This window comes from Aquitalea palustris, from assembly GCF_003693445.1.
Classification (GTDB): domain Bacteria; phylum Pseudomonadota; class Gammaproteobacteria; order Burkholderiales; family Chromobacteriaceae; genus Aquitalea; species Aquitalea palustris.
The window spans coordinates 55,353-112,597 of sequence record NZ_RFAR01000003.1; the positions used below are offsets into that span (position 1 = coordinate 55,353).

The following is a 57,245-nucleotide window of genomic DNA, read 5'->3' on the forward strand; positions in this document are numbered from 1 at the left end:
ACATGCAGCGCTTGCTGCCGGCCGACCTGCTTGACGAAGTGGATGGTGCGCGTTTTCGCCCTGCCATCATTCTGCGCCGCTTGGGCCAGCTGATCCTGCAGCTACAGGCCGAGGGCGTCATCAGTGAATGGCAATGGCAGGCGCTGGATCAAAAGCTGAATACCATGTCGGAGGTGTTGGGGGGCTGCGAACGCATCGGCAGCACGCCCATTCCCTACACATACCGGGTCTTGTTGAACCGCACGGTCACCATTTACAGCTTGTTATTGCCGATGGGCTTGGTCAGCAGCATAGGCTGGCTGACGCCGCCGATAGCCGTGTTCATTGCCTATACCTATCTGGCACTGGAAGTGATTGGCGAAGAGCTGGAAGAGCCATTTGGCCGCGAGGGTAATGATCTGCCGCTGGCTGCGCTGTGCCACACCATCGAGCTGGCAGTGCGCGAGATGCAAGGGCGGCCGATGCCGGTTACTGCGCCGCAGCCTCAGGGTATCTATCTGTACTGAGCCGGGTATGTCGGCGGTGACCGCCGCGAGATTTGTCCTGCGGCTGCTCGCTGCGCAGACAAAAAAATGCCCGGTGAAATCACCGGGCGCAAGGTCAGTGTGCTCCTGAAACAGTCTGTTTACAGCGGATTCTGCAGTTGGCTCAGAATCTGCGGGTTTTCCAGCGTGGAAACGTCCTGGGTGATTTCCTCGCCCTTGGCAATCGAGCGCAGCAGGCGGCGCATGATCTTGCCGGAGCGGGTTTTGGGCAGGTTTTCGCCAAAGCGGATGTCATCCGGCTGGGCGATCTTGCCGATTTCATGGGCCACCCAGTTTTTCAGCTCGGCCGCAATCTTCTTGGCGTCATCCCCCTCCGGACGGGCACCCTTCAGAACCACGAAGGCCACCACGGCTTCACCCTTCACCTCGTGCGGCTTGCCGACCACGGCGGCTTCGGCCACCAGCGGATTGGCTACCAGCGCCGATTCGATTTCCATGGTGCCCAGACGGTGGCCGGATACGTTCAGCACATCGTCGATACGGCCCATAATCCAGAAGTAGCCGTTTTCGTCACGGTTGGCCGAGTCGCCCGCCAGGTAGTACTGGCCGTTGAATTCGTCCGGGAAGTAGGTTTTCTTGAAGCGGTCCGGGTCGTTCCAGATAGTGCGTACCAGGGACGGGAAGGGCTTCTTGATCACCAGGAAACCACCACGGCCAGGTTCTACCTGGGCACCGGATTCGTCCACGATGTCAGCAATGATGCCCGGCAGCGGCAGGGTGCAAGAACCCGGCTTGGTCGGTACCGCACCCGGAATCGGCGCGATCATGGCCGAGCCGGTTTCAGTCTGCCACCAGGTATCCACGATGGGGCAGCGGCCACCACCCACCACTTCGTAGTACCACATCCAGGCTTCCGGGTTGATCGGCTCGCCCACCGTGCCCAGGAGGCGCAGGCTGGACAGGTCGTATTGTTTGGGCAGGTCGTTGCCCAGCTTGATCAGCGAACGGATGGCGGTCGGTGCGGTATAGAAGATGCTGACCTTGTGCTGCTCGATCATGCGCCAGAAACGGCCGGCATCCGGGTAGGTGGGTACACCTTCGAATACCACCTGGGTGGCACCGATACCCAGCGGGCCGTAGCAGATATAGGAGTGACCGGTGATCCAGCCCACGTCGGCGGTGCACCAGTACACATCATTCGGTTTGTAGTCGAAGGCCCAGCGGAAGCTGTTGATGGCGCCCAAGAGATAGCCGGCGCTGCTGTGCTGGATGCCTTTCGGTTTGCCGGTGGAGCCGGAGGTGTACAGAATGAACAGCGGATCGTCCGCCAGCATCCATTCCGGTTCGCAGGCTTCGGCCTGGCCTTCTACCAGCTTGTGCCACCAGATATCGCGGCCTTCGGTCCACTGTGCGCCACCATTGGTGCGCTGGTAAACCACTACGTTTTGTACCGATTCGCAGCCTTCCAGTGCCAGGGCTTCGTCAACGGTGGCCTTCAGCGGCACGGTCTTGCCACCACGCAGGCCTTCATTGGCGGTAATCACCAGCTTGGCGCCAGCATCCTGAACGCGGTCACGCACGGCACCGGCGGAGAAGCCGCCGAACACGACCGAGTGGATGGCACCGATACGGGCGCAAGCCTGCATGGCAACGATGGCTTCAATCACCATCGGCATATAGATGACCACACGGTCGCCCTTGGCAATGCCCAGGCTCTTCAGGCCATTGGCAAACTGGCAGACGCGACGGTGCAGTTCGGAATAGGTGACACGGGTCACTTCGCCATCATCTGCTTCAAAGATCAGGGCGATCTTGTTGGCGTTCAGCGGCAGGTGGCGGTCGAGGCAGTTATAGGAAACGTTCAGCACGCCATCGTCAAACCACTTGAAGAAGGGGGCATTGCTGTCATCCAGAACCCGGGAAAACGGCTTTTTCCAGGTAATCAGCTCGCGGGCCAGATCACCCCAGAAGGACAGGTAGCTGTCGTCGGCCTGTTCGCACAGTGCGTTGTAGGCCTCCATGCCCGACACGGTCGCCTTGTGGCGGAAGTCGTCGGACGGCGGAAAACTACGGGTTTCCTTCAGAATGGATTCGAGAGTGGACATTACCTTCTCCTTGTAAGTCTTGTAGTGCTGTAGCCGCATCCCGCAGGATGCGGCCCCAGGTGAAACGATTAGTGCTTGGAAGCGCCGGTTGCGCCGATACCGGTCATGGAACGGACAAACTGGGCATCGAACTTGGCTTTTTCTTCTTCAGCCGAGCGGGATTTGTCAGTAACCGAGAACAGCCAGGTGCTGACGAAAGCCAGGGTGATGGAGAAGATGGCCGGGTTCTTGTACGGGAACAGGGCGGTCGGGTGCTTCATGATGTCAACCCAGACGGTCGGTCCCAGCACAATCAGCAGGATGGCCGAGGCCAGGCCGACAAAGCCACCGATTACCGCGCCGCGAGTGGTCAGACCCTTCCAGAACATCGACAGGAACAGAATCGGGAAGTTGGCGGAAGCCGCGATGGAGAAGGCCAGACCCACCATGAAGGCGATGTTTTGCTTCTCGAACACCAGACCCAGCACGATGGCAATGATGCCAAGCACGACGGTGGTGATCTTGGATACGCGGATTTCGTCAGCTTCGTTGGCCTTGCCCTTCATGATGACGGAGGCGTACAGGTCGTGCGAGACGGCGGAGGCACCGGACAGGGCCAAACCTGCTACAACGGCCAGGATGGTTGCAAAGGCAACGGCCGAGATGAAGCCGAGGAACATGTCACCACCAACGGCATTGGCCAGATGGATGGCGGCCATATTGCTGCCACCGATCAGCTGGTGTACTTCTTTGCCATTCTTGGTCACGGTTTCCATCATGCCCGGTTGGTTCAGTACCAGCATGATTGCGCCAAAGCCGATGATGAAGGTCAGGATGTAGAAGTAGCCGATGAAACCGGTGGCGTAGAACACCGACTTGCGGGCTTCCTTGGCATCAGACACGGTAAAGAAGCGCATCAGGATGTGCGGCAGACCTGCCGTACCAAACATCAAGGCCATGCCCAGCGAGATGGAATCCACCGGATCCGCCTTGCCCGGAGACATGATGGCTGCGTGCTTGGCGTGGGCGGCGACGGCTTTCTCGAACATCATTTCCGGGCTGAAACCTACGGTGGACAGCACCATGAAGGCCATGAACGAGGCACCACACAGCAGCAGTACGGCCTTGATGATCTGTACCCAGGTGGTAGCCAGCATGCCGCCAAACAGCACGTAGCACACCATCAGGATGCCCACCATGATCACGGCTGAGGAGTAGCTCATGCCGAACAGCAGCTGAATCAGCTTGCCGGCACCCACCATCTGCGCGATCAGGTACATGGCCACTACCATCAGGGTAGAGGTGGCAGCAAAGCTGCGTACCGGAGTCTGTTGCAGGCGATAAGATGCGACGTCGGCAAAGGTGTACTTGCCCAGGTTACGCAGGCGTTCCGCCACCAGGAACAGGATGACCGGCCAGCCAACCAGGAAGCCGATGGAGTAGATCAGACCGTCATAGCCCTTGTCGAACACCATGGCGGAAATACCCAGGAAGGATGCTGCCGACATGTAGTCGCCAGCAATCGCCAGGCCATTCTGGAAACCACTGATGCCGCCGCCGGCAGTGTAGAAGTCGGAGGCGGAGCGGGTGCGACGGGCTGCCCAGTAGGTGATGCCCATGGTGAAGGCCACGAACACCACAAACATGATGATGGCGTGCCAGTTGGTGGCCTGTTGCTTCACATCACCTTCGATGGCACCGGAAGCAAAAGCCAGTACCGGGAAAAGCGACAACGCTGTCAGAGCGAGAGAGCCAGTGCATTTTTTCATTTTTGTGCCTCCTCGACGATCTCGCGGTTGAGCTGGTCAAACTCACCGTTGGCTTTACGCACGTACAGGCCGGTCAGCACGAAGGCGGAAAGAATGATCAGGATCCCTACCGGGATGCCTACAGTCATGGTCATGCCAGGTGCCAGCGGGGCACCCAGGGTAGACGGGGAAAAGGCCAGCACCAAGGTGAAGCCGTAGTAAATCACCAGCATCACGATGCTGAGCTGCCAACCCAGGCTTGTCTTCTTGTGAACAAGCTCTTTGAACTTCGGGTTGGACTGTACTTTCTTGAGTACGTCCTCGTTCATTGCATCCTCCTTTGTCGTAACGATCGTCTGATCGCTGTTCGAAACATAAGGGACGACGGGCTGCTCCTGCTAATCGCTTTTTTTGATTAATAAAATTTGTCAGACGGATGTTGCATTGCAAAAAACTATATTAATCATATGTTTGCGGTGGTATTTTTACTCCATTCACCACGTTGTTGATGCGGGTTTTTTTGCAAAAATACCGTGAAATTCTTGTGGTAATGACCGTAATGACGCCAAAATGTTGGCAAAGATAAGATCCGGAAAACAGGAAAATGTAGTCACCTTGCTACAGGCAGAGAGAACAGGTCGTACATGGAAATCTATCAGTTGAGGACCTTTGTCACCGTGGCTCAGCAGGGCCATCTGACTCAGGCTGCAGAATTGCTGCATTTATCCCAGCCGGCGGTCACGGCACAGATCAAGGCGCTGGAAGAAGAAGTGGGCATGCCCTTGTTCGAACGAACAGCCGGCGGTGTCACCATGACACGTGCCGGACAGGAATTGCTGCCACAAGCGCAGTCCATCCTGGCCTCGGCGCGCGAAATCATCAATCACGCCAAAGGCTTGAAAGGACAGACCGGAGGCAAGGCCTTGATTGGACTGACGCTGACCCCGGCCACGCTGAAAGCCGGCGAATGGGTGGCGGCACTGGTGGAAAAATACCCGCTGCTGGACCTGCGGCTGCAACACGGGGTTACCGGCGAAGTACTTAACCTGGTGCGCAAGAAGGAGCTGGATGCCGGCTTTTATCTGGGGAAGAACCCCTATGTAAACGTCAATACCGTGCTGCTCACCAATCTGCCTTTCCGCATCGTGCTGCCCAATGGCTGGAAAAACCGTATCGATCTGAACAATACCAAGGAGCTGGGGCGGCTGCCCTGGGTGGGGCTGTCGCAATTCTCCAGCCTGTCCAAGATCACTGCCGAACTGTGGCGTGAACTCAATATTTCCCCGAAGAAGGTCACCGAAAGCGACAATCTGGCGGCCGTGCTGGAACTGGTAGCCTGCGGTGTGGGCGTGGCACTGGCGCGTGAAGAGGAAGCGCTGGAGTGGGAAGCCGCCGGACGATTGACGGTTGTGCCGGCGGTGCGCAAACTGGCCGAGCTGCAGTTTGTCTATCCGTCCGACCGGGTGGGCGATCCGATTCTGGAAGCCTTGCTGCAGGAATTGATACGCGTCTGGGCGCTCAGCCCGGATGTGGCACACTAACCCGCAGCGACCAAAGAGGAATATCCATGGCTTACGAGTGGTTTGCCAGCGCTTTTCAGCGCTACCTGAGTGCCATGGAGCTGAGTCAGCGCCGACTGCTGGATGCGCAGCAGGATGCCTGTCTGAGCTGGACGGCAGCCTGGCTGCCAGCCTATCCGCTGGCCGAGGGCGATGTGCAAAACCGTATCGATGGCAGCCTGCTCAGCGGGGTATCGCTGTTGCAGGCCCAGGCGGACAATCAGCGTGACCTGATGCTGGCGGCGGAAAAATCGCTGAATGAAATGCACAAGCATCTGCTACGGCAACTGGAGCAATCCGGCCAGCACCCTTCCTACGCCGTGATGAAACAAGCGCTGCAACTGGGGCAGAGCTCCGGTAGCGCCGTCAGCAAGATGAGTCGCCAGGTCGGACATTTTGCCGCCACCAGTTTTTCATCGGCCTCACTCAATGCCGCCCGCGACATGCGCCGGGTGTGGAAGCAACAAAAACCCTGATCATCCGCTGGTGTTTATCTGCCAGGCGGGCGACTAGAATCGGGCCATGAGCCCATTTCCCTCCCTGACCTTTGGTCAACGCCTGCTGGAGTTGCCGCCAGTCTTCTACCGGCATATCCAGCCCCAGCCGCTTAATGATCCCTATCTGGTGGCCGGCAATGCCAGCTTGTGCGCCACATTGGGCATCACTGCCGCTGAGCTGTCCCAGCCCGCCAGTCTGGCCTTGTTGTCCGGCAAGCAGTTTGTCCCGGGTGTGTCTGCACTGGCGGCGCTTTACGCTGGTCATCAGTTTGGTGTGTATGTTCCCCAGCTCGGCGATGGTCGCGCCTTGTCGCTGGGCGACACGGTGGATCGCGAAGGGCGGCGCTGGGAGTGGCAGCTCAAGGGTGCCGGTCTGACCCCGTTCTCGCGCATGGGCGATGGCCGCGCCGTGCTGCGCTCCACCATTCGCGAATATCTGTGCAGTGAAGCCATGCATGGACTGGGCATCCCCACCACCCGAGCCCTGGCCATGACCGGCTCGCCCGACCCGGTCTACCGTGAGCGCCCGGAAACGGCAGCAGTGTTGACGCGCCTGGCAGAAAGCTTCATCCGCTTTGGCAGTTTCGAGGTGTTTTATCACCGTGGACAACATGATGAAATCCGGCAGCTGGCCGATTTTGTCATCCGCCACCATTACACGCACTGCGCCCAGGCCGATCAGCCCTATGCGGCGCTTTTTGCCGATATTGTCGCCAGAACGGCGCAGTTGCTTGCCCACTGGCAAGCTGTGGGCTTCTGTCATGGCGTGATGAATACCGACAATATGTCCATCCTGGGGCTGACGCTGGATTACGGCCCTTTCGGCTTCATGGATGGTTTCAATGCCGCACATGTGTGCAACCACAGCGACCATGCCGGACGCTATGCCTACAATCAGCAACCGCAAGTGGGTCTGTGGAACCTTCATTGTCTGGCATCGGCCTTCTTGCCGCTGGTAAGCGAAGAGCAATTGGTGGAGGCACTCTCCGGTTATCGGGAGCAGTACTCGCAATACTGGTTGATATTGATGCGCAACAAGCTAGGTCTGCTGGTGGAACAAGAGGGCGATGAGGCCTTGATCGAAGCACTGCTGCTGGCCATGCATGCCCACCATACCGACTACACCGTGTTTTTTCGCAGGCTGGCGGATTTTGATATGGCGGGTGAAAACCACGCCTTGCGCGATATGTTTCTGGACCGCAGTCTGTTTGATGACTGGGCCACGCGCTACGCCGCGCGTCTGCAGCTGGAAACACGCTCTGCGGCAGAGCGCAAGCTGGCCATGCTGGCGGCCAATCCCAAATACATCCTGCGTAATTACCTGGCCGAGCTGGCGATACAAGCTGCGCAACAGGGAGATTTTTCCCAGATTGCCAGCCTGCATGATTGCCTGAGTCACCCCTTTGACGAACAGCCGCAATACCAGGCTTATGCCGCCGAGCCCCCTGCCTGGGCGCAGCAAATCAGCGTCAGCTGTTCAAGTTGACCGATAGGGTATTGCCTCCGGCAGAAAAGAAAAAAGCTCCCGAGCGGGAGCTTTTTTCAATGCTTATACATGCGTTTAGTGCAGTACTAACAAGGTGAACGGCGGCAGGTAGGCCATGGCGGTGACGACCAAGCCGACCAGGCAGGCCAGGGCCAGCGAATGGAAGAACACATAGCGCAGGATCACGCCTTCCTTGCCGTAGTACTGGGTGGCGGTGGAGGCGACCACGATGGACTGTGCGTCGATCATCTTGCCCATCACACCACCAGCCGAGTTGGCGGAGGTCATCAGCACCGGCGACAGGCCCAGCTGGGTGGCCGATGCCTTTTGCAGACCACCGAACAGCACGTTGGCAGCGGTGTCGGAGCCGGTCAGCGCCACGCCCAGCCAGCCCAGCAGGGTGCCGAAGAAGGGGTAGAGCACGCCGGTGTGCGAGAAAGCCAGACCCAGGGTGATGTCCACGCCGGAGTAGCGGGTGAGGTAGCCCAGTGCCAGCATGGCCACGATGGTGATCAGCGAGTAGCGTAGCGACCAGAAAGTCTGACCGTATACCTTCACCAGTTCGCTCGGGCGGTAGCCCATGATCAGGCCGGACAGGATGCCAGCTACCAGGATGCCGGTACCGGTGGTGGACAGCAGGTTCAGCTTGTAGATGGCGGCTTCCAGGTGCGGTTTGGCCACTACCGGCGGCATTTTCTGCACCAGATTGTGCAGGCCCGGCCACTGGATATCCAGAGTGAAAATGGAGTCCAGCAGCTTTTTCACGCTGGGCGAGCCCCAGGCAAATACCAGTACCGACAGGATCAGCCAGGGCAGCCAGGCGCGGATCACGTCGCCGGTGGAGTAGCCATGCTTGGGCTGCAGGCCGGTGTTGCCAGCGGCTTCGGCTGCAGCGCCAGCCATGGTGCCGGCGGTAGAGGTGTAAACCTCTTTCGGATGCCACACCTTGAGGAAGAACACCAGTGCAGCGATAGAGCAGACCGAGGCGATGACAGCCACCAGTTCCGGACCCATGAGGTTGGATACAAGCAGTTGCGGAATGGCGAAGGACAGGCCGGCCACCAGTACGGCCGGCCAGATGCGCATGGTGTTTTTCCAGCCGCAGAAGGCAATCAGCAGCCAGAACGGCACGATGATGGCGAAGATGGTCATCTGGCGACCCACCATGGAGGAAATCAGCATCACATCGATGCCGGTGACCTTGGCCAGGGTGGTGATCGGAGTGCCCAGCGCACCGTAGGCAACCGGGGCAGTATTGGCGATCAGCGACAGGCCGGATGCAGCCAGCGGCGAGAAGCCCAGGCCGATCAGCATGGCACCGGTTACTGCAACCGGGGTGCCGAAGCCACCGGCACCTTCAAAGAAGGCACCAAAGCAGAAGGCGATCAGCAGCAGTTGCAGGCGACGGTCTTGCGTGACGCCCGTGATGCTTTCGCGCAGGATGGCAAACTGGCCTTTGCGCTCGGTCAGCTGGTACAGGAAGATCACGTTGAGAATGATCCAGCCAATCGGCAGCAGGCCATTGGCAGCGCCCATCAGGGTGGCGCTGACTGCCATGCTGCCCGGCATGCCGAAGATGCCGATGGCGACCACCAGCGAGGTGATCAAACCCATCAGGGCGGCGATGTGTGCCTTGATATGAAAAATGCCGAGTGCGCCCAGCAGCACGATGACCGGCAGCGCTGCGCACAGCGTAGACAGCCACGGGTTGCCCAGTGGGTCATAGACGTGGGACCACATAATGGTTCTCTCCAATGATTGTTGGCGTTGATCGGGCTGCGCGTCGCGGCGGACGGACCCGTTATCGAGCGTTCCGCCTGTTTTTGTACTGGTGGCGGATGGCGCAACTGTAGTGATTGCGCCGCAAGTCGTCATTTAGGGCTTGCCCTTGCGGGTTTACCCTTGGAGAAGGTGTGGGTCGGCGGGAAATGCTGAGTGAGTGGGGTGAATAGCAGCAAGGCTTGCCGTGGGTTGTTACCCCGATGCTTGGCGCCGCTGACAAAATAGCGTAGTGGCCCTGGGGCTAGGCGCGCCGATGCAGCTAGTACAAAAGGGTAATGCCGGCAGGTGCAACGCCACGGCCATTTTTTGTTAGTAGCGGCGGTTAGCCCAGCGGCAGTGCCGTGAGACCGGACGCATCCAGGCGCAGATAGCCACCCTGCGCACCGTGCCAGTCGCGGATGACCCAGCGTTCGGCCTGGCGGCTGCCTTGCTGGTGGCTGTGGGTGGCCGGACGGTGGGTATGGCCGTGGATCAGCGTTGGCCAGTCGTACTGCTCCAGCAGTTCCAGCACGGCGCTGTCGGTAACGTCGGTAATGGCGCTCAGGCCTTGCTGCTGCTTGGCGGCCTCACTCTGCATGCGGGCCTGCGCGGCAATGGCGTGGCGCTCGGCCAGCGGTCTGGCCAGCATGGCGGCTTGCCAGGCCGGATTGCGGCTCATGGCGCGGAATTGCTGATAGGTGGTATCAGCCGTGCACAGGGCATCGCCATGGCTGAGCAGATAAGGCCGGCCATAGGCTTGCAGCAGGTAAGGGTCTTCCAGCAGTGCGGCGCCGGAGCGTTGGACAAAGCCATCGCCCAGCAGGAAATCGCGGTTGCCACGCATCACGTAGAGCGGGGTGTGGCGGGAGAACTGCTGCATCGCACCCAGCATGGCCTCAAGAAAGGCTGAGTCATCGTCATCACCCACCCAGTATTCGAACAAGTCACCCAGAATGAACAGGCCGTCGATCTGTCCTTGCCATTGCTGCAAGGTGTCTACAAACAGCTGGCAGAGTGCCGGGGTGTCTTCGCTCAGGTGCAGGTCGGAGATGAAGTGATGGCTCATGGTGGGTAGGCAGCGATAAATGAAGGGCGGGTGGCTAAAGCAAAGCCAGCTGCCTTGCGGCGGCTGGCTGGTGTGGCAAAGCCCGGCGCTGGAGCCGGGCCGGCGGATCAGATGATCTCGGCTTTTTCCAGGACAACGGCTTCTGCCGGTACGTCCTGATGGCCGCCGCTGCGACCGGTGCGTACGGTCTTGATGCGGTCAACCACGTCCTGGCCTTCCACTACCTGACCGAACACGGCATAGCCCCAGCCCTGGGTGGTTTCGGACTTGAAATCCAGGAAGTCGTTGTCGGCCACGTTGATGAAGAACTGTGCCGAAGCGGAGTGCGGGTCCATGGTACGGGCCATGGCAACGGTATAGGCCTTGTTGGAGATACCGTTGTTGGCTTCGTTCTTGATCGGATCGCGGGTGTCTTTTTGCTTCATGTCGGCATCAAAACCGCCGCCCTGAATCATGAAACCGTTGATGACGCGATGGAAGATGGTGCCATCGTAGTGGCCGCTCTTGACGTATTCTTCAAAGTTGGCTGCGGTAACCGGAGCCTTGTCGCTGAACAGTTCCAGCACGATTTCGCCAAAATTGGTGGTCAGTTTGATCATGAGGGTCATCCTTGTGTCTGAAGCGAATGCTTGCTGATGTGGTGGTGTGCGGCCCGGACCTGCCGGACCGACTGGCGGCGGGTCAGGGCTTGACTACCACCTTCTGGATCACGATGGGCTCGAATGGCACGTCGTCCATGCCTTTCATGCTGCCGGTGTGGGTTTTGGCAATGCGGTTGACCACATCCATCCCCTTGCTCACCTTGCCGAACACGGCATAGCCGATGCCTTGCGGTGTCGGGTTCTTGTAATCAAGGAATTCATTATTGGCTACATTGATGAAAAACTGCGCCGTGGCCGAGTTGGGATCAGCCGTGCGTGCCATGGCAATGCTGCCGATGGTGTTTTTCAGGCCGTTGGCGGCTTCATTCGGAATGGGTGCGTTGGTTTTCTTTTGTTCCAGTTTGCCGTCAAAGCCGCCACCCTGGATCATGAAACCGTCGATGATGCGGTGAAACACCGTACCATTGTAGAAGCCAGCCTTGGCATAACTCACGAAGTTGGCCACGGTCTTGGGCGCTTTGGCCGAATCCAGGGTGATTTCGATCACGCCTTTGTTGGTGGTCATTTCCACAACCGGTGCGGCGTGTGCCAGCAAGGGCAATGCGCACAGGGCAAGGCTGGAGAGCAGTTTTTTCATGGAGGTATCGAGTGCTATCGGCAGGAACAATGCCGAATTCTAGCACAGCAGCCGGCCGTGGATGCGACCGGCTCCAGCAGAGGCCCGCATGCTGGCCCCTGCTTCTGCCCAGGCTCTCAGACGCCGAAGCGCATCAGCTTGTCTTCGTCCTCGTTCTGCATGTGTTTGGGCGCGCCGACAATCAGCGGATCGGCCGCATGCGCCACGCGCAGGTCCTTGTTGGGGTAGTCCAGGCTGGCCAGGAAGTGGCGGATGCAATTAAGACGGGCGCGCTTCTTGTCGTCCGATTTCACCACCACCCACGGCGCATCGCCGGTATTGGTATGGAAGAACATCGCCTGCTTGGCGGCGGTGTAGTCGTCCCATTTGTCCAGCGACTGAATGTCGATGGGCGACAGTTTCCAGTGCTTGAGCGGGTCGTCGCGGCGCGAGATGAAGCGGCGCAGCTGTTCTTCGCGGCTGACCGAGAACCAGAACTTGAACAGATGGATGCCACTGTTGACCAGCATGCGTTCCAGCTGCGGGGTCTGGCGCATGAATTCCAGATATTCATCCGGATTGCAAAAGCCCATGACCCGTTCGACGCCCGCGCGGTTATACCAGGAGCGGTCGAAGAACACGATTTCGCCGGAAGCCGGCAGATGTTCGATATAACGCTGGAAATACCACTGGGTGCGTTCGCGCTCGGACGGTTTTTCCAGCGCCACCACGCGGGCGCCGCGCGGGTTGAGGTGTTCCATATAGCGCTTGATGGTGCCACCCTTGCCGGCCGCATCGCGCCCTTCAAACAGGATGACGATTTTCTGCCCGGTTTCCTTGACCCAGTTCTGCACCTTCAGCAGCTCGATCTGCAGTTCCAGTTTGATCTTTTCGTATTCGGTACGGCGCAGGCGGGTGCGGTAGGGGTAGCTGGCAGGCAGTTCGGCCGTGGTGCTGTCTTCGCTGGTGCCGTGGGGTGCTTCGGCTACTTGCAGGGCGACCGGCTGCTGGCTGATGGTTTCGATGGCCTTGATCGATTCCTGGTGTACGCGCTTGACATTGCTTTGACGGCTGCTGCCGCTACGAGCAGGTTTGCGGGCCGGGGCAGGGGTGTTGCTGACGGTGGTTTCTGGGCGGGCGGCGGGCGCTTCCGGGTTGGCGGCAGGGGTGACGGGATCGGTATTTTTGTCTTGTGTCATGGTTTTCCCTCATGCTGAAGTGGTCATGAAATCATCCTACGCCTGTTGAATTGGGGTGTCGATATGCCTCTGCCATGGTCCGTGCCACAGCCGGAATGCGACAGAAAAGCGTGCATCCCTTGCGTGGCAAGGCAGTGGCGTCGATGATGACTGGATGACCATGCTGCCGGTGTGTCAGAACCTGCCGGCCACTCACAACAACAGAAAGCCGTCGCCATGTTCAGTCTGGGTTTCCGTCCCCGCGTCCTCGATACCCTGCAACACTACAATCGCCAGCTGCTGCGCGATGACCTGATGGCGGGTCTTACCGTCGGCATTGTTGCGCTTCCCCTGGCGATGGCTTTTGCCATGGCCAGCGGGGTGACGCCGCAGGCGGGCATCTTTACCGCCGTGATTGCCGGTTTCCTGGCGGCGGCACTGGGTGGCAGCCGGCTGTCAGTCACCGGACCGACCGGGGCTTTCATCGTCATCATTTACGGCATCGTGGCCAAGTATGGCGTGGCCAATCTGCTGATCTGCACCTTCATGTCCGGGGTGATGCTGGTATTGATGGGGCTCTTCCGGCTGGGGCAGGTGATCCGCTTTTTCCCGCTACCGCTGATCACCGGCTTTACCAATGGCATCGCCGTGCTGATTTTCCTGACCCAGTTGAAGGATTTCTTCGGTCTGCCGGTAGACAAGATGCCGGCCGGTTTCTTTGCGGTGATGCAGGTCTTGCGCGAACAGCTGGGCAATTTCCACTGGCCCACCTTGCTGCTGTCGGCAGGCAGCCTGCTGCTGATCCTGTTGTGGCCGAAGCGGCTTAACCGCGTGTTGCCAGCCCCCTTTGTGGCGCTGGTGCTGGCCACGCTGATGACCGCACTGTTCGGGCTGCCGGTGGCTACGCTGGGTAGCAAGTTCGGCGGCATTCCACAAGGCCTGCCCAGTTTTGGCGGACTGGATCTGGACCCGACTCATCTATCCGACTTGCTGGCTCCGGCGTTTACCATCGCCCTGCTGGGGTCCATCGAATCACTGCTGTGTGCGGTGGTGGCCGACAGCATGACGGCGGACAAGCACGACTCCAATCAGGAGCTGATCGGCCAGGGTATTGCCAATATGGTGGCGCCGTTTTTTGGTGGCATTCCGGCTACCGGGGCGGTAGCGCGCACCGCCACCAATATCAGCAATGGCGGTAAAACGCCGGTGGCGGCCATGGTGCATGCCTTGCTGTTGCTGTTGATTCTGCTGGTGGCTGCGCCCTTGGCTGCGAGTATCCCGCTGGCGGTGCTGGCCGCCATTCTCATTTCAGTGGCACTGAAAATGGGCGACTGGGATATCCGCAAGGCTTTCCAGTTTCCCAAGCGGGATACCGCCATCCTGGTGGTGACCTTCTTGCTGACGGTGGTGTTCGACCTGACGGTTGCCGTGCAGATCGGCCTGCTGATGGCGGCCGTGTTCTTTATCCGCAGCATGGCCAGCCATACTTCAGTCAACCGCTTGTTGCCGGAATACGCCCAGCTGTTCGAGCGCCATACCATTGCCGGCAAGCATGTGCCGGATGGCTGTGCGGCCTTTCGTGTCGAGGGTGCCTTGTTTTTTGGCGCAGCGGACAGTGTGGAAATCATTCACCAGCAGGCTGAGCAGGCAAGGGTGATCATTTTGCAATTGCACCGGCTGGTGTTGCTGGACACCACCGGCCTCTTGGCGCTGGACAGTCTCAACGACAAGCTCAGGGCGCAGGGCAAGACGCTGATTCTGTGCGGTGCGGCGGATGAGGTGCTGGCCATGCTCAAGGGTTCGCGGCTGGCGGATGACCTGGGAGAAGACAATCTGCAGCCGGATCTGGCCGCTGCGCTATTGCGTGCGGAACAGCTGCTGACCCGTGGCGTGGTGTGGGGCTAGAGCTGACCTTCTACCCGCAAGACCTGGCTTAGTGCCTCGAAGCATTGCGGGTCGATGGCGCTGTGCAGGTTCTGGCGCATGATGTCCAGCGTTTTGTCCACCGGCGTGGCCGGGTGGTAAGGGCGCTCGGCATTGATGGCATCGAAAATATCGGCGGTGGTGATGATACGGGTTTCCAGCGTGATGGCATCCGCCGCCAGGCCACGTGGATAGCCCTTGCCGTCCAGCCGTTCGTGATGGGCGGCAGCGACATCCGCCAGCTCGGCAAATACCTGCATGCGGCCCAGGATGGCGTGGGTGTAGCTGGCGTGTTTTTGTACCGCTGCCCATTCCTCGGCATCCAGTTTGCCTGGCTTGTCCAGAATGCTGTTGCTCACGCCCAGCTTGCCCACGTCGTGCAGCAAGGCCCCGCGTTTCAGCCAGCGCCGGCGTGCATCATCCAGGCCCAGGGTGGCGGCAATCTGCTCGGCATAGTGCCCGACGCGCTGGCTGTGGCCGGCGGTGAAGGGGCTTTTCGAGTCGACCACCTGGCCGAAGCCTTCGGCGATTTCATCCAGATAGTCTTCGTCCACTTCCACCTGATGCTGCGCCGGTTCCAGTGCCAGCACTGCCTGATCCACCGCCGTGGATTCCAGCACCTGCCAGAAGGCTTCATCCTGGGCCACGGTGGCAAAGCAGGCCACCAGCGCTGGGTCGAACCAGCCACCGGCGCGGCTGCGGATTTCTGCCAGTGCACCGGCGCGGCCGCTGGTGATGTGAAACACATCAATCACCTGCGCCAGTAGTGCAATACGCGCATTGAGCGGAATGGCCTCGCCCTGCAGGCCCAACGGCCGGCCGGAGCCATCCCAGTGTTCGTCCAGCGACTGGATGCCACGTGCCACCTTTTCGTTGAAACGCAGCTGGCGGGCGATGTCAGCTCCACGGTGGCAGCGGGTGTGGATCAGTTCGTCGGCAATGTCCTTGCCATTGCGCATGATGTTGACGATGGAGGCCAGCCGGTCGGCCCAGCCGGCGTGGCGCCCGGTATGGCTGAACACAAAGCCCAGCATCTGCGGCAGGCCCTGGCCTACCTGTTTGAAGTCATGCTTGAACTGGCGGTCGTCGGTGAGGTAGAGCGCGCTGATGCGGGCCGCATTGCTGCTGCAGCCTAGGTCTTTCAGCAGGATGGCGTAGTACAGCTCCCACTGTGACTGGCTGTCCAGGCCGATGGCGCGGCCGATATGCATGCCTATCCAGCAGCTGCGCACGCAATGGCCTTCTGGCTGTCCCTCGGTAATATCCAGCGCATAGCTGAGCGAGCCCAGTAGTTCGGCCAGTTTGAGTGAGGCGCCCATTGTGCGTGTCCTGTTTATAAAGCCTGACTGTACTGTAACTGGCGCTGGCGGATTTGCCCAAGAAAAACGGCATCGTCATGGACAATGCCGTTGGTCGCTGGGCTGGCCTGGCTTAGCGTTTATGCTTGCTGCGGTTATTGCCAGCGGCCTGGCTTGCCGGCTTGCTGCCGGGTTTGGCGCCCGGCCGGCCGGTGGCTTGCGGGCGTCCGCCAAAGGATTTGCCCGGCGTTGCCGTGGCCTTGCCCTGGCCGGTGCGCGGCTGACCGGGCTTGCCGCTGTTCTGGCGTGCCACCGGCGCGCCCAGGCGGTGCCGCACCGCTGCGGATTTGTCACCCGGCGGGGTAGGCGGAATCAGGCAGTGCTTGCTGTGGCCGATCAGGTCGCTGCGGCCCATATTGATCAGCGCATCGTGAATGATCTGCCAGTTGTCCGGGTGGTGATAGCGCAGGAAGGCCTTGTGCAGCTTGCGGCGGTAACCATCGCGCACCACGTCCACCTTTTCCGAGCTGCGCGACAGGCGCTTGAGCGGATTGCGCCGGGTATGCCACATGGTGGTGGCCATGGCCATTGGCGTCGGGGTGAAGGTTTGTACCTGGTCCAGGCGGAAGTTGTTCTTCTTCAGCCACAGCGCCAGATTCATCATGTCCTCATCGCTGGTGCCAGGGTGGGCGGCAATGAAGTAGGGAATCAGGTACTGCTCTTTGCCCGCCTGACGACTGAAGCGTTCGAACAGCTCCTTGAACTTGTCGTAAGCGCCCATGCCCGGCTTCATCATCTTGGACAGCGGGCCGTCCTCGGTGTGTTCCGGAGCAATTTTCAGGTAGCCGCCCACATGGTGCTGCACCAGTTCCTTGATGTACTCGGGCGAGCGTACTGCCAGGTCGTAGCGCAGGCCGGACTGGATATTGATCTTCTTCACGCCCGGCAGGGCACGTGCCTTGCGGTAGAGCTGAATCAGATGGCTGTGGTCGGTATTCAGGTTCTCGCAGATGTCCGGGAATACACAGGACAGCTTGCGACAGGAACGCTCGATGTTCGGGTCCTTGCACGACAGGCGGTACATATTGGCGGTCGGGCCGCCCAGGTCGGAGATGTGGCCGGTGAAGCCCGGTGTCTTGTCGCGGATTTCCTCGATCTCGTGCAGGATGGATTCTTCCGAGCGGCTCTGGATGATGCGGCCTTCGTGCTCGGTAATCGAGCAGAAGGTACAGCCGCCAAAACAGCCGCGCATGATGTTGACCGAGTACTTGATCATCTCCCAGGCCGGAATATGCGCATCGCCGTAGGACGGGTGCGGATTGCGGGCGTAGGGCAGGCCGTAGACGAAGTCCATTTCCTCGGTGGTCAGCGGAATGGGCGGCGGGTTCAGCCACACATCGCGGCTGCCATGCAGCTGTACCAGCGCACGGGCATTGCCGGGGTTGGATTCCAGATGCAGGGTGCGGCTGGCATGGGCGTACAGCACCGGATCATGTGCCACGGCTTCGTAGGCCGGAATGCGGATGACGGTTTTGGCGCGTTCGGCGCGGCGTTTGGCCAGACGCTCTTCGCGCGACTCGATGCGGATCACCTGCGGTGCGGTCGGGTCGCTGCCCTTGGTCGCTTCGGCAGCCTGTTCCGGTATTTCCTGATAGGGGTTCAGGTGCGGATCGACATGGCCGGGCAGGTCCACCACGCTGGAGTCCATTTCCTGCCATTCTTCATCCGGCCGCCAGCCTTGCTGTACCACAAATGCCGTGCCGCGTACGTCGCGGATCTCGCTGAGCTTTTCGCCCTTGGCGGCACGGTGGGCAATTTCCACCAGCGCCCGCTCGGCATTGCCATACAGCAGGATGTCGGCCTTGGAGGTGATCAGCACCGACTGGCGTACCTTGTCGCTCCAGTAGTCGAAGTGGGCGATGCGGCGCAGGCTGGCTTCGATGGAACCGATCATCACCCCCACGCCCGGGTAGGCTTCGCGGCAGCGCTGGGCATATACCGTCACCGCCCGGTCCGGGCGCTTGTTCGGTTCGGCATTCGGGGTGTAGGCGTCGTCGGAGCGCGGACGACGGTCAGCCGTGTAGCGGTTGATCATCGAGTCCATATTGCCGGCGGTGACGCCAAAAAACAGGTTCGGCTTGCCCAGCGCGCGGAAGGGCTCGGCCGATTGCCAGTCCGGCTGGGCGATGATGCCGACGCGGAAGCCCTGCGCTTCCAGCAGCCGGCCCACCAGGGCCATGCCGAAGCTGGGGTGATCGATATAGCAGTCGCCGGAAATCAGGATGATGTCGCAGGAATCCCAACCCAGCTCGTCCATTTCGGCGCGGCTCATCGGCAGGAAGGGCGCGTTGCCAAAGCGGCTGGCCCAGTACTTGCGGTAAGAGGTGATCGGTTTTGCGGCGGCTGCTAGTGTCGTCATGCTGATGGAATGCGGTAGTGGCGCTGGTGTGCGAGCAACCCGGCATTATGCCGCACTTTTTGGGTTTTATCACTATAAACAGTTGTTTTTTATGATGAATTGTCGTGCTGCAAGTAGGGCTTAGTCTGAAGCAGGGTTTTGCTGCGGAATCAGCAGCTTGTCCGCAGCATGCCGACGGGATGTGACCTCGGCCGCAGATTGGCGTAACCTGCTGTTTTGTCGCCCGTGGCAAGCGGCATGTTTTCTGTCTGATAGACGCCGTTGCCAGCAGAACCCCACAGAAAGCCCTAGAGACATGACTAGCCAGATTCTACAGCTAGCGGGTAGGCCGCAGCATTCGCAAGTCGCCGCGCTGGAAAGCGGCAAGGTATTGTTTTTGCCGCAGCTGGATTTTGCCATCCAGCCCGCCGAGCTGGCCTTGCTCAATCCGCAGGTGGCCGACCCCAAGCGCAAGAACATCAGCCTGGACCCGCAAACGGACGGCAAGCTGCACGGTGTGGCCGACCCTGCCAATGAAGCGGCGGTACGGGCGCTGATCAGCCGCTACCGCGAATGCGCCTTTGCCCTGGTCGAGCAGTTGCTGCCGGAATACCGTGGCAAGCTGCGTGCCGCGCCCACCAGCTTGCGTCTGCTGCGGGTGGAAGATCGCCAGACTTCCTGGCGCAAGGACGACAGCCGCCTGCATGTGGATGCCTTCCCCTCCCGGCCCACCTATGGCGAGCGCATCCTGCGTGTGTTTTACAATGCCAATCCCAATGGCGAACCGCGCGTGTGGCGTGTCGGCGAGCCGTTTGCCGACATGGCGCGGCGCATGTTGCCGCGCATTCCGCGCCAGTGGCCGGGCTCGGCGGCGCTGATGGCGGCGCTGAAAATCACCAAGCGCAAGCGCAGCGCCTACGACCACCTGATGCTGCATCTGCATGATGCGATGAAGGCCGACATGGACTACCAGCGCAGCTGCCCGCAGGAAACCATGCCCTTCCCGCCGGGCTGCGGCTGGGTGTGCTTCTCCGACCATGCCTCGCATGCGGTGATGTCCGGCCAGTTCATGCTGGAGCAGACCTTCTGGCTGCCGGCGCAGGACATGGCCGACCCGTCGCGCTCGCCACTGGCCGAATTGCAGGCCATTACCGGCCGTCAACTGCTCTAGCAGTCCATTCAGCAGACCAGAACCGGCAGCTTCGCACCATGCCGGGACTGGTCCTCCCCAGCAAGGGCAAATCGGTTACAATCACCGATTGCTTTCATTTAGTCTGCAGCCAGAATCATGAGCACGGAAAACAACGCGCCAGTAGTCAGCAACTTCATTCGCAACATCATTGACGAGGACCTGGCTTCCGGCAAGCACAGTTCCATCGTCACCCGCTTTCCGCCGGAGCCCAATGGCTACCTGCACGTAGGCCACGCCAAATCCATCTGCCTCAACTTCGGTCTGGCCGAAGACTATCAGGGCAAGTGCAATCTGCGCATGGATGACACCAACCCGGAAAAAGAGTCGGACGAATTCGTGCAGTCCATCAAGGACAGCGTGGAATGGCTGGGCTTCCAGTGGGATGGCAATGTCCGTTTCGCCTCGGATTACTTCGATGCGCTGTACGACTACGCCGTCGAGCTGATCAAGTCCGGCAAGGCCTTTGTCTGCGACCTCAACGCCGAAGAAATGCGCGCCTATCGCGGCAGCCTGACCGAGCCGGGCAAGAACAGTCCCTTCCGCGACCGTAGCGTGGAAGAGAACCTCGACCTGTTCACCCGCATGCGTGCCGGCGAATTCGCCGATGGCAGCAAGACGCTGCGCCTGAAGATCGACATGGCTTCCGGCAATGTGAACCTGCGCGACCCGGTGATCTACCGCATCCGCCGCGCCCATCACCACCGTACCGGTGACAAGTGGTGCATCTACCCGATGTACGACTACACCCACTGCATTTCGGATGCGCTGGAAGGCATTACCCACAGCCTGTGCACGCTGGAATTCGAAGACCATCGCCCGCTGTACGACTGGGTGCTGGACAACATCACCATCCCTTGCCACCCGCGCCAGTACGAGTTTTCCCGTCTGGAGCTGCTGTACGCGCTCACCTCCAAGCGCAAGCTGCAGGCGCTGGTGACCGACGGCCTGGTGGATGGCTGGAACGACCCGCGCATGCCCACCATCGAAGGCATGCGCCGCCGTGGCTTCAGCCCGGCTGGTATCCGCCTGTTTGCACAGCGCATTGGCGTGTCCAAGGGTGAAAACATCATCGACATGAGCGTGCTGGAAGGCGCCGTGCGCGAGATGCTGGAAAACGAATCGCCGCGCGTGATGGCCGTGCTGGACCCGATCAAGGTGACCCTCAGCAACTTCGATGCCGCCGTCACTGCCAGCCGTAGCGCGCCTTTCCATCCGCATCACCCGGAATTCGGCGAGCGCGAAGTGCCGATCGCCCGTGAAATCTGGATCGAGCGTGAGGACTTTGCCGAAGTGCCGCCGCCCAAGTGGCAGCGCCTGACTGCCGGTGGCGAAGTGCGCCTGCGTTACAGCTATGTCATCAAGTGCGAAGAAGTCATCAAGGACGCCGACGGCAAGGTGGTGGAACTGAAGTGCTCCATCGACCACGACACCCTGGGCAAGAACCCGGAAGGCCGCAAGGTCAAGGGCGTAATTCACTGGGTATCGGCTGAGCACGCTATCGAGGCTGATGTACGCCTGTACGACCGCCTGTTCACCGAGTCGCGTCCGGATGCCGTGCGTGGCGAAGATGGCGAATATGTTGATTTCCGCCAGTTCCTCAACCCGGAATCGCTGAAAACCGTCACGGCCTATGTAGAAGATGCCGTGCTCAAGGCTGCGCCGGAATCGCGCTTCCAGTTCGAGCGTCTGGGCTACTTTGTCACCGACCGTTACGACCATCAGCAAGGTGTGCGTGCCGTGTTCAACCGCACGGTAGGCCTGCGCGATACCTGGAGCAAGTAAACCTGCCGCCAGCCATATCGTGTACAGAAGCGGGCCACAGGCCCGCTTTTTTCATGTCCGCAGCCCCGGCTACACCGCTGCGCGGGCTTTGACAAGCTTCGCCAGCGCAGCATTTGATGCGTATCGACTTTCCCTTGATGTAATTTGCCTGTTACAGGCTGGCCGCCTAGCATCGAAGCCATTCAGCGCCGCTGACAAAAACCTGCTGCGGTATTGTCCCTTGCTGGTCCTGCCTGCGTCGGCGCGTCTTGCCTTGGGGATGCCATGCTCTTGTCAGCCACTCTCAGTCCTGCTCGCGGAGAAATGCCATGAACCAGCCTCGTATCCTGTATCTGCAATCCGGCGGGCCAACCGCCGTACTCAATGCCTCGGCCCAGGGGGTGATTGAAACCGCGCGCAAGCTGGGGGTGTCGGTGTATGCCGCGCGCGATGGGCTGGCCGGTTTGCTGGAAGACCGGCTGGTGAATACCGATGGCGTGTCCGATCACGACATCGCGCGGCTGGGTTTCCTGCCCGGCGGGCATTTTGGCGTCAGCCGCCGCATGATAGGCAGTTTCGACGAATGTCCCGCCGACTGGCTGCGCATGCAGGAAGTGCTGGCACGTCATGGCATTCATTACCTGCTGATCAATGGCGGCAACGGCTCACTGGGCTGTGCGGCGCGGCTGGCAGATTTTCAGCGCCACACCGGCCATGCCCTGCATGTGATTGGTGTGCCCAAAACCATAGACAACGATCTGGTCGGCACCGACAACAGCCCGGGCTATGGCTCGGCGGCCAAGTTTCTGGCCAGCACCATGCTGGAAGTGGGCATGGACATGATCAGCATGGGGCGCGGCCGGGTATTCATCATGGAGGCCATGGGCCGCCATACCGGCTGGCTGGCGGCAGCCCCGGCCGCAGCGCGCATTCATGGCGGGCAGGCACCGCATATCGTGCTGCTGCCGGAAGTGCCGTTTGAGCAGGACAGGTTTCTGGCTGCGGTGGATGCCAGCCTGGCGGCGCACGGCCAGTGTGCCATTTCGGTGGCCGAAGGGTTGGTGGATGCCTCCGGGCGCTTTGTCACTGAAGCCAATGCCTCGGCCGTGTATGGCCATGAGCAACTGGGCGGGGTGGGCAGCTGGCTGGCCGGGCTGCTCAAGCGCGAGCGCGGTCTGTCGGCGCATGTGGCACAGGTGGATTATCTGCAGCGCGCTGCCGGCCATCTGGCCTCGGCCACCGATGTGGAGCAAGCCTACCGGATGGGGCAGCAGGGTGTGGAGTGGCTGCTGGCTGGCCGTTCTGGCGTGATGGCCGGCATTCGCCGCCTGTCTGATCATCCTTATCGCTGGGACGTGGCTGCGGTAGCGCTGGAGGAGGTGGGCGACCAGGAAAAAGCCTTCCCGGCGCATTTCATCTCCGCCGATGGCTATGGGGTGACCCAGGCCTTTCTGGATTACCTGCTGCCGTTGATGGAGGGCGAGCGCATGCCGCCCTTCCGTCAGGGCGTGCCGGATTACCGCCGTATTGAATGGCCGCCAGTCTGACCCCATATACTCCGCTTGCCTCTGCAGACCAGCCGGGCCCTGTGCCCGGTTTTGCATGATGGAGTGGGCAGGGGTCCGGATCAGGCTGCCCTTCGCGGGGGCTTGACGACTCTGCTACAATTTCCCCTTTTACCCAAGCACAGGTTGCCGAATCATGCTGAACGTGTACAACACACTGACTCGCCAGAAAGAAGAGTTCCACCCCATCGAACCGGGCAAGGTGCGTATGTATGTGTGTGGCATGACGGTGTACGACCTCTGTCATATCGGCCATGCCCGCATGCTGGCGGCCTTCGACGTGATCTACCGCTGGCTCAAGGCCTCCGGCTACGATGTCAACTACGTGCGCAACATCACCGACATCGAAGACAAGATCATCAAGCGTGCGCTGGAGCGCGGCATCACTCCGGATCAGCTGGTAGCGCAAACCATTGCCGACATGCATGAAGATGCTGCGGCGCTGAACCTGCTGCCGCCCACCCACGAGCCGCGTGCCACCCATCATGTGGGCGGCATGATTGCACTGATCGAACAGCTGATTGCCAATGGCAAGGCCTATCCGGCCCCCAATGGCGACGTGTACTACGCGGTGCGCGAGTTCGAGAGCTACGGCAAGCTGTCCGGCCGTACGCTGGACAAACTGCGCGCCGGTGAGCGGGTGGAAATCGACCCCAACAAGCGCGATCCGCTGGACTTCGTGCTGTGGAAAGCGGCCAAGCCGGGTGAACCGTCATGGGAAAGCCCGTGGGGCGCTGGCCGTCCGGGCTGGCATATTGAATGCTCGGTGATGAGCTGCCACCACCTGGGTGAGCATTTCGACATTCACGGCGGCGGCGAAGACCTGCAATTCCCGCACCACGAAAACGAAATCGCCCAGTCGGAGGGCGCGCACGGCCACAAGTATGTCAACTACTGGCTGCACAATGGCTTTATCAATGTCGATGGCGAAAAGATGTCCAAATCGCTGGGCAATTTCTTCACCATCCGCGACGTGTTGCAGCACTTCGACGGCGAAGTGGTGCGCTTCTTCATCGTGCGCAGCCACTACCGCAGCCCGGTCAATTACACCGACAGCATCCTCAACGATGCCAAGCAGGGCCTGACCCGGCTGTACACGGCCTTGCGCGGCCTGGAGCTGCCGGCGTCCACGGGTATCGACTGGAGTAACCCGTACGCGGCGCGCTTCAAGGCCGCCATGGACGACGACTTCAGCTCCTCCGAAGCGGTGGCCGTGCTGTTTGACCTGGCCGGTGAAGTCAACAAGACGCGCGATGTTCAACTGGCACGCCTGATGAAGGACCTGGCCGGCGTGCTGGGCCTGCTGCAGCGCGAGCCGGAAGAATTCCTCAAGGCCGGAGCAGGTGAGGGCGAATTGACTGCCGAGCAGATCGAAGCGCTGATCCAGGCGCGTCGCGATGCCCGTACCAACAAGAACTGGGCCGAATCCGACCGCATTCGTGACGAGCTGATCGCCAAGGGCGTGGTACTGGAAGACAACGCCCAGGGCACCAGCTGGCGCCGTGCCTGATTGCAGCTAGTCGACAAGGCCAGGCCAGCCCGGTGTTGGGCTTGTCGGCTGATTGGCCACAGCCGCCGTTGCCTGGCGGTGTATTGCCACCGTTTTAGTCTTGGGCGACTTGTCAAGCGCTAATAAAGCGCGGATAATGCGTCCTCTTGACCCTGTAGTACAGGCAAAACCCCTGTACCCGTAAACTAAGGAAGCTCTCATGCGCGCTGATATCCACCCGAATTACACCGAAGTTGCGGTTACCTGCTCTTGCGGTAACACCTTCACTACCAAGTCGACCATGGCCAAGGACGCCTTCCACATTGAAGTGTGCTCCAGCTGCCACCCGTTCTACACCGGTAAGCAGAAGATTGTTGATACCGCTGGTCGTATCGACAAGTTCAACCAGAAGTTCGGCGGCTTCTTCAAGCGCTAAGCTTGTAAGCTTTGGAAAAAAGGCAGCCATGGCTGCCTTTTTTCATTTCCGCAGCCCGCGCTTGCACATTAAAATAGCGCTTTACTCCTACCGGCGCGCGCCTCGATGCTGACGTACTCCCCGCAAAACGCCACTGTTCCCGTTCCCACCGAAAAACCCTGGGTCTTGCTGCTGCTGTGTTTTATCTGGCTGTGGCCCGGCATTATCGGCCACGATCCGTGGAAGCCGGACGAACCCTATGTGATGGCGGTGGTAGAGGGCATGCTGCGCAGCGGCAACTGGCTGCTGCCCACCCTGCAAGGGGTGCCCTATCTGGAGTCGCCGCCCTTGTATTACTGGGTGGCCGCTGGTTTTGCCAAGCTGTTTTCGCCCTGGCTGCTACCCGCGCATGATGCCGCTCGCCTGGCCACGCCGTTGTTCATGGCGCTGGGCCTGACGCTGGCCGGCATGACCGGGCGCGACCTGATCGGCCGCCGTTATGGCCGCAGTGTGGTGATGATACTGATAGGCTGCCTGGGCCTGATTGTCACCGGTCACCAGATGACGCCCATGGTGGCCAGCTTTACCGGTTTTGCCGCTGCCTTTTATGCGCTGTCGCTGACCTTGCGTTCGCCCGGTCTGGCCGGGGCGATACTGGGGGCGGCCAGCGTCACACTGTTTCTCAGTGCCAGCCTGCTGGAAGTAATGCTGGTGTGGGCCGTGGTGATTTTCCTGCCGGCCTTTACCGCCTGGCGTAACAAGCGTTACGCCATCACCGTGTTCATGGCCTTGCTGGTGGCCTTGCCGGTAGCACTGATCTGGCCGATGCAGCTGGAGCGCAGCTATCCGGCACTGTTCCGTCTGTGGTGGGAGCGCCATGCACTGGGCCCGCTGGATGGCTTTGGCAAGGTCAGCCTGTTTCACGGTTTTGGCTACTACACCTTCAATACCATCTGGTTTGCCTGGCCGGCCTGGCCGCTGGCGGCCTGGACGCTGTTCCGCAACCGCAAGTACGAACTACCCATGTTGCAGCTGCCGCTGATGTTCTTTGGCGTGGTGCTGATCATGCTGACGCTGTCCGAGCGCAAGAGCATGGATTACGCCATGCCCTTGCTGCTGCCGCTGGCGCTCTTGGCTGCGGTGGAACTGGACAATCTGCGCCGTGGCGCGGCGGCCTTTCTCAACTGGTTTGGGCTGATGACCTTCGGCGTGTTCGGGCTGTTGATCTGGGCTGGCTGGGCGGCAATGAACTATGGCTGGCCGGAGCGGCTGGCCGGGCGGGCGCAGTATTTCAGCCCCTACTATGTGCCCCATGTGTCGGTGTTGGCCGCGGTATTTGCCGTGCTGGCGACCATCACCTGGATCTGGGCGGTAACGCGCAGCCACTTGCGTGGCCGGCAGGCCATTACCAACTGGGCGGCAGGGCTGACCCTGTGCTGGGGGCTGGCGCTCAGCCTGTGGCTGCCGTGGCTGGATGCAGCCAAGAGCTACCGTCCGGTGGTGGAGAGCATGGTGCGAGCCATGCCGGCAGCCGGACTGGACAAGACGCAATGTATCGCGACGGAAAGCCAGAATATGGTGGCGCGCATCAGCTGGCATTACTACGCGGGTATCGATCTGCTGGCTTATCCGGCCGGGGAGAGCAGTCCTTGCGATTACCAGTTGCGCATGCGTTCACGTAGCGAAGGCTTGGCCGAACCGGGCTGGACCTTGCTATGGCAGGGATCGCGTCCGCGTGAGAAGTTTGAGTTGTTTGGCCTGTTCCGCCGCTCGAGCCACTAGTGGCGCGAGCCACCATTTGCCAATTGAAGGGCCGGATCATGCCGGCCCTTTTTCATGCGCTATGCGCTTGCAGTGCTGCCATGACCGCCGGCAGGCTTTCCGCCACGGCAAACAGTTCCCGCTCTTCAAAGCGCACATGCGCAGTCATGGTATCGGCAAAAGCCTGCAAGATGGCCGGGCTGGCCAGTTCGGCGTGTTGCAACAGGCGACGCAGGTGGGCGTGCTGTTCCAGCGTGCGTTCAACCAGCTGGCCATGACCGGCTTGCGCCAGCGCCGGTAGCAAGGTGCGCTCTTCCTCGGCAAAGTGGGCTTGCAAGCTGTGTGCTGCCTGCTGGCTGATTTTGTCGGCGGCCTGTCGCCATTGTGCGGCATCATCGCTACGGGCTGCTTTGCCAGCCTGGATGGCGAGGGACAGTGCGTGGTGGTGCTCGCGGGATAGAGGGGTAAGTGCGGCGCTGCGTTTCATGCTGTGCTCTGTTGACTGGGGTGATCAGCCTGCATCAAGCGCTGAGGGGCAGCCTTGAGCGCGCTCAAGCATTGGCGGCTTGCCCCGTGTTGCAGTCGGGGCGGCTAGCCGCCCCGTACCGCCAGTCGCTTCAGTGTTGCAGTTGCGGCAGGTTGGCAAACAGTTTGAGCGCCTCCGGATTGGCTAGCGCGCTCAGATTGTTGACCGGTTCGCCATGAATGACATTCTTCACTGCCAGCTCGACAATCTTGCCGCTGATGGTGCGCGGGATATCCGCCACGGCGATGATACGCGCCGGCACATGGCGTGGGCTGGCTCCACGCTTGATTTGCTCGCGTATGCGCACCGTGAGTGCTTCGTCCAGCTGGCAACCCTCACGCAGCCTGACAAACAGCACCACGCGTTCGTCGTCCTGCCAACGCTGTCCCACGGCCAGGCTTTCCAGTACTTCGGCAATGCTCTCCACCTGGCGATAGATCTCGGCGGTGCCGATGCGCACGCCACCGGGGTTGAGCACGGCATCGGAACGGCCGTAAATCACCATGCCATCGTGCTCGGTCAGCTCGGCATAGTCGCCATGGCACCAGATGTTGTCAAAGCGTCCGAAGTAAGCCTGGCGGTATTTGCTGCCCTGCTCGTCCTGCCAGAAGCCTACCGGCATGGAGGGGAAGGGGCGGGTGCACACCAGTTCGCCCTTTTCCTGGCGCACCGGCCGGCCATGGCTGTTGTAGATGTCCACCGCCATGCCCAGCCCGCGACATTGCAGCTCGCCACGGTATACCGGCAGCGTGGCACAACCCAGGGCAAAGCAGGACACGATGTCGGTACCGCCGGAGATGGACGCCAGATTGATGTCCTGCTTGATATTGGCGTACACCCAGTCATAGCTTTCCGCCATCAGTGGCGAACCGGTGGAGAAGATGGCGCGCAGTGCATCCAGCCGGTATTCCGTGGCCGGGCTCAGGTTGATCTTGCGCAGTCCGTCGATGTATTTGGCCGACGTGCCGAAATGGCTGAATTGCCATTGCTGTGCATAGTCCCACAGCACGCGCCCCTGTGCGGCAAAGGGCGAACCGTCGTACAGCATCAGCGCCGCACCGGAAGCGAGGCCGGACACCAGCCAGTTCCACATCATCCAGCCGCAGGTGGTGAAGAAGAACAAGTGGTCAGCATGGTGCACATCGCCGTGCAGCTGGTGTTCTTTCAGGTGCTGCAGCAGGGTGCCGCCGGTGCCGTGCACGATGCACTTGGGTTTGCCGGTGGTACCGCTGGAATACAGGATGAACAAGGGGTGGTTGAAGTCCACCCGGGTGTAGTGCAAGGGGCCTGCTGCAAACGGCGCAATGAAGTCGCTCAGGGGCTGGGTGCGCGGCAGGCTGGCAGCAAACTCCACGGCATCGCCCAGATAGGGGATGGCGATGAATTGTTCTACCGAGGGCAGGCCGGCAGCCAGTGCCTGCATCTTGTCGTGGATATCGATCTGTTTGCCGTTATACCAGTAGCCATCCGGGCAGAACAGTATTCTGGGTTCGGTCTGGTCAAAGCGGTCGATGGCGCCGTCGATGCCAAAATCCGGTGAGCAACTGGTCCACACCGCGCCCAGGCTGGTGGTGGCCAGCATGGCGGCCACAGTTTCCGGCATATTGGGCAGCAGGCCGGCCACGCGGTCGCCCGGCTTGATGCCGGCGGCCAGCAAGGCCTGTTGCAGGCGGGATACCAGCTGACGCAGTTGCTGCCAGCTTAGCTGGCGCTGCAGCTTGTCCTCGCCCCAGAACACCAGGGCGGTGCCATCGCCATCATGGCGCAGCAGGTTTTCTGCATAATTGAGCCGGGCTTCAGGAAAGAAGCGGGCGGCCAGCATGTTGTCGCCGTTTTCCAGTGCCGTATTGCCCTTGTCGCCGATGACGCCGCAGTAGTCCCATACCAGTGCCCAGAAACGGCCGGGGTCGTCCACGCTGGCCTGCCACAGGCTGTGGTAGTCGGGCAGCGGGCGGTCATAGGCGGCTTCGGCCAGCCGCTGAAAGGCATGCAGATGGGAGCCGGCCACACGGGCGGCGCTAGGGTGCCAGATCGGGGTGGTGGAATGCTGCATGTTGCTCCTCTTTATTGTTGTCACGGGCGCGGCGGGCCGTGCGTGCAAGCATCAGTGGTGGCGGCCCATGGCCTGTGCGACCCGCGAAACCGGTGCGCGGCCCAGCAGGCCGGAAACGAACCATGCCGTTTCCACCAGTCGTGGCAGCGCGACGCCGCAGTCCACGCCCAGCCCGTTCATCAGGTAGACCACATCTTCCGTTGCGACATTGCCGGAAGCTCCACGAGCATACGGGCAGCCGCCCAGCCCGGCAACGGAGGAGTCGAAGGTCCGGACTCCCGCCTGAAAAGACGCATGAATATTGCTGATGGCCATGCCGTAAGTATCGTGGAAGTGGCCAGCCAGCTTTTCCATTGGCACAAGCTTGCTCACGGCTGCCAGCATGTCCAGCACGCGGTTGGGCGTGCCCGTGCCTATGGTGTCGCCCAGCGAGATTTCGTAGCAGCCCATGTCCAGCAGGCGGGCGGCGACTTCCGCCACTTTGGCCGGGGCAATGGCCCCTTCATAAGGACAGTCCACCACACAGGATACATAGCCACGCACGCGGATGTTCTCGCGGCGGGCGCTGGCCAGCACGCTGTCGAAGCGGGCCAGGCTTTCGGCAATGCTGGCATTGATGTTTTTCTGGCTGAAGCTTTCACTGGCCGCGCCGAACACGGCGATTTCGCGCACACCTGCCGCCAGTGCCTGCTCCATGCCCTTGTCGTTAGGTACCAGTACCGGGTAATTCACTGGGCCGGACAGATCCAGCGCTTGCAACACATGCAGGCTGTCGGCCATTTGTGGCACCCATTTGGGCGAGACAAATGCGCCGGCTTCGATGGTGGTGAGGCCGCTGGCTGCCAGGCGGCGGATCAGTTCCAGCTTGCTGGCCGTGTCCAGTTGCTGCTTTTCGTTTTGCAGCCCGTCACGCGGGCCGACTTCGACAATCTTCACGCGAGTCATTCTGTCCTCCATGCCGCCACTCAGGCAGCGTCGAAATCCACCAGCTCATCGCCATCACACACCTGCTCGCCAGCGGCAAAGTAAAAGCCGCGCAGCACGCCGTCGGCAGGGGCGTGAATGGTGTGTTCCATCTTCATGGCCTCCAGAATCAGCAAGGGCTCGCCTTGACGGACAGTCTGGCCGGCCTTGGCCAGCAGGGTGACCACCCGGCCTGGCATCGGGGCTTTCAGATGGGTCACACCGTGGACTGTGTCTTCTGTTACGGCATAGGGGTCGACCCACTCCAGTTGCAGGCGTTCACCTTGTACGAACAACAGCCGTTGCAGATCCAGCCGTACCACGCTGGCGCAAAGCACCAGGCCATCCAGTGTCGCCTGCAATTGGCGGCCGTGCAGACGGGCTTGAACCTCGACTTGCTGCCCCGCCACCGTAACGACAAAACCCTGTTCAAGATAACGCAGCCCCACGCTATGTAGCTGCTCGCCCTGGCGAAACTGCACGCTCTGTTCCAGTACGCCGTTCAGCCGCCAGCCGGCAGGCGCCGGGTAGGGCGCGGCGGTGTGCAGGGCCTCGGCCACGGCCAGCAAGGCCAGTTGCTGCGCTGTTGGCGCCGCTGGTGCGGGCAACAGCACATCCTGATGGCGGGCAATCAGCCCGGTATCGACCTGGCCACTGGCAAAGCTGTCATGCTGCACGATGCGCCGCAGAAAGGCGATATTGCTGCTGACGCCGGCAATCTGGTACTGCGCCAGTGCCGTATCCAGCTGTTGCAGGGCCGCGTCCCGGTTTTCTCCCCACACGATCAGCTTGGCAATCATCGGGTCGTAGAAGGGGCTGATGCTGTCTCCCTGAACCACGCCGGTATCGATGCGGACCTGGGCACTTTCTTGCGGCGTTTGCAGGTGAATCAGCTGACCGGTGGCCGGCAGGAAGCCCTTGTCCGGGTCTTCCGCATAAATGCGTGCCTCGATTGCGTGGCCATGAATCTTCAGTTCTTCCTGTCGCAGCGGCAGTGGCTGACCGGCAGCGACGTGCAACTGCCAGGCCACCAGATCCTGCCGGGTGATCATTTCTGTCACCGGGTGTTCTACCTGCAGGCGGGTATTCATTTCCATGAAATAGAAGGCCCCCGGCTGGCCATTGGCCTGCACGTCGACAATGAATTCCACCGTACCGGCACCGATGTAGCCGACGGCACGGGCGGCGGCGCAGGCGGCTTCGCCCATGGCCTGGCGCATGACGGCGGGCAGGTGTGGGGCGGGAGCTTCTTCCAGCACTTTCTGGTGGCGGCGTTGCACCGAGCAGTCGCGCTCGAACAGGTAGACGCACTGGCCATGGCTGTCGGCAAATACCTGGATTTCCACATGGCGTGGTCGGGTCAGGTATTTTTCCACCAGCACCTTGTCATCACCAAAGCTGGCGCTGGCCTCGCGCTGGCAGGAAGCCAGTGCGGCAGCGAAATCTTCGCTGCGCTCGACTATGCGCATGCCCTTGCCACCACCGCCGGCGCTGGCCTTGATCAAGACCGGATAGCCGATGTGGTCGGCCTGTTGCTGCAGGAATTCTGCTTGCTGCTCGGCACCGTGGTAGCCGGGTACCAGTGGCACACTGGCTTTTTCCATCAGGGTTTTGGCGGCCGACTTGCTACCCATGGCGGCGATGGCACGGGCTGGTGGGCCGATGAAGGCGATGCCGGCAGCCGTGCAGGCGGCGGCAAAATCGGCATTTTCCGACAGGAAGCCATAGCCAGGATGGATGGCCTCGGCACCGCTGGCGCGGGCGATGTCCAGGATGGTGTCGGCTTTGAGATAGGACTCGGCAGCGGGTGCCGGGCCGAGTCGCCAGGCTTCATCCGCCAGTTTGACAAAGCGGGCGTCGGCATCGGCATCGGAATACACCGCCACGGTGGCTATGCCCAGCTGACGGGCGGTCTTGATCACCCGGCAGGCTATTTCGCCGCGGTTGGCGATGAGGATTTTCTTAAACATGGCAGTCTCCCGCGGCGAAATCGCCACGGCGCAGGCGCGCCGTCAGGTGATGTTGCTGCGCAGCTGCGCAGCCTTGCGGCTGCTGGTCACTGCGGTTGGCGATGAGGATTTTCTTGAACATGGCTGCGTCCTTATTGTTCTTGTTGCCAGGCGGGCGGGCGTTTGTCGAAGAAGGCGGCCAGCCCTTCGCGGGCTTCCCGGCTCACGCGAATGCTTGCAATGCGCCCGGCCGTGTCGCTTAGCAGATCATCATCCCAGGGCGAGGCCTCGTGTAGCACCGACAGCAAATCCTTGGCGGCAGACAGGGCTTGCGGCGCACCCTGGGCCAGTTCGGCGGCTATGCCGGCAATACGCTCGTCCAGTGCTTCGGCGGCTACCACCTCGTGTACCAGGCCAATGCGGGCGGCGGTGGCGGCGTCAATGCGCTCGGCCGACAGGAAATAGCGTCGCGCCTGGCGCCAGCCGATGGCATCGGCCACATAGGGGCCAATGGTGGCGGGAATCAGCCCCAGCCGTACTTCGGTCAGGGCGAAACGGGCGTGTTCGGTGGCGATGGCGATGTCGCACACGGCGGTCAGTCCGGTGCCGCCGGCCATGGCTGCACCATGGATGCGGCCAATCACCGGTTTTTTGCTGCGGTAGATGGTCTTGAGCATGGCGGCCAGGTGGTGGGCGTCGGCCAGGTTTTCCGCTTCGCTATAGCCGGCAGCGCGGCGCATCCAGTCCAGATCGGCACCGGCAGAAAAGCTCTTGCCGCGCCCGGCCAGCACGATGACCCTGACGCTGTCGTCCAGTTGCAGCGCCTTGAAGGCGGCAGTCAACTCGGCGATCAGCGTTTCGTTCATGGCATTGTGCAGCTCGGGACGGTTCATCCATACCGTGGCGACCTTGCCCTGTTGTTCGATTTGCAGCGTGTCGTAGTGCATGGTGGCGGCTCCTTACATGCGGAACACGCCAAAGCGTGTCTTGTCGATGGGGGCGGACAGGGCCGCTTCCAGCGCCAGGCTCAGCACATCGCGGGTCTGGGCCGGGTCGATCACGCCGTCATCCCATAGTCGGGCACTGGCGTAATAAGGGTGGCCCTGGCGTTCGTATTGTTCGCGCACCGGGGCTTTCAGCGCTTCTTCCTGCTCGGCGCTAAAGGCCTCGCCCAGTTGTTCTTTCTTGACCTGGGCCAGTACCCCGGCAGCCTGTTCGCCACCCATCACCGAGATACGGCTGTTCGGCCACATCCACAGCATGCGCGGGCTGTAGGCGCGGCCACACATGCCGTAGTTGCCTGCCCCAAAGCTGCCGCCAATCAGCACGGTGAATTTGGGTACGCTGGCGCAGGCCACGGCGGTGACCAGCTTGGCGCCATCCTTGGCAATGCCGCCGTTTTCATATTTCTTGCCCACCATGAAGCCGGTGATGTTTTGCAGGAAGATCAGCGGAATGCCGCGCTGGCAGCACAGTTCGACAAAGTGCGCACCCTTGAGGGCCGATTCGGAAAACAGGATGCCGTTGTTGGCGATGATGCCGACGCGCCAGCCATTGAGCCGGGCAAAGCCGGTGACCAGTGTGCTGCCGTAGTTCTGCTTGAATTCGTCGAAGTCGGAATCGTCCACCAGCCGGGCGATGATTTCGCGCACATCAAACGGCTTTTTCGGGTCGGCCGGAATCACACCATAGATTTCCTCGGCGGCATGGCGCGGTGGTTTTGCTTCGACGCGGTCCAGCACACCCTGTTTGTGCCAGTTGAGGTCGGCCACGATGCGGCGGGCAATGCCCAGCGCGTGGGCATCGTTCTGCGCCAGGTGGTCGGCCACGCCGGAGATGCGGGTGTGCACATCGCCGCCGCCCAGTTCTTCTGCCGTCACGACTTCACCGGTGGCGGCCTTCACCAGCGGCGGGCCGCCCAGGAAGATGGTGCCTTGCTCTTTGACGATGATGGTTTCATCCGACATGGCCGGTACATAAGCGCCGCCAGCGGTGCAACTGCCCAGCACCACGGCGATTTGCGGAATGCCGGCGGCGGATAATTGGGCCTGGTTGTAGAAGATGCGGCCAAAGTGTTCCTTGTCGGGAAACACTTCGTCCTGCAAGGGCAGGAAGGCACCGCCGGAATCCACCAGATAGACGCAGGGCAGGCGGTTTTCCCTGGCGATCTCCTGGGCGCGCAGGTGCTTTTTCACCGTCATCGGGTAGTAAGTCCCGCCCTTGACCGTGGCATCGTTGGCGATGATCAGGCAGTCCACGCCGGCAATGCGGCCGATGCCGCTGATCAGGCTGGCTCCTGGGGCATCATCGTTATACATGCCGTGGGCGGCCAGCTGGGACAGCTCCAGAAAGGGCGCGCCCGGGTCCAGCAGCAGGTTGATGCGCTCACGCGGCAGCAGCTTGCCACGGGCCACATGCTTGGCGCGCGGGCCTTCGCCGCCGCCCAGTGCCGCCGTGGCGACCTTCTGTTTCAAGTCATCCACCAGCGCACGCATTTTGTCGGCATTGGCCTGGAAGTCTGGCGCGCGCGGGGAGAGTTTGGATTCGATGATTGGCATGATTTTAGGGAGTGGGGAGTAGGGAGTAGCAGGTGACGGGTGGGGAACTCCCCACTCCCGACTCTCTACTCCTGGTGTTAGTGGTCAGTAGGGTGTGGGCGAGTGAACGGTTTTACTCCCGACTCCCCACTCTCTACTCCCGGTGTTCAGCGTGTTTCAGCCATCAGTTCGCGACCAATCAGCCAGCGGCGGATTTCGCTGGTGCCCGCGCCGATTTCATACAGCTTGGCATCGCGCAGCAGGCGGCCGGTAGCATACTCATTGATATAGCCGTTGCCGCCCAGGCACTGGATGGCGTCCAGTGCCATCTGGGTAGCGTTTTCGGCGGCATACAGGATGGCTCCGGCGGCATCCTTGCGCGTCTGGCGGCCACTCTCGCCACGATCCAGCGCCTGGCCGACGGCATAGACATAGGCGCGGCTGGCGGATAGCTTGACGTACATGTCGGCCAGCTTGCCCTGCATCAGCTGGAAGTCGCCGATAGCCTGGCCAAACTGCTTACGGTCGTTCAGATAGGGGACGACGATATCCATGCAGGCCTGCATGATGCCCAGCGGGCCAGCCGCCAGTACGGCGCGTTCGTAGTCCAGCCCGCTCATCAGCACCTTCACGCCATTGCCTTCGCCACCCAGCACGTTTTCGGCCGGGATTTCACAGTTGTCGAAGAACAGCGGGTAGGTGTTGGAGCCGCGCATGCCCAGCTTGTCCAGCTTGCTGCCGTGGCTGAAACCGGCAAAGCCTTTTTCCACGATAAAAGCCGTGATGCCCTTGGCGCCGGCATTGATGTCGGTTTTGGCGTATACCACCAGCGTGTCGGCATCGCCGCCATTGGTAATCCACATCTTGCTGCCGTTCAGCACATAGCAGTCACCTTTTTTGTCGGCGCGCAGCTTCATGCTGACCACATCGGAACCGGCATTGGGCTCGGACATGGCCAGCGCGCCCACGTGCTCGCCGGAGATCAGCTTGGGCAGGTAGCGGGCTTTTTGTTCGGCATTACCGTTTTTCTGGATCTGGTTCACGCACAGATTGGAGTGCGCACCGTAGGACAGCGCCACCGAGGCCGACGCCCGGCTGAGTTCTTCCATCACCATCATGTGGGCCAGATAGCCCATATTGGCACCGCCGTATTCCTCTTCGGCAGTGATGCCCAGCAAGCCCATCTCGCCAAATTTGCGCCACAGATCGGCCGGGAACAGATTGTCCTGATCGATTTGCGCGGCACGCGGGGCGATTTCGGCGTCGGCAAAATCCTTCACGCTCTGGCGCAACATGTCGTAGGTGTCGCCGTGGTCAAAACGCAGGCTGCTGTACATGGTGTTTCTCCTCGGGTGCCGGTCTTGGCGGCAAGGCCTGACAGGCTATTGTGAAGGTGATGTTAATGATTTGAATATTGAATTACGCTTACGTTAACGTCAATACGAGGTGGTAAAAAAACCTGCCACAGGGCAGGTGTTCAGGCCGGGGTATCGGACTTGGTGGTCATCTGGTCGATCACGCCACGGCAGTGCTGCTCCAGAGCGTCTATTTCCGCCAAGACCACATCGATATCGCGGCGTTGCTCTTCCAGCTGCTCGCGCCGGGCCACCAGCAAATGCAGCAGCTTCAGCGACTGGCTGGCTTCGTCGCGCGCCAGATCGTATAGGTCGATGATTTCGCGAATTTCCGACAGCGACAGGCCAATGCGCTTGCCGCGCAGGATCAGCCGCAGGCGGGCACGGTCGCGGCGGGTGAACACGCGCTGGCGGCCATCACGCTTGGGTTCGATCAGGCCTTGTTCCTCGTAGAAGCGGATGGTACGCAGGGTGACATCAAAATCACGTGCCAGATCTGAAATGGTGAAGAGTTCTGCTTCTGTCATGGTGTCTGCTTTCAGTATTTGTACGGATTGTAGCGTTTTTCCCACTGCTTCTCATCCTGAATGGCGCATTACGTTTACGTAATCGTCAACTTGTGGGATTAATGCAAAAAAGACCTCTGCGCCAGGAGGCCACGCGGCCGAACAGGGAAGCGGCTCCACCGGACAAAAGACCACAACAAGGAGACAGTAGCAATGAAGCACGCCAGCTATGTGCACGGTGCCAGCCCGCAAGCGCTGATCGGGCAAACGATAGGCCAGTTGTTTGATGCGGCCTGCCAGCAATATGCCAGCCAGGAAGCACTGGTCGTGCGCCACCAGGGCATACGCTGGAACTATGCCGAATTGCGTCAGCAGGTGGATAGTCTGGCTTGCAGCCTGATTCGCCTTGGCCTTGCGCCGGGAGACCGCATCGGCATCTGGTCGCAGAACAATGCCGAATGGGTGCTGACCCAGTTCGCCACGGCCAAGGCCGGGCTGGTGCTGGTGAATATCAATCCGGCCTATCGTCGTTCCGAACTGGAATATGCCATCAACAAGGTAGGCTGCCGGGCATTGATTGCCTCGCCCAGCTTCAAGAGCAGCAACTACATTGAAATGCTGCAGGATCTGCTGCCAGAACTGGCCGACTGCCAGCCCGGTCAGCTCAAGGCTGCGCGCATGCCACAGCTGGAGTGGGTCATCCGCATGGGGCAGCAGGCCACGCCCGGCATGCTGGGATTTGCCGATTTGTTGGCCGCACCGACGCCGCAGGAGCTGGCTGCCTTGCAGCAGCTAGGCCAGACCCTGCAATTCGACGATGCCATCAATATCCAGTTTACCTCCGGCACCACCGGTAGCCCCAAGGGCGCCACGCTGTCGCATCACAACATCCTCAACAACGCCTATTTCACCGGCGAAGCCATGCGCTTTGGCGCGAACGACCGGCTGTGTATCCCGGTGCCGCTCTACCACTGTTTCGGCATGGTGCTGGGCACGCTCACCTGCCTGACGCACGGTGCCTGCATGGTATTTCCGGCAGAAAGTTTCGATGTGCTCAGCGTACTGCATACCGTACAGGAAGAGCGCTGTACCGCCCTGCATGGCGTGCCGACCATGTTTATCAGCCTGCTGGATCATCCGCAGTTTGCCGATTTCGACCTGTCCAGCCTGCGTACCGGGGTGATGGCCGGCAGTCCCTGTCCGATTGAGGTGATGAAGCGGGTGACCACGTTGATGCACATGTCGCAAGTCACCATTGGCTACGGCATGACCGAAACCAGCCCGCTCAGTTTCCAGAGCCGCGCCGACACACCGCTGGACAAGCGGGTGTCCACCGTGGGGCTGGTGCATCCGCATGTGGAGGTGAAAATCGTCGATAACGATGGCCGCATCGTGGCGCATGGCGAAACCGGCGAGCTGTTGACCCGTGGCTATTCGGTGATGCTGGGCTACTGGGACGATCCGCAGAAAACCGCCGACTCCATCGACCGTGCCGGCTGGATGCACAGCGGCGATCTGGCGGTGATGGACGGGCAGGGCTATGTCAACATCGTCGGCCGGGTGAAGGACATGGTGATACGTGGTGGCGAAAACATCTACCCGCGTGAAGTGGAAGAGTTTTTCTATAGCCACCCGAAGATTCAGGAAGTGCAGGTGATCGGCGTGCCGGACGACCGCTTTGGCGAAGAACTATGCGCCTGGATCAAGCTGCGCGATGGAGAAACGGCTAGTGTGGACGATATGCGTGCCTTCTGTCAGGGGCAGATTGCCCATTACAAGATTCCGCGTTACATCGAGTTTGTCGACAGCTTTCCCATGACCATTACCGGCAAGATCCAGAAGTTTGTCATGCGCCAGCAGATGAAGGAAAAGCTGGGGCTGAGCGATGCCCGTACTGCCTGATGGGAGGTGGATCAAGCCTTGTGCGAAATGGCCCCGACGTGCCGGGGCTTTTTTCGATACAATGCGGCCAATTCATTCTGACCGCTAGGAGCGCACCATGACTGATATTGTATTCAATGACGCCGATCTGGCCCGGCTGGAACAGTTGCTGACGCCCCTGTCGATCAGTGGCAGTACCATGCGGCCCGACGAAGCCCAGGGTTTCTTCGCCGCATTGGCCAGCGGCCCGGATGCCCCGGAGCGCGCGATGTGGCTGGCCGAGGTGCTGGGTGATGCTCCTGCCTTTGACAAGCCAGAAGAAAAGGTCGAACTGGAAAACCTGCTGCAAAAGCTGTTCGACGTCACCGCGCATGTCCTGGCCGATGGCCGTGAGCTGGACCTCATCCTCTACGCCGACGATGACAGTGATAGCGAAGACGACGAAGCCGACTACTGGCCGTGGTGCAATGCCTATCTGTACGCGCTGGACGTGGTCGACACCGACTGGTTTGAAGCGGCCGACGATGAAGGTTTCGAAGACCTGCTGATGCCTATCCTGGTGCTGGGCGGCATGTTCGAGGAAGAAGAAGGCGAAGATCTGGTCACCTTTACCGATGAGGAAAAGGACGACTGCAAGGAACAGCTGCCGCAAGCACTGATTGCTGTGTTCAACTACTGGCGCGCCAAGGCTCAGGCACCGGAAACCGTGCGCCGTGAAGGCGACAAGGTCGGCCGCAACGACCCCTGCCCCTGCGGCAGCGGCAAGAAATACAAGGCCTGCTGCGGTAGCAATTAAGCCTGTTTGTTTCAAGTACAAAACCCGCATCAGTGACTGATGCGGGTTTTTTGTCTTGATAACACCGCATGCAAAAAGCATGGCAGGTCGGAATGGTTTTGATTAGAATGAAAAACGAGAGTACGAGCTCTCTTTTTTTCATTCCTTTATTCATAAGCCCGGCATGCCGGGCTTTTTTTTGTCTGGATTTTTCCTGGTCATGGTATCGGCAGCCAATAAAAAAACGGCCCCGCAGGGCCGTATCAGTGGAGTCGAACAAGCAATCAGAAGGCGAAGTGTTCCTCATCCAGCGCCATCAGCGGCGCGGCACCGCCCTTGATGCGGGCGAGCAGGGTGTGCACTTCCGGGAAGAGCTTGGCCATGTAGAAGCGGCCGGTGGCAATCTTGGCCTGGTAGAAGGCATCATCGCCCTGGCCCAGGCTGGCGTGCGCCACTTCTGCCATGCGTGCCCAGAGCCAGGCATAGCTCAGATGGCCGATCAGGCGCAGATAGTCGGTGGCGGCTGCACCGGCTTCGTCCTTGTTCTGCAGGCTGGCCATGCCGATGCCCATGGTCACCTCGCCTACGTCCTTCATCAGCCTGGCCAATGGCGCGATGTACTCGGCCAGCTTGTCATTGCCTTCATTGGCCTGGCAGAACTGGTGAATCTGCTTGGTAAACTTGCGCAGCTTCTGGCCCTGATCCAGCAATACCTTGCGGCCCAGCAGGTCGATGGCCTGGATGCCATTGGTGCCTTCGTAAATCTGCGAGATACGGCAGTCGCGTACCAGTTGTTCCATGCCCCATTCACGAATGAAACCGTGGCCACCGAACACCTGCATGCCCATATTGGCAGCCTCATAGCCATTGTCGGTCATGAAGGCCTTGGCCACCGGCGTGAGCAGGGCGACCAGATCGGCCGCATCCTGGCGGGCGGCGGCATCCGGGTGCTTGTCCTCGATGTCCAGTTGCAGGGCGAGCAGGGCAGTCAGTGCGCGGCCGGCCTCGGTATAGGCTTTCTGGGTCAGCAGCATGCGGCGCACGTCCGGATGCACGATGATGGGGTCGGCTGCCTTGTCCGGACATTTGGCTCCGGTGAGCGCACGCATTTGCAAACGCTCGCGGGCATAGGCCAGCGCACCCTGGAACGAGGCTTCGCCAATGCCCAGACCCTGCATGCCGCAGCCCAGACGCGCCGCATTCATCATGGTGAACATGCAGGACAGGCCCTTGTTGGCTTCGCCAATCAGATAGCCTTTGGCACCATCCAGATTGATCACCGCCGTGGCATTGGCCTTGATGCCCATCTTGTGTTCCAGGCTGCCGCAGGCTACCGGATTGCGGCTGCCGTCGGCGTGGTACTTCGGCACGATGAACAGCGAAATCCCCTTCACATCCTTGGGCGCATCCGGCAAACGGGCCAGCACCAGGTGGATGATGTTGTCGGACATGTCGTGTTCGCCGGCGGAGATGAAGATCTTGGTGCCGGTAATGCTGTAGCTGCCATCGCCATTGGGCTCGGCACGGGTTTTCAGCAGACCCAGGTCGGTGCCGCAATGCGGTTCGGTCAGGCACATGGTGCCGGTCCAGCTGCCATCCACCAGACGCGGCAGGTAAGTGGCCTTCTGCTCGGGGGTACCGTGGGCGTGGATGGCCGCATAAGCGCCATGCGACAGGCCGGGATACATCGACCAGGCCACATTGGACGAGCACTGCATTTCCATGACCGGGAAGGCCAGTGATTTGGGCATGCCCTGGCCACCGTAAGTGGGGTCACAGTCCAGTGCCGGGAAACCCAGTTCGCAATATTGTTTGTAGGCTTCCTTGAAGCCCGGCGGGGTGGTGACCGCCTTGGTGCTGGGGTCAAACTGGCAGCCTTCTTCGTCGGCCTGGCGGTTCAGCGGGGCCAGTTCGCTTTCACAAAACTGGGCAGCGGCTTCCAGATAGGAGGTAAAGATGTCCTGGGTGGCTTCCTCGTAGCCGGGCAGGGCGGGGATGATGTCCTGTACCTTGATCAGTTCGTTGAGCACAAAGTCAAAGTCGCGCAGCGGGGCTTTGTATGCGGGCATGGGGTCTCTCCTGTTGGTTGCGCTGCCCGGGTTTTCCGGGTCGAATAGCTGGTGTGGGCAGGGTGATGATGTTGTGTCCACTTAATTCAAACGCTTGTTTAATTTATTCCGTGGCGTTTGACAACCCCTTTTACCTGCGCCCCCCTGGTGGTGTGGCATTACGACAACGGGAAAGTGGCTGGCCATGTCTTGCTTGCGGACAAAAATTCGCCGTCTCAGTGCTTACCGCCACCAGCTGTTGAGCCGTCCGGGGCTGGGCTGGCTGGGACGCTGGCTGGACCAGCCAGCCTGCTGGGCCGTGCAGCGGCGCAAGGTGGCGCAAGGCGTGGCACTTGGCCTGCTCACCGGTTTGCTGCCGGGGCCGCCCAAGCGGCTGGCCACCTTGCTGCTGGCGCTGTGCCTGCGCGTCAATCTGCCGGCAGCCTTGCTGGCCACGCTGTATAGCAATCCGCTTACCATCCTGCCGCTTTATTTTCTCGCTTATTCCTGTGGACTGCTGTTACTGGGCGACCCGGCTGCAGGTACAATGAGCCAGCCTCCATCCTGGGAGGCGCTGCCGCTTGAGCAGTGGGCGCTGCAGCTGGCGCACTGGTTACTGTCGCTGGGCTGGCCTTTGTTGCTCGGTTTGCTGGTCATGGGGCTGGGGCTGGCCTTGTGCGGCTATGTCTTGGTGATGCTGGGCTGGCGCTGTGCCGTGGTTCGAAACTGGAAAAACAGAAAGGCAGCACGTGGATCTTGTTGAAAAGAAACTGCAGTCGGAGCTGGTGTATGAGGGTGGCTTTCTCAAGGTACACAAGGACAAGGTACTGCTGCCGGATGAGTCTCACGCCAGCCGCGAGTACATCCTGCATCCTGGTGCCGTGGCCATCCTGGCGCTGACGCCGGACCGGCAACTGGTGCTGGAGCGGCAATACCGCTACCCGGCCGGCCGGGTGTTTCTGGAGATTCCTGCCGGCAAGATCGATCCCAACGAAGCCCCGGAGCAGACGGCGCGCCGCGAGCTGCTGGAAGAAACCGGCTACCAGGCGGCCAGCTGGCGTTATCTGGGTACCGCCTATCCCTGCATTGGTTATTCTAACGAGCAGATCAGCTATTACCTGGCCGAAGGGCTGCAAGCCGGTGAACGGCAGCTGGACGAAGGCGAGTTTCTCGAAGTGTTGACCCTGCCGCTGGAGCAGGTGATGCAGATGGCGCTGTCCGGTGAAATCTGCGATAGCAAATCCATTGTCGGCCTGCACTGGCTGGCTGCCTACCTGGATGGGAGACTGCCCGGTGCCGCCGTTTGACCCCTATCATGAACGCCGTGGTGCGCGCCGCTTGCAGATGGGTTGCAAGGCCCGCATCCGCTCGCTGCACACCGGCGAAACCCACTATGGCGAATGTGTCGACCTGTCGGTAGACGGCATGGCCTTTCGCTCTTCCTACGTTCCACAGCATGGCGAACGCTTGTCAGTCATTGTGCTGGCCCCCGCAGTGGGTGGTTTGCCGGGCAAGCCGCTGGAAGCCGAGGTGGAAGTGCGCCGCTGCAATGAGGTCAAGCGTGGGCAGGTGTATGAAATCGGCACGCGCATTATCGAGCGCAAGAGCTGAAACATCTGCTTGCAAATTGATACATTATTCTTTCAGCTTGCCCTGGCTGGTTGATGTTTTTCTATGTGCATGATTTAAAAGATTTATTTTTTTAAAATGCCAGTGGCGAATTTAACACCTTAGTTTTTTCTTTGGTCATATCAAGATATTTCTCAATAAAATTCAGTGACTTACTAGGCGGTTATGTCGAAAGTCCTGATTGCCTCGCTTTTATTCTTGCTCTCCAGCGCATGTGCTATACCCAGAAAAAGAGAACCTGAAAACCAGTCAGTACTCTAAATTTTGCCAGGGGAATGCGGGTGCGCCATGCACGCCGTGCGCGCCCCTGCAACCAGCCAGGAGAGAGCCATGCACCCGGACATCTTGAGCCACTACGCCTCCCGTTACGACAAGACGCGTGAAGAGGAATACACCATTCAGGAGTATCTGGAGATCTGCAAACGAGATCCAGCTGCTTATGCCACGGCTTCCGAGCGCATGCTGGCCGCCATTGGCGAACCGGAACTGGTGGATACCCGTCACGACCAGCGTCTGTCGCGCATCTTTTCCAACAAGGTCATCAAGGTCTATCCCGCCTTCCGCGAGTTTTACGGTACCGAGGAAGTGATCGAGCAGGTGGTGGCCTATTTCCGCCATGCCGCCCAGGGGCTGGAAGAGAAGAAACAGATTCTCTACCTGCTGGGGCCGGTGGGCGGTGGCAAATCGTCGATTGCCGAAAAGCTGAAAGAGCTGATGGAGCAGGTGCCCTTCTATTGCCTGAAAGGCAGCCCGCTGAACGAGTCGCCGCTGGGCCTGTTCAATGTGGAAGAGGACGGTGCCATTCTGGAGGAAGAATTCGGCATTCCGCGCCGTTATCTCAAGACCATTCCCAGCCCGTGGGCAGTGAAACGGCTGCATGAGTTCAACGGCGACATCGGCCAGTTCAAGGTAGTGAAGCGCTATCCGTCGGTGCTGCGGCAGATCGCCGTGGCCAAGACCGAGCCGGGCGACGAAAACAACCAGGACATTAGCTCGCTGGTGGGCAAGGTGGACATCCGCAAACTGGAAAAGTATGCCCAGGACGACCCGGATGCCTACAGCTACTCCGGTGGCCTCTGCCTGGCCAACCAGGGTCTGCTGGAATTCGTGGAAATGTTCAAGGCGCCGATCAAGGTGCTGCATCCGCTGCTGACCGCCACCCAGGAAAGCAATTTCAAGGGTACCGAGGGCTTTGGCGCGATTCCTTTTGACGGCATCGTGCTGGCCCACTCCAATGAATCGGAGTGGAAGCAGTTCCGCAACAACAAGAACAACGAGGCCTTCCTCGATCGTATCTACATCGTCAAGGTGCCGTACTGCCTGCGGGTGACCGAAGAGATCAAGATCTACGACAAGCTGATCCGCAACTCGTCCCTGGGCAATGCACCCTGCGCACCGGGAACGCTGAAGATGATGGCGCAGTTTGCCATTCTGTCGCGGCTGAAAGAAACAGAAAACTCCAGCCTCTTCAGCAAGATGCAGGTGTACGACGGCGACAATCTGAAAGACACCGATCCCAAGGCCAAGTCGCTGCAGGAATACCGCGACTATGCCGGGGTGGACGAAGGCATGAACGGTCTGTCGACCCGCTTTGCCTACAAGATCCTGTCCAAGGTGTTCAACTTTGATAATCAGGAAGTGGCGGCCAACCCGGTGCATCTGCTGTATGTGCTGGAACAGCAGGTGGAGCGCGAGCAGTTCCCGGCCGAGCAGGAGCAGAAATATCTGACCTTCCTGAAAGAGTATCTGGCGCCCAAGTATGTGGAGTTCATTGGCAAGGAGATCCAGACCGCTTATCTGGAAAGCTACTCGGAATACGGCCAGAACATTTTCGACCGCTATGTCACCTTCGCCGACTACTGGATTCAGGACCAGGAATACCGCGATCAGGACACCGGCGAAATCTTCGACCGTACCTCGCTCAATGGCGAGCTGGAAAAGATCGAAAAACCGGCGGGGATTTCCAATCCCAAGGACTTCCGCAACGAAATCGTCAATTTCGTGCTGCGCGCCCGGGCCAATAATGGTGGCAAGAACCCGACCTGGACCAGCTATGAAAAGCTGCGCACGGTAATCGAGAAGAAGATGTTCTCCAATACCGAAGAGCTGCTGCCGGTGATTTCCTTCAATGCCAAGGCCAGCGTGGAAGATGCCAAGAAGCACGAAGACTTCGTCAACCGCATGGTGGAAAAGGGCTACACCGCCAAGCAGGTTCGTCTGCTGTGCGAATGGTATCTGCGGGTACGCAAGTCCTCCTGAGCAAGCGTCGGCAGCCGCGTGGTGACACGCGGCCGTCCGGCACCGATTCTGGTCCGGCCTGTCTAAAAGGATAGGGTCCGGCTTGGCCCGGATAGCTGCGGGTGGACGAAGCAGTGGTCGTGTTGGTCGACCTAGCGGGCCGCAGGAGACAACAGCGAGGTTGCCATGTCCCACATCATAGACAGACGCCTGAACGGCAAGAACAAGTCCGCGGTCAACCGCGAGCGTTTCTTGCGCCGTTTCAAGGCGCAGATCAAGGAAGCCGTTTCGCGTGCGGTGAAGGGGCGCAGTATCACCGATATCGAGAGCGGCGAGAAAGTCTCCATTCCGGTCAAGGATATTTCCGAGCCGGTATTTCATCATGGCCAGGGCGGGGTGCGTGAGCAGGTGCATCCGGGCAATGAGGAATTCATTCGGGGGGATCGCATTCAACGCCCGCAAGGCGGCGGGGGCGGTGGGGGTGGGGGTAAGGCCAGCCAGGATGGTGAGGGTGAGGACGACTTCGTGTTCGAGCTGTCGCGTGAAGAATTCCTCAATGTGTTCTTCGACGACCTGGCCCTGCCCAATCTGATCAAGACCCAGCTGATGGGCGTGGAAGAGCTCAAGCAGGTACGTGCCGGCTATACCAATGATGGCACGCCGGCCAATATCAGCATCGTGCGCTCTCTGCGTGGCGCGCTGGCGCGGCGGGTGGCCATGGCTGCGCCGACCCTGGCCAGCCTGGGCGAGGCCGAGGAAGATCTGGACCAGTTGCTGGAGTCGGATGAGGAAAGCGCGCTGGAAGTGCGCGACCAGCGCAAGCGCATCCACCTGCTGCGCGAAAAGCTGGCCAGCATCCCCTTCATCGATCCCTTCGATCTGCGCTACAACAATCGCATCAAGCAGCCCAAGCCCACCAGCCAGGCGGTGATGTTCTGCATCATGGATGTGTCCGGTTCAATGGACGAGCAGAAAAAGGACATGGCCAAGCGCTTCTTCATCCTGCTTTACCTGTTCTTGCAGCGGAACTACGACAAGATCGAAGTGGTGTTCATCCGCCATCACACCAGTGCGGTGGAAGTGAATGAAGAAGACTTCTTCCATTCGCGTGAAAGCGGCGGGACGGTGGTGTCCTCGGCGCTCAACCTGATGGCGGACATCGTCAAGAAGCGCTATAGCGGCAGCGAGTGGAACATCTATGCCGCCCAGGCTTCGGATGGCGACAACTGGGACAGCGATTCGGCCAATTGCGGCCGCATCATGGACGAACAACTGCTGCCCTATTGCCAGTATTTCGCCTACATCGAAATCACCGAAGGCGAGCCGCAAAACCTCTGGTACGAGTACCTCAAGGTCAAGGAACGTCAGCGGCATTTCGCCATGCAGAAAATCCGCTCGGCCTCCGATATTTATCCGGTCTTCCGGGAGCTGTTCAAACGCCAGCCAGCCACGCGCGCCTGAGTGCCAGGGCCGGCCGCCAAGGGGAATGCAGCATGACACCCATTTCCACCGGGTCCGAATGGACCTTCGACCTGATCGAAGAATACGACCGCGCAATCCGCAAGATCGCCGTGGATGAATTCCAGCTGGATGTCTATCCCAACCAGCTGGAAGTGATTACCGCCGAACAGATGATGGATGCCTACTCCTCGGTGGGCATGCCGGTTAACTACCATCACTGGAGCTTCGGCAAGCACTTTGTCGCCACCGAAAAAAGCTACAAGCGCGGCCAGATGGGGCTGGCCTACGAGATCGTCATCAACTCCAGCCCCTGCATTGCCTACCTGATGGAAGAAAACTCCATGACCATGCAGGCGCTGGTGATTGCCCATGCCGCCTATGGTCACAACAGTTTTTTCAAGGGCAATTACCTGTTCCGCGCCTGGACCGACGCCTCGGCCATTGTCGACTATCTGGTATTTGCCAAGTCCTACATCAGCAAATGCGAGGAGCGCTATGGCATCGACGAAGTGGAAATGTTGCTGGACTCCTGCCATGCGCTGATGAACTACGGCGTGGACCGCTACAAGCGGCCGCAGAAGCTGTCGTTGGCCAAGGAGCAAGCACGGCAGGAGGAGCGCGAGCAATATCTGCAAATGCAGGTCAACGATCTGTGGCGCACCATTCCCAAGCGGGACAAGGACGATGCCAACCGCGAACCAGCGCGCTTTCCGGCCGAACCGCAGGAAAACCTGCTGTACTTCATCGAAAAATCCGCGCCACTGCTGGAGCCGTGGCAGCGCGAACTGGTACGCATCGTGCGCAAGGTGGCGCAGTATTTCTACCCGCAACGGCAAACCCAGGTGATGAACGAGGGGTGGGCCACTTTCTGGCACTACACCATTCTCAACCGGCTGTACGACAAGGGCCTGGTGACCGATGGCTTCATGATGGAGTTTTTGCAGAGCCACACCAATGTGGTGTACCAGCCACCGGTGACGGCGCGCTGGTATAACGGCATCAACCCCTATGCCCTGGGCTTTTCCATGTACCAGGACATCAAGCGCATCTGCGAAGCCCCCACGGACGAGGACAAGGCCTGGTTTCCCGATCTGGCCGGTACCGACTGGCGTAGCTCGCTGGAATTCGCCATGAAGAATTTCAAGGACGAAAGCTTTATTTCGCAATACCTGTCGCCCAAGCTGATTCGCGATTTCCGCATGTTCTCCATTCGCGACGACGACCATGAAGACAAGCTGGAAGTGTCGGCCATCCACGATGAAATGGGTTATCGCGATATCCGCAGCAAGCTGGCCGAGCAATACAATCTGGGCTCGCGCGAACCGAACATCCAGGTGTGGTCGGTGAATGTGCGTGGTGACCGCAGCCTGACGCTGCGCCATACCATGCACAATCGCCGCCCGCTGGACGAGGGCAGTGCGCAGGAAGTGCTCAAGCATGTGGGACGCTTGTGGGGTTTTGATGTGCGGCTGGAAAGTGCCGATAGCGATGGCAGCATTACCCAGCGTTTCGAAGTGAAGTCCAACCTGGAATTACAGCGGCTGTAGCCGATCAGCGCGTCGTGTGCGGGACAAAGGCCCGGATGCCAGCATCCGGGCTGATCAATTCTGCCAGGCGGATACCGTAAATGGCTTCCAGCCGCGCTTGTTGCATGATGTCGGCGGTGCGGCCAAAGGCGATGCTGCAGCCATCCTGCAGCAGCAAGACACGGTCGGCATGGCGCAGCGCCAGGTTCAGGTCGTGCACCACCGCCACCACGCCGATGTGCAAGTCCTGCGCCAGCTGCCGCCATTGCGCCATCTGGCTGTCGGCAATGGCGAAGTCCAGTGCAGCCGTGGCCTCATCCAGCAATAAATAGCGTTCAGGCTGGGTGGAGGCCAATAGCTGGCAGAGTGCCCGTGCCAGATGGGCACGTTGTACCTCGCCACCGGAAAGGCTATCGAGCCGGCGCTGGGCCAGCCTGCTGGTATCAGTTAAGGTCAGCGCCTGCGCCATGGCCGCAGCTTGTTGCCCGGGGGCCGCAAAATAACTGCCAGCCGCGACCAGCTCACTCACCCGCCAGCCGGATGGTACGGTGGTTTGCTGCTCCACCACCGCGCGCAGGCTGGCCAGCCGTGCCGCGCTTAGCCCCACCGTGTCCTGCCCGCCTAGCCGGACACGGCCACTGTCCGGACGCAGATAGCCCGACATCACTTGCAGCAGGGTGCTCTTGCCCGCGCCATTGGGGCCGAGGATGACGCACAATTCACCGGGAACCGCTTGTAGCGAGACCTGCCAGAGCAGCCGCTTGCCCGCACGCTGCAAGGATACCTGCTCCAGTTCAAGCACGCGGTGACTCCTGTTCTCGTCGCAGCAGCCACAGGAAAAACGGTGCACCCAGCAGGCTGGTGATGACACCAACCGGCAGCTCTGCGGGTGCCAGCAGGCTGCGTGCCAGCCAGTCGGCACTGACGGTCAGCCAGGCACCCAGCAGTGGGGCAGCCAGCAGCAGGCGGCGGGCGTCGCTGCCCGTCAATAGCCGGGTCAGGTGCGGTGCCAACAGGCCGACAAAGCCGATCATGCCGCAGCTGGACACCACTACGCCGGCCGCAATGGAGGCAAGGCAGACCACTAGCCATGCGCCACGACGGATGTCAAAACCCAGATGAAAGGCCGTGGCCTCGCCCAGTTGCAGGGCATTAAGCAAGCGCCATTGACGGAACAAGCCCAGCCAGACCAGCGGCGTGGCCAGTAGTAGCAGCCAGGCCTGCGGCCATTCGGCATTGGAGAAACTGCCCATCAGCCAGAAGGTGATGCTGCGCAGGGCGCCATCCGGCAAGGTGGTGATCAACAGGGTCAGCAAACTGCCCAGCAAGGCGGAGATGGCCACGCCGGACAGAATCAGCCGGCTGCCATTGCCATTGGGGGAGGCCAGCAGGCGAATCAGCCACAGCGTCAGCAGGCTGCCGGCAAAGCCGGCCAGCGAAACCGGCAAGATGCCGGCGCCCAGGCTCAGTGCCAGCGCAGCGGCCAGAGCCGCGCCGCTATAGATGCCGAGCAGGCCCGGTTCGGCCAGCGGATTGCGAAAGCGAGCCTGAATGGCGGCCCCGGCACTGCTCAGCAGCATGCCGCTGCAGATGGCGACCAGCAGTCGTGGCAGGCGTAGCTGCAGCAGTAGCTGTAGTTGCAGTGCCGGCAGCGTTTGATTGCCATGCAGCATGGCCCAGACAATCCCGCTGCCGTGCAGCAGCGAACCGAGGCAAGTCAGTAACAGGGCAACCAGCAGGCACTGGCAGAGCAGGGAGAGGCGGATCATCAGCGGGGGAGGGAGTCGGCCGGGCGGCCAGACTCCCGCAGGCCTTAGCGCAGGCCCAGTACATCCTGCATGTCGAACAGGCCGGAGGGCTTGGCCGACAGCCATTTGGCGGCACGCACGGCACCGTTGGCAAAGGTGGCGCGGCTGGACGCCTTGTGGGTGATTTCCACCCGTTCGCCCAGGGTGGCGAACAGCACGGTATGGTCGCCCACCACATCTCCGGCCCGCACGGTGGCAAAGCCGATGGTGTTGGGATCGCGTTCGCCGGTCACCCCTTCACGGCCATATACCGCGCATTCCTTGAGGTCGCGGCCCAGGGCGTCGGCAATTACTTCGCCCATGCGCAGCGCGGTGCCGGAAGGTGCATCCACCTTGAAGCGATGGTGTGCCTCGGTGATCTCGATATCGTAGCCTTCGTTGAGCACCCGTGCCGCCATGTCCAGCAGCTTGAAGGTAAGGTTCACCCCGACGCTGAAGTTGGAGGCAAACACGATGCCGATTTTTTCGCTAGCCGCCTTGATGGCAGCCTTGCCGGCATCATCAAAACCAGTGGTGCCGATGATCATCTGCACGCCGTGCTGCTGGCACTGTTGCAGATAATCCAGCGTGGCTTCCGGGCGGGTAAAGTCGATGACCACATCCGCACCGGACAGCGCGGCGGCAAAGTCGCTGGAAATCCTGACCCCGGTCTGCTGGCCGATGAACAGGCCGGCATCCTGACCGATGAAGTCGGAAGCAGCACGATCAACCGCAGCGTGCAGACGTGCGCCGGGGGTGGCCAGTACGGATTCGATCAGCGTGCGGCCCATGCGGCCGGCAGCGCCGACGATGACGATATTCAGTTCACTCATTGCTTGGGGGCTTCCTGGGCAGCAGGCTGGGCCAGCTGGGCGGGGGCAGAGGCATCAAGCGGCAGAATGGCGCGCTCGGCCGGCTGTGCCGTGCCTTCTACCCGTACCATGCTGTCGCCTTCAAAGAAAACGGTCAGCAGTTTCTTGTCGACCAGCTTGCCCTGCTTGGTGTCCTGATATGGATAGTCCCAGCGGTTGTTGTGGAAAGAATCGGTCAGCAAGGGGGTGCCCAGCAGGAATCGTACCTGGGAGCGGGTCATGCCGGGCTTGAGCTTGGCCACGGCATCTTCAGTGACATAGTTGCCTTGCTGGATTTCCATCTTGTGGGGGGTAATCCAGTTGATGGGATTCATGGAGGTGCAGCCGGAGAGGGCGATGACGGCAGCGATGATCAGGGCGCGCATGAGACTCCGATGGGCTGAGGATTATATTTAACTGGCGGTGTTAGGCAAAGCCGGCAAAAGGCTTTATCATGCTTCAAAAATCGACCTAATTTATATCACGATGAGCAAAGCCAGTCACCTTAAAGATATCGGCCTGAAAGCCACCGGCCCGCGTCTGAAAATTCTCGACCTGTTCGAGATGACCGACGATCGCCACCTGTCGGCCGAAGATGTCTATCGCAAACTGCTGGCCGAGAATATCGACATCGGTCTGGCCACCATTTACCGCGTGCTCACCCAGTTCGAGCAGGCCGGCATTCTGGTACGCCACCATTTCGAATCCGGCAAGGCCGTGTACGAGCTCAACCAGGGTGGTCACCACGACCACATGGTGTGCGTGAAGTGCGGCAGCGTGATGGAATTCTTCGATCCTGAAATCGAGGCCTTGCAGGACCGCATCGCCGAGCAGCACGGCTTTCGCATTGCCGAACACGCGCTGTATCTGTACGGCGAATGCCTGAGCTGCCAGGGCAAAACCGGCAGCAAGTAATGATTCCCTGGCTCGGACACGAGCTGGTTTTTCCTCCGGTTCGCAGCGCATTGGCCGAACCGGACGGTCTGTTGGCTGCTGGCGGCGACCTGTCGCCGGCGCGCCTGCTGCTGGGGTACTCCCAGGGCATCTTTCCGTGGTTTTCTGCAGGCGAACCCATTTTGTGGTGGTCGCCTTCCCAGCGCATGGTGCTATTCCCGCCGCAGCTGCGTGTCAGCCGTTCGCTGGACAAGACACTGCGCAATCGCCATTACCGGGTGACGCTGGACACGGCTTTCCGACAAGTGATGGAAGCCTGTGCCGCGCCGCGCGCCGGGGCTGCCGGTACCTGGATCATCCAGCCCATGGTGGAGGCTTATTGTCGTCTGCATCAGATCGGGGCCGCGCATTCTTTCGAGGTATGGATGGATGGCGAACTGGTAGGCGGCTTGTATGGTGTGGCCCTGGGGCGAATGTTTTATGGTGAATCGATGTTCTCCCGCCGCACGGATGCCTCCAAAATCGCCTTTGTCCACATGGCTCGCCACTTGCAGGCGCAAGGCGTGGAGATGATCGACTGCCAGATGCATACCCCGCATCTGGCCAGCCTGGGTGCGACGCTGATTCCAAGGGCTGAATTTATTGCTACTCTGAAGAACAAGACGCTTGAACCCCAGGCGGACAGCATGTGGAACTATTGTTTCGACCATGAGCCATCGTGATGCCGGACCGGCGGTTGCCATTCATTTTTATGCTACCGCCCCTTACGCCTGCAGTTATCTGGACGGTCGCCAGGCGCGCTCGCAAGTGGCTATTCCTGCCGAAGCCATTGATGCTGCGGTTTACAGTCAGTTGGTGAGGCTGGGTTTCCGCCGCAGTGGTCTGTATACCTACCGGCCTTATTGCGACAGCTGCCAGGCTTGCGTGCCGGTACGGCTGCCAGTGGCGACCTTCGCGCCCAACCGCAGCCAGCGGCGTGGCTGGAAGCGCTTGCAGGGCATGGAGGTGCAGCTATTGCCGCTGGAGTTCCGTCAGGATCATTACCAGCTGTACCACGACTACCAGCAGTCGCGTCATGCCGGTGGTGGCATGGCTGAGGATAATGTGCAGCAGTATTCCGAGTTCATTCTCAAAAGCGGCGTGGACAGCCTGCTGGCGGAGTTCCGGCTGGATGGCGAGCTGAAAATGGTCAGCCTGATCGACCGGCTGGCCGACGGCCTGTCGGCGGTGTACACCTTTTACGACCCGCAGGATGCCCAAGCGGGCTATGGCGTGTTCAATGTGTTGTGGCAGGTGGAGCTGGCGCGGGCTTGGCAGCTGCCCTATCTGTATCTGGGTTACTGGATTGCTGATTGCCGCAAGATGGCCTACAAGTCGCAGTACCGGCCGCTGGAGCAGCTGCAAGATGGCTGCTGGGTGGCAATGGAGTAGGCCGGATTGACCAGGCCGGTAATGAAAACAGGCTGACCATGGTCAGCCTGTTTTGCGTATTGCAGCCAGACAGCGATCAGTAAGGTACCACCCGGTCGTTGCCGCCACCGGTCAGTACGCGAACGCGCTGACCGGCTGTCAGCGGAATGTCGGCGTCCTGCACGATGGAAATCATGCGGCCGCTGCCATCGAGCTTGACGGTCACTTCCAGTGCATTCTTGCCACCCATGCTGCGCTGCGCGGCATTGGCACCGAAGCCACCAGCCAGTGCACCGACGATGCCACCGGCGATGGCACCCTTGCCGCCGCCGATATTGCTGCCGGCCAGGCCGCCCAGTGCGGCACCGCCCAGTGTCAGCAGTTCATTGTTCTGGCCTTCCATCTTGACGTTGTTGACCGATACCACGCTACCCAGCTGTACGGTCTGCGCCTGGCGCATCTGCCCCTTGGAGTAGACGGCGGCGGAGTCGGAGGTGGCGCAGCCGGAGAGCAGGCCCAGCGACAGGCTGCCAAGCATTACAAGGCGAGTCATCTTGTTGAACATATATCCTCCCTGGGATGTCAATTGCGGGTTTGTTGTTGCAGGTGGCGGGCGATGGCCTGGCTGCACTGGGCGATCAGCGGTGGTCCCTGATAGATCAGGCCGCTGTAAAGCTGTACCAGTGTGGCGCCGGCTTGCAGCTTTTCTACTGCATCTTCACCACTGAGAATGCCGCCTACCCCTATGATGGGCAGGCTGCCGTCTAGTTCACGCGCCAGCTTGCGGATCAGTTGCGTCGAGCGCTCGCGCACCGGTGCGCCGGACAGGCCGCCGGCTTCGTCCTGCAGCGGGTGCCCGGCGATCTCGCTACGCGACAGCGTGGTATTGGTGGCGATGACGCCATCGATCTTGTGCTCGGTCAGCAGGCGGGCAATGTCGGCAATCTGTTCGTCGTCCAGATCCGGGGCGATCTTCACCGCCAGCGGCACGTAGCGGCCATGCTGCTCGGCCAGTTGCTGCTGGCGGGTCTTGAGTGCAGCCAGCAGGCGCGACAGTTCGTCGCCTTGCTGCAGCTGGCGCAGGTTCTTGGTATTGGGCGAGGAGATGTTGACCGTGATGTAGCTGGCGTAGGCATAAACCTTGTCCAGGCAGATCAGGTAGTCGTCTACTGCGTTTTCAATCGGAGTGACGGCGTTCTTGCCGATATTGATGCCCAGCACGCCGTTGAAGCGGCAGTTGCGCACATTGTCGAGCAGTACATCGACGCCACGGTTGTTGAAACCCATGCGGTTGATGATGCCCTGATGCTCCGGTACGCGGAACAGGCGTGGCTTGGGGTTGCCATCCTGCGGGCGCGGGGTGATGGTGCCGATTTCCAGAAAGCCGAAGCCCAGTGCCGCCAGCGCATCGATATGATCGCCATTCTTGTCGAGGCCAGCAGCCAGACCCACCGCATTGGGAAAGGTCAGGCCCATGGCCTTGACCGGAGACCGGGTCACGGCCGGAGCGGCCAGGCCAAGCAGGCGCAACTGGTGAGCCTTGTCCAGTAGCTGCAGGGTTTGTTCGTGGGCGGTTTCTGCGTCAAATCTGAACAGCAGAGGGCGCAGAAGCGGGTAGAGCATGAGCGTCTCCGGGGTGAATTTGCCCGCTAGTATAACCGGGCAATGGCCGGGAGCCGAAGCACCATGGTCAAATCCACGCCCGCTTACGCTATGTCAGAGTATCTGGCAGGCTTCGTCAAAACCGAAGCGCGGTGAGCGCGCATGCAGCTTGCCGGCTTCGCCATAGCCCAGGTTGATCAGGAAGTTGGACTGGCAGCGGCCATCGGCAAAAAACTCGCCATTCACCCCCGCATTGTCAAAACCCGACATCGGACCGCAGTCCAGTCCCAGCGAGCGCGCGGCCATGATCAGGTAAGCACCTTGCAGTGTGCTGTTGCGGGCGGCGGTGGCGGCAATGGCGGCATCGTTGCCTGCAAACCAGCTCTTGGCGTCGGCGTGCGGAAACAGTCGCGGCAGGTGCTCATAAAACTGCATGTCCTGCGCCACGATCACGCATACCGGCGCGGCCATGGTCTTGTCGACATTACCTTCCATCAGGAAGGGGCGCAGCCTTTCCTTGGCCGCAGCAGTCTTGAGGAAGACAAAGCGGGCGGGAGAACAATTGGCGCTGGTGGGGCAGAGCTTGAGCAGGTCAAACAGCTGGTGCAGGGTTTCGTCACTCACCGGGCGTTGCTGCCAGTGGCTGTGACTGCGGGCATTGTGAAACAGCTGTTCCAGCGCAGTGGCGGATAGCGGGGTGGTCATGGGCTCCTCCTGAATTGGTATTGTGTGGGCGTCTGACTATTTGCCGGCAGGAACGGCAGCCGGGGCAGGGGTGGTGGAGGGCTGCGATGGCAGCACTTCCGCCTCGTTCTGGTCTTCGGCCAGCACGGTAATTGACACGCGACGGTTGGTGGCGCGGCCATCTGGCGTGGTGTTGTCAGCCACCGGCAGGTTTTCGCCCCGTCCTACGGCGACCAGTCTGGCCGGGCTGATACCGCTTTCCTGAAACAGTCGTACCACGCTACCGGCGCGGGCTGCCGACAGTTCCCAGTTGGATGGGTAGGTAGAGGTTTTGATTGGCACGTTGTCGGTAAAGCCTTCCACCCGGATCTGGTTGTCTACCTTGGACAGCAGGGCAGCCATGCCGGACATGATCTGGCGCGACTGGTCGTTGGGTGAAGCCTGACCCACCGGAAACAGCGCCGTATCACGGATATCGACGGTAATGCCCTTGGGGCTCTGGGTGATGTTCACCTGGCCGCCCTTGACCAGCGGGTCCATTACCTTGGCCAGGTCAGCGGCCAGCGAGCCAAGTTTGGGGTTCGGTTCGACATGGTGATCCCCGGTGACCGCCTTGGCGATCGGTTTGGTCTGGGGGACCTGGATCATGGTATTGGCCCCGCCGGTGGGCGGGGTGGTATTGATATTGATGGTGGAGCCACTGCGAAAGGCATCGACGATGGCCGAGGACAGTACCCGGTACTTGCCCTCGTTGACCGAAGAAATGGCGTACATCACCACGAAAAAGGCGAATAGCAGGGTGATGAAGTCGGCATAGGATACCAGCCAGCGTTCATGGTTTTCGTGCTCTTCTTCCTGTCGGCGGCGTCGGCGTGCCATATGTGCTCCGCGATGAGGGCTGTAGTCAGAACAGGCGGGTGTTGAACAGGCTGCGTACGCCCCCGGCGAATTCGACACCTATCTTGCGTGCCACGCGGCTGGAAAGGTCGTCCTGCTGGGTGTAGTCCACCGTCTTTTCCGCTTTGATGATGTCACGGGCTACCGAGCGGGTATTGCCCAGGCCGTCGGCCAGTCCCAGCGGAATGCCCTTTTCGCCTAGCCATACCATGCCGGAGAATAGCTGCGGGTCGTTTTTCAGCCGGCTGCCACGGCCATCGCGCACCGCCTTGATGAATTGCTGGTGGATGTCATCCAGCAACTGCTGACGGATGGCTTCCTGTTTCGGATTGCTGGGCGAGAAAGGATCGCCCATGGCCTTGTTTTCGCCTGCTGTTTTCAGGCGGCGTTCCACGCCCAGCTTGTCCATCAGGCCGGTAAAGCCAAAGCCGTCGGACAGTACGCCGATGGAGCCGATGATGCTGGCCTTGTCGACGAAGATCTTGTCCGCTGCCGCCGCGATGTAGTAACAGCCGGAGGCGCACACTTCTTCCACGGTGACATAGACCGGAATCGCCGGATGTAGCTTTTTCAGTCGACGGATTTCATCGTAGGCCATGCCGGATAATACCGGGCTGCCGCCGGGGCTGTTCGCCTCGATGATGATGCCGCGCGTGCCGTGGTCGGCATAGGCGTCTTCAAGCGCGTCGGTCAGTTTTTCGGCGGTATTGTTTTCGCTGTCGATCACGCCATCCAGGCTGATGACGGCGGTGTGGCCGCTGCCGGTGAGGGCTTCGGCTGATTTGTCTT

50 protein-coding genes and 1 pseudogene (2 of these 51 cut by a window edge) are annotated in these 57,245 nt (G+C 60.5%); 22 read left to right on the forward strand and 29 right to left on the reverse strand.

Annotated elements, in window-relative coordinates; genetic code table 11:
• A protein-coding gene (locus tag EAY64_RS00780) for a bestrophin family protein (RefSeq protein WP_103522881.1) crosses the window boundary here: on the forward strand, positions 1-506 show its 3' portion. The gene continues 412 nt to the left of window position 1, outside the view; only the last 506 of its 918 coding nucleotides appear in the window; its start codon lies beyond the left edge, outside the window; the stop codon is at positions 504-506.
• 119 nt (positions 507-625) lie between these two features.
• Here EAY64_RS00780 and acs read toward each other — a convergent pair whose 3' ends face one another.
• From acs to EAY64_RS00795, 3 genes are all read right to left on the reverse strand, one after another.
• A complete protein-coding gene (acs, locus tag EAY64_RS00785; RefSeq protein ID WP_103522882.1) occupies positions 626-2,590 on the reverse strand; it encodes an acetate--CoA ligase in 1,965 nt (654 codons plus the stop codon).
• A gap of 68 nt (positions 2,591-2,658) precedes the next feature.
• Positions 2,659-4,338: a cation acetate symporter gene (locus EAY64_RS00790; RefSeq protein ID WP_103522883.1), complete on the reverse strand. Its 1,680-nt coding sequence runs from the start codon at positions 4,336-4,338 to the stop codon at positions 2,659-2,661.
• A complete protein-coding gene (locus tag EAY64_RS00795) occupies positions 4,335-4,646 on the reverse strand; it encodes a DUF485 domain-containing protein (protein ID WP_103522884.1) in 312 nt (103 codons plus the stop codon). Before EAY64_RS00795 ends, EAY64_RS00790 begins: the two co-directional genes overlap by 4 nt.
• 315 nt (positions 4,647-4,961) lie before the next feature.
• On the opposite strand from EAY64_RS00795, the gene EAY64_RS00800 reads away from it, so the two are divergent.
• Genes EAY64_RS00800 through EAY64_RS00810 form a run of 3 tightly spaced genes read left to right on the forward strand, consistent with a single transcriptional unit; the run spans position 4,962 to position 7,859 of the window.
• Positions 4,962-5,858 carry a LysR family transcriptional regulator gene (locus EAY64_RS00800; RefSeq protein ID WP_103522885.1) on the forward strand — a complete coding sequence of 299 codons (897 nt, stop codon included), beginning with the start codon at positions 4,962-4,964 and terminating at the stop codon, positions 5,856-5,858.
• Between the two features lie 26 nt (positions 5,859-5,884).
• Entirely contained in the window at positions 5,885-6,352 is a 468-nt protein-coding gene (locus tag EAY64_RS00805) for a hypothetical protein (protein ID WP_103522886.1), read from the forward strand.
• 46 nt (positions 6,353-6,398) lie between these two features.
• Positions 6,399-7,859 carry a protein adenylyltransferase SelO gene (locus EAY64_RS00810; protein ID WP_103522887.1) on the forward strand — a complete coding sequence of 487 codons (1,461 nt, stop codon included), beginning with the start codon at positions 6,399-6,401 and terminating at the stop codon, positions 7,857-7,859.
• Between the two features lie 75 nt (positions 7,860-7,934).
• Here EAY64_RS00810 and EAY64_RS00815 read toward each other — a convergent pair whose 3' ends face one another.
• The 5 genes from EAY64_RS00815 to ppk2 form a co-directional block, all read right to left on the reverse strand.
• Positions 7,935-9,599, reverse strand: a complete 1,665-nt coding sequence (locus tag EAY64_RS00815; RefSeq protein ID WP_103522888.1) for an L-lactate permease — start codon at positions 9,597-9,599, stop codon at positions 7,935-7,937.
• Between the two features lie 364 nt (positions 9,600-9,963).
• Positions 9,964-10,686 carry a UDP-2,3-diacylglucosamine diphosphatase gene (locus EAY64_RS00820; protein WP_103522889.1) on the reverse strand — a complete coding sequence of 241 codons (723 nt, stop codon included), beginning with the start codon at positions 10,684-10,686 and terminating at the stop codon, positions 9,964-9,966.
• Between the two features lie 107 nt (positions 10,687-10,793).
• Entirely contained in the window at positions 10,794-11,285 is a 492-nt protein-coding gene (locus tag EAY64_RS00825; protein ID WP_103522890.1) for a peptidylprolyl isomerase, read from the reverse strand.
• Positions 11,286-11,367: 82 nt separating this feature from the next.
• Positions 11,368-11,925 (reverse strand): peptidylprolyl isomerase, encoded by a 558-nt coding sequence (locus EAY64_RS00830; protein WP_059286320.1) that lies wholly within the window; start codon positions 11,923-11,925, stop codon positions 11,368-11,370.
• Between the two features lie 116 nt (positions 11,926-12,041).
• Entirely contained in the window at positions 12,042-12,899 is an 858-nt protein-coding gene (ppk2, locus tag EAY64_RS00835; protein ID WP_199106464.1) for a polyphosphate kinase 2, read from the reverse strand.
• Between the two features lie 420 nt (positions 12,900-13,319).
• On the opposite strand from ppk2, the gene EAY64_RS00840 reads away from it, so the two are divergent.
• Positions 13,320-14,987, forward strand: coding sequence for a SulP family inorganic anion transporter (locus tag EAY64_RS00840; RefSeq protein WP_103522892.1), 1,668 nt, complete (start codon positions 13,320-13,322; stop codon positions 14,985-14,987).
• Here the strand turns inward: EAY64_RS00840 and EAY64_RS00845 are convergent.
• Positions 14,984-16,324, reverse strand: coding sequence for an HD-GYP domain-containing protein (locus tag EAY64_RS00845; protein ID WP_103522893.1), 1,341 nt, complete (start codon positions 16,322-16,324; stop codon positions 14,984-14,986). The two genes, EAY64_RS00840 and EAY64_RS00845, sit on opposite strands and share 4 nt — an antisense overlap.
• A 112-nt stretch (positions 16,325-16,436) precedes the next feature.
• Entirely contained in the window at positions 16,437-18,722 is a 2,286-nt protein-coding gene (locus EAY64_RS00850) for a YgiQ family radical SAM protein (RefSeq protein ID WP_103522894.1), read from the reverse strand.
• Positions 18,723-19,017: 295 nt separating this feature from the next.
• Here EAY64_RS00850 and kdoO point away from each other — a divergent pair, with 295 nt between their 5' ends.
• The 6 genes from kdoO to EAY64_RS00880 all read left to right on the forward strand — a co-directional run bounded on the left by kdoO (position 19,018) and on the right by EAY64_RS00880 (position 26,905).
• On the forward strand, positions 19,018-19,872 hold the full coding sequence (gene kdoO, locus EAY64_RS00855) for a Kdo hydroxylase KdoO (RefSeq protein ID WP_103522895.1): 855 nt from the start codon (positions 19,018-19,020) through the stop codon (positions 19,870-19,872).
• A 117-nt stretch (positions 19,873-19,989) separates the two neighbouring features.
• On the forward strand, positions 19,990-21,675 hold the full coding sequence (locus EAY64_RS00860) for a glutamine--tRNA ligase/YqeY domain fusion protein (protein ID WP_103522896.1): 1,686 nt from the start codon (positions 19,990-19,992) through the stop codon (positions 21,673-21,675).
• Positions 21,676-21,983: 308 nt separating this feature from the next.
• Positions 21,984-23,201, forward strand: a complete 1,218-nt coding sequence (locus EAY64_RS00865) for a 6-phosphofructokinase (protein ID WP_103522897.1) — start codon at positions 21,984-21,986, stop codon at positions 23,199-23,201.
• A gap of 154 nt (positions 23,202-23,355) precedes the next feature.
• The gene (gene cysS / locus EAY64_RS00870) at positions 23,356-24,729 is read left to right on the forward strand and encodes a cysteine--tRNA ligase (protein WP_103522898.1); all 1,374 of its coding nucleotides are present in this window, start codon (positions 23,356-23,358) and stop codon (positions 24,727-24,729) included.
• Positions 24,730-24,928: 199 nt separating this feature from the next.
• Entirely contained in the window at positions 24,929-25,144 is a 216-nt protein-coding gene (gene rpmE / locus EAY64_RS00875) for a 50S ribosomal protein L31 (protein WP_103522899.1), read from the forward strand.
• A gap of 105 nt (positions 25,145-25,249) precedes the next feature.
• Positions 25,250-26,905 (forward strand): ArnT family glycosyltransferase, encoded by a 1,656-nt coding sequence (locus EAY64_RS00880; protein WP_103522900.1) that lies wholly within the window; start codon positions 25,250-25,252, stop codon positions 26,903-26,905.
• A 52-nt stretch (positions 26,906-26,957) separates the two neighbouring features.
• On the opposite strand, the gene EAY64_RS00885 is transcribed toward EAY64_RS00880, so the two are convergent.
• From EAY64_RS00885 to EAY64_RS00920, 9 genes are all read right to left on the reverse strand, one after another.
• Complete coding sequence (locus EAY64_RS00885; protein ID WP_103522901.1) at positions 26,958-27,371, reverse strand: hemerythrin domain-containing protein; 414 nt, start codon at positions 27,369-27,371, stop codon at positions 26,958-26,960.
• 130 nt (positions 27,372-27,501) lie between these two features.
• Positions 27,502-29,463, reverse strand: a complete 1,962-nt coding sequence (locus EAY64_RS00890) for an acetoacetate--CoA ligase (protein WP_103522902.1) — start codon at positions 29,461-29,463, stop codon at positions 27,502-27,504.
• A gap of 51 nt (positions 29,464-29,514) precedes the next feature.
• Entirely contained in the window at positions 29,515-30,408 is an 894-nt protein-coding gene (locus EAY64_RS00895) for a hydroxymethylglutaryl-CoA lyase (protein ID WP_103522903.1), read from the reverse strand.
• 20 nt (positions 30,409-30,428) lie between these two features.
• On the reverse strand, positions 30,429-32,396 hold the full coding sequence (locus EAY64_RS00900; protein ID WP_103522904.1) for an acetyl-CoA carboxylase biotin carboxylase subunit: 1,968 nt from the start codon (positions 32,394-32,396) through the stop codon (positions 30,429-30,431).
• On the reverse strand, positions 32,389-32,517 hold the full coding sequence (locus tag EAY64_RS20755; protein ID WP_255424520.1) for a hypothetical protein: 129 nt from the start codon (positions 32,515-32,517) through the stop codon (positions 32,389-32,391). The genes EAY64_RS00900 and EAY64_RS20755 overlap by 8 nt, the downstream gene beginning before the upstream one ends.
• Positions 32,518-32,527: 10 nt before the next feature.
• Positions 32,528-33,322, reverse strand: a complete 795-nt coding sequence (locus EAY64_RS00905; RefSeq protein WP_103522905.1) for an enoyl-CoA hydratase/isomerase family protein — start codon at positions 33,320-33,322, stop codon at positions 32,528-32,530.
• A 12-nt stretch (positions 33,323-33,334) separates the two neighbouring features.
• Positions 33,335-34,933, reverse strand: a complete 1,599-nt coding sequence (locus EAY64_RS00910) for a carboxyl transferase domain-containing protein (RefSeq protein ID WP_103522906.1) — start codon at positions 34,931-34,933, stop codon at positions 33,335-33,337.
• Positions 34,934-35,079: 146 nt separating this feature from the next.
• Complete coding sequence (locus EAY64_RS00915; RefSeq protein ID WP_103522907.1) at positions 35,080-36,249, reverse strand: isovaleryl-CoA dehydrogenase; 1,170 nt, start codon at positions 36,247-36,249, stop codon at positions 35,080-35,082.
• Between the two features lie 140 nt (positions 36,250-36,389).
• Complete coding sequence (locus EAY64_RS00920; RefSeq protein ID WP_103522908.1) at positions 36,390-36,794, reverse strand: MerR family transcriptional regulator; 405 nt, start codon at positions 36,792-36,794, stop codon at positions 36,390-36,392.
• 192 nt (positions 36,795-36,986) lie between these two features.
• On the opposite strand from EAY64_RS00920, the gene EAY64_RS00925 reads away from it, so the two are divergent.
• Together EAY64_RS00925 and EAY64_RS00930 are read left to right on the forward strand one after the other, a co-directional pair.
• Positions 36,987-38,675: an AMP-binding protein gene (locus tag EAY64_RS00925; RefSeq protein ID WP_103522909.1), complete on the forward strand. Its 1,689-nt coding sequence runs from the start codon at positions 36,987-36,989 to the stop codon at positions 38,673-38,675.
• 97 nt (positions 38,676-38,772) lie between these two features.
• Positions 38,773-39,450 carry a YecA/YgfB family protein gene (locus EAY64_RS00930; RefSeq protein WP_103522910.1) on the forward strand — a complete coding sequence of 226 codons (678 nt, stop codon included), beginning with the start codon at positions 38,773-38,775 and terminating at the stop codon, positions 39,448-39,450.
• A 263-nt stretch (positions 39,451-39,713) separates the two neighbouring features.
• On the opposite strand, the gene EAY64_RS00935 is transcribed toward EAY64_RS00930, so the two are convergent.
• On the reverse strand, positions 39,714-41,498 hold the full coding sequence (locus EAY64_RS00935) for an acyl-CoA dehydrogenase C-terminal domain-containing protein (protein ID WP_103522911.1): 1,785 nt from the start codon (positions 41,496-41,498) through the stop codon (positions 39,714-39,716).
• Between the two features lie 193 nt (positions 41,499-41,691).
• Here EAY64_RS00935 and EAY64_RS00940 point away from each other — a divergent pair, with 193 nt between their 5' ends.
• The 6 genes from EAY64_RS00940 to EAY64_RS00965 all read left to right on the forward strand — a co-directional run bounded on the left by EAY64_RS00940 (position 41,692) and on the right by EAY64_RS00965 (position 48,352).
• The gene (locus EAY64_RS00940) at positions 41,692-42,240 is read left to right on the forward strand and encodes a DUF2062 domain-containing protein (RefSeq protein WP_411267240.1); all 549 of its coding nucleotides are present in this window, start codon (positions 41,692-41,694) and stop codon (positions 42,238-42,240) included.
• Complete coding sequence (locus EAY64_RS00945) at positions 42,227-42,784, forward strand: NUDIX domain-containing protein (protein WP_103522913.1); 558 nt, start codon at positions 42,227-42,229, stop codon at positions 42,782-42,784. The genes EAY64_RS00940 and EAY64_RS00945 overlap by 14 nt, the downstream gene beginning before the upstream one ends.
• Complete coding sequence (locus EAY64_RS00950) at positions 42,771-43,088, forward strand: PilZ domain-containing protein (protein ID WP_226034297.1); 318 nt, start codon at positions 42,771-42,773, stop codon at positions 43,086-43,088. The genes EAY64_RS00945 and EAY64_RS00950 overlap by 14 nt, the downstream gene beginning before the upstream one ends.
• 348 nt (positions 43,089-43,436) lie before the next feature.
• Positions 43,437-45,365, forward strand: a complete 1,929-nt coding sequence (locus EAY64_RS00955) for a PrkA family serine protein kinase (RefSeq protein ID WP_103522915.1) — start codon at positions 43,437-43,439, stop codon at positions 45,363-45,365.
• A 165-nt stretch (positions 45,366-45,530) separates the two neighbouring features.
• Positions 45,531-46,805, forward strand: coding sequence for a YeaH/YhbH family protein (locus tag EAY64_RS00960; RefSeq protein ID WP_059287232.1), 1,275 nt, complete (start codon positions 45,531-45,533; stop codon positions 46,803-46,805).
• 32 nt (positions 46,806-46,837) lie between these two features.
• Positions 46,838-48,352: a SpoVR family protein gene (locus EAY64_RS00965; protein WP_103522916.1), complete on the forward strand. Its 1,515-nt coding sequence runs from the start codon at positions 46,838-46,840 to the stop codon at positions 48,350-48,352.
• Between the two features lie 4 nt (positions 48,353-48,356).
• Here EAY64_RS00965 and EAY64_RS00970 read toward each other — a convergent pair.
• From EAY64_RS00970 to EAY64_RS00985, 4 genes and pseudogenes are all read right to left on the reverse strand, one after another.
• Positions 48,357-49,073, reverse strand: a pseudogene (locus EAY64_RS00970) (ATP-binding cassette domain-containing protein); the annotation flags it as partial.
• Between the two features lie 52 nt (positions 49,074-49,125).
• On the reverse strand, positions 49,126-50,100 hold the full coding sequence (locus tag EAY64_RS00975) for a FecCD family ABC transporter permease (RefSeq protein WP_158604590.1): 975 nt from the start codon (positions 50,098-50,100) through the stop codon (positions 49,126-49,128).
• 44 nt (positions 50,101-50,144) lie between these two features.
• The gene (gene dapB, locus EAY64_RS00980) at positions 50,145-50,951 is read right to left on the reverse strand and encodes a 4-hydroxy-tetrahydrodipicolinate reductase (RefSeq protein WP_103522919.1); all 807 of its coding nucleotides are present in this window, start codon (positions 50,949-50,951) and stop codon (positions 50,145-50,147) included.
• The gene (locus EAY64_RS00985) at positions 50,948-51,355 is read right to left on the reverse strand and encodes an outer membrane protein assembly factor BamE (protein ID WP_103522920.1); all 408 of its coding nucleotides are present in this window, start codon (positions 51,353-51,355) and stop codon (positions 50,948-50,950) included. Before EAY64_RS00985 ends, dapB begins: the two co-directional genes overlap by 4 nt.
• Positions 51,356-51,455: 100 nt before the next feature.
• Between EAY64_RS00985 and fur the strand changes: the two genes are divergently transcribed.
• Genes fur through EAY64_RS01000 form a run of 3 tightly spaced genes read left to right on the forward strand, consistent with a single transcriptional unit; the run spans position 51,456 to position 53,294 of the window.
• A complete protein-coding gene (gene fur / locus EAY64_RS00990) occupies positions 51,456-51,884 on the forward strand; it encodes a ferric iron uptake transcriptional regulator (protein ID WP_059286148.1) in 429 nt (142 codons plus the stop codon).
• The gene (aat, locus tag EAY64_RS00995) at positions 51,884-52,585 is read left to right on the forward strand and encodes a leucyl/phenylalanyl-tRNA--protein transferase (protein WP_103522921.1); all 702 of its coding nucleotides are present in this window, start codon (positions 51,884-51,886) and stop codon (positions 52,583-52,585) included. The genes fur and aat overlap by 1 nt, the downstream gene beginning before the upstream one ends.
• A complete protein-coding gene (locus EAY64_RS01000; protein ID WP_103522922.1) occupies positions 52,572-53,294 on the forward strand; it encodes an arginyltransferase in 723 nt (240 codons plus the stop codon). The genes aat and EAY64_RS01000 overlap by 14 nt, the downstream gene beginning before the upstream one ends.
• 76 nt (positions 53,295-53,370) lie before the next feature.
• Here the strand turns inward: EAY64_RS01000 and EAY64_RS01005 are convergent, their stop codons facing one another.
• The 5 genes from EAY64_RS01005 to EAY64_RS01025 all read right to left on the reverse strand — a co-directional run.
• Complete coding sequence (locus EAY64_RS01005; RefSeq protein ID WP_226034296.1) at positions 53,371-53,826, reverse strand: outer membrane lipoprotein; 456 nt, start codon at positions 53,824-53,826, stop codon at positions 53,371-53,373.
• Positions 53,827-53,855: 29 nt separating this feature from the next.
• Complete coding sequence (locus EAY64_RS01010; protein WP_103522924.1) at positions 53,856-54,896, reverse strand: quinone-dependent dihydroorotate dehydrogenase; 1,041 nt, start codon at positions 54,894-54,896, stop codon at positions 53,856-53,858.
• A gap of 93 nt (positions 54,897-54,989) precedes the next feature.
• Complete coding sequence (locus EAY64_RS01015; protein ID WP_103522925.1) at positions 54,990-55,580, reverse strand: malonic semialdehyde reductase; 591 nt, start codon at positions 55,578-55,580, stop codon at positions 54,990-54,992.
• 36 nt (positions 55,581-55,616) lie between these two features.
• The gene (gene motD / locus EAY64_RS01020; RefSeq protein WP_103522926.1) at positions 55,617-56,438 is read right to left on the reverse strand and encodes a flagellar motor protein MotD; all 822 of its coding nucleotides are present in this window, start codon (positions 56,436-56,438) and stop codon (positions 55,617-55,619) included.
• 25 nt (positions 56,439-56,463) lie between these two features.
• Positions 56,464-57,245: the 3' portion of a S49 family peptidase gene (locus EAY64_RS01025; RefSeq protein WP_103522927.1), read on the reverse strand. Its footprint extends 157 nt past the window's final position; only the last 782 of its 939 coding nucleotides appear in the window; its start codon lies beyond the right edge, outside the window; its stop codon occupies positions 56,464-56,466.

Coding starts and splice junctions, on each gene's coding strand:
- fur (WP_059286148.1), top strand. CDS start 51,456: ATGAGCAAAGCCAGTCACCTTAAAGATATCGGCCTGAAAGCCACCGGC.
- EAY64_RS00960 (WP_059287232.1), top strand. CDS start 45,531: ATGTCCCACATCATAGACAGACGCCTGAACGGCAAGAACAAGTCCGCG.
- EAY64_RS00975 (WP_158604590.1), bottom strand. CDS start 50,100: ATGATCCGCCTCTCCCTGCTCTGCCAGTGCCTGCTGGTTGCCCTGTTA.
- EAY64_RS01000 (WP_103522922.1), top strand. CDS start 52,572: ATGAGCCATCGTGATGCCGGACCGGCGGTTGCCATTCATTTTTATGCT.
- aat (WP_103522921.1), top strand. CDS start 51,884: ATGATTCCCTGGCTCGGACACGAGCTGGTTTTTCCTCCGGTTCGCAGC.
- EAY64_RS00925 (WP_103522909.1), top strand. CDS start 36,987: ATGAAGCACGCCAGCTATGTGCACGGTGCCAGCCCGCAAGCGCTGATC.
- EAY64_RS00900 (WP_103522904.1), bottom strand. CDS start 32,396: ATGTTTAAGAAAATCCTCATCGCCAACCGCGGCGAAATAGCCTGCCGG.
- EAY64_RS00985 (WP_103522920.1), bottom strand. CDS start 51,355: ATGCGCGCCCTGATCATCGCTGCCGTCATCGCCCTCTCCGGCTGCACC.
- EAY64_RS01005 (WP_226034296.1), bottom strand. CDS start 53,826: ATGACTCGCCTTGTAATGCTTGGCAGCCTGTCGCTGGGCCTGCTCTCC.
- acs (WP_103522882.1), bottom strand. CDS start 2,590: ATGTCCACTCTCGAATCCATTCTGAAGGAAACCCGTAGTTTTCCGCCG.
- EAY64_RS00880 (WP_103522900.1), top strand. CDS start 25,250: ATGCTGACGTACTCCCCGCAAAACGCCACTGTTCCCGTTCCCACCGAA.
- EAY64_RS00955 (WP_103522915.1), top strand. CDS start 43,437: ATGCACCCGGACATCTTGAGCCACTACGCCTCCCGTTACGACAAGACG.
- cysS (WP_103522898.1), top strand. CDS start 23,356: ATGCTGAACGTGTACAACACACTGACTCGCCAGAAAGAAGAGTTCCAC.
- EAY64_RS00800 (WP_103522885.1), top strand. CDS start 4,962: ATGGAAATCTATCAGTTGAGGACCTTTGTCACCGTGGCTCAGCAGGGC.
- EAY64_RS00895 (WP_103522903.1), bottom strand. CDS start 30,408: ATGACTCGCGTGAAGATTGTCGAAGTCGGCCCGCGTGACGGGCTGCAA.
- EAY64_RS00935 (WP_103522911.1), bottom strand. CDS start 41,498: ATGCCCGCATACAAAGCCCCGCTGCGCGACTTTGACTTTGTGCTCAAC.
- EAY64_RS00825 (WP_103522890.1), bottom strand. CDS start 11,285: ATGATCAAACTGACCACCAATTTTGGCGAAATCGTGCTGGAACTGTTC.
- EAY64_RS00920 (WP_103522908.1), bottom strand. CDS start 36,794: ATGACAGAAGCAGAACTCTTCACCATTTCAGATCTGGCACGTGATTTT.
- EAY64_RS00905 (WP_103522905.1), bottom strand. CDS start 33,322: ATGCACTACGACACGCTGCAAATCGAACAACAGGGCAAGGTCGCCACG.
- EAY64_RS00885 (WP_103522901.1), bottom strand. CDS start 27,371: ATGAAACGCAGCGCCGCACTTACCCCTCTATCCCGCGAGCACCACCAC.
- EAY64_RS00820 (WP_103522889.1), bottom strand. CDS start 10,686: ATGAGCCATCACTTCATCTCCGACCTGCACCTGAGCGAAGACACCCCG.
- dapB (WP_103522919.1), bottom strand. CDS start 50,951: ATGAGTGAACTGAATATCGTCATCGTCGGCGCTGCCGGCCGCATGGGC.
- EAY64_RS00965 (WP_103522916.1), top strand. CDS start 46,838: ATGACACCCATTTCCACCGGGTCCGAATGGACCTTCGACCTGATCGAA.
- EAY64_RS00830 (WP_059286320.1), bottom strand. CDS start 11,925: ATGAAAAAACTGCTCTCCAGCCTTGCCCTGTGCGCATTGCCCTTGCTG.
- EAY64_RS00850 (WP_103522894.1), bottom strand. CDS start 18,722: ATGACGACACTAGCAGCCGCCGCAAAACCGATCACCTCTTACCGCAAG.
- motD (WP_103522926.1), bottom strand. CDS start 56,438: ATGGCACGCCGACGCCGCCGACAGGAAGAAGAGCACGAAAACCATGAA.
- EAY64_RS01010 (WP_103522924.1), bottom strand. CDS start 54,896: ATGCTCTACCCGCTTCTGCGCCCTCTGCTGTTCAGATTTGACGCAGAA.
- rpmE (WP_103522899.1), top strand. CDS start 24,929: ATGCGCGCTGATATCCACCCGAATTACACCGAAGTTGCGGTTACCTGC.
- EAY64_RS00915 (WP_103522907.1), bottom strand. CDS start 36,249: ATGTACAGCAGCCTGCGTTTTGACCACGGCGACACCTACGACATGTTG.
- kdoO (WP_103522895.1), top strand. CDS start 19,018: ATGACTAGCCAGATTCTACAGCTAGCGGGTAGGCCGCAGCATTCGCAA.
- EAY64_RS00890 (WP_103522902.1), bottom strand. CDS start 29,463: ATGCAGCATTCCACCACCCCGATCTGGCACCCTAGCGCCGCCCGTGTG.
- EAY64_RS00795 (WP_103522884.1), bottom strand. CDS start 4,646: ATGAACGAGGACGTACTCAAGAAAGTACAGTCCAACCCGAAGTTCAAA.
- EAY64_RS00930 (WP_103522910.1), top strand. CDS start 38,773: ATGACTGATATTGTATTCAATGACGCCGATCTGGCCCGGCTGGAACAG.
- EAY64_RS00840 (WP_103522892.1), top strand. CDS start 13,320: ATGTTCAGTCTGGGTTTCCGTCCCCGCGTCCTCGATACCCTGCAACAC.
- EAY64_RS00805 (WP_103522886.1), top strand. CDS start 5,885: ATGGCTTACGAGTGGTTTGCCAGCGCTTTTCAGCGCTACCTGAGTGCC.
- EAY64_RS01015 (WP_103522925.1), bottom strand. CDS start 55,580: ATGACCACCCCGCTATCCGCCACTGCGCTGGAACAGCTGTTTCACAAT.
- EAY64_RS00810 (WP_103522887.1), top strand. CDS start 6,399: ATGAGCCCATTTCCCTCCCTGACCTTTGGTCAACGCCTGCTGGAGTTG.
- EAY64_RS00790 (WP_103522883.1), bottom strand. CDS start 4,338: ATGAAAAAATGCACTGGCTCTCTCGCTCTGACAGCGTTGTCGCTTTTC.
- EAY64_RS00910 (WP_103522906.1), bottom strand. CDS start 34,933: ATGCCAATCATCGAATCCAAACTCTCCCCGCGCGCGCCAGACTTCCAG.
- EAY64_RS00815 (WP_103522888.1), bottom strand. CDS start 9,599: ATGTGGTCCCACGTCTATGACCCACTGGGCAACCCGTGGCTGTCTACG.
- EAY64_RS00860 (WP_103522896.1), top strand. CDS start 19,990: ATGAGCACGGAAAACAACGCGCCAGTAGTCAGCAACTTCATTCGCAAC.
- EAY64_RS00845 (WP_103522893.1), bottom strand. CDS start 16,324: ATGGGCGCCTCACTCAAACTGGCCGAACTACTGGGCTCGCTCAGCTAT.
- EAY64_RS20755 (WP_255424520.1), bottom strand. CDS start 32,517: ATGTTCAAGAAAATCCTCATCGCCAACCGCAGTGACCAGCAGCCGCAA.
- EAY64_RS00865 (WP_103522897.1), top strand. CDS start 21,984: ATGAACCAGCCTCGTATCCTGTATCTGCAATCCGGCGGGCCAACCGCC.